General features: G+C 47.8%; 49 protein-coding genes and 1 pseudogene. 8 read left to right on the top strand and 42 right to left on the bottom strand.

Annotation, left to right across the window (positions count from 1 at the left end):
- Positions 1-439 (bottom strand): annotated as a pseudogene (locus T472_RS06275) (IS1634 family transposase); the annotation flags it as partial.
- Between the two features lie 122 nt (positions 440-561).
- On the opposite strand from T472_RS06275, the gene T472_RS06270 reads away from it, so the two are divergent.
- Positions 562-1,359, top strand: coding sequence for an NAD(P)-dependent alcohol dehydrogenase (locus tag T472_RS06270; RefSeq protein WP_023386032.1), 798 nt, complete (start codon positions 562-564; stop codon positions 1,357-1,359).
- Positions 1,360-1,518: 159 nt separating this feature from the next.
- Here T472_RS06270 and T472_RS06265 read toward each other — a convergent pair whose 3' ends face one another.
- From T472_RS06265 to T472_RS06200, 14 genes are all read right to left on the bottom strand, one after another.
- Positions 1,519-2,883, bottom strand: coding sequence for a DHA2 family efflux MFS transporter permease subunit (locus T472_RS06265; protein ID WP_023386034.1), 1,365 nt, complete (start codon positions 2,881-2,883; stop codon positions 1,519-1,521).
- 57 nt (positions 2,884-2,940) lie between these two features.
- Positions 2,941-4,812: a sigma 54-interacting transcriptional regulator gene (locus T472_RS06260; RefSeq protein ID WP_023386038.1), complete on the bottom strand. Its 1,872-nt coding sequence runs from the start codon at positions 4,810-4,812 to the stop codon at positions 2,941-2,943.
- A 215-nt stretch (positions 4,813-5,027) separates the two neighbouring features.
- Entirely contained in the window at positions 5,028-6,227 is a 1,200-nt protein-coding gene (locus tag T472_RS06255; protein WP_023386040.1) for a CaiB/BaiF CoA transferase family protein, read from the bottom strand.
- A gap of 343 nt (positions 6,228-6,570) precedes the next feature.
- Complete coding sequence (locus T472_RS06250) at positions 6,571-7,116, bottom strand: 2-oxoacid:ferredoxin oxidoreductase subunit gamma family protein (RefSeq protein WP_023386042.1); 546 nt, start codon at positions 7,114-7,116, stop codon at positions 6,571-6,573.
- Positions 7,117-7,125: 9 nt separating this feature from the next.
- Positions 7,126-7,860: a thiamine pyrophosphate-dependent enzyme gene (locus T472_RS06245; RefSeq protein WP_023386044.1), complete on the bottom strand. Its 735-nt coding sequence runs from the start codon at positions 7,858-7,860 to the stop codon at positions 7,126-7,128.
- Positions 7,861-7,872: 12 nt separating this feature from the next.
- On the bottom strand, positions 7,873-8,952 hold the full coding sequence (vorB, locus tag T472_RS06240; RefSeq protein ID WP_023386046.1) for a 3-methyl-2-oxobutanoate dehydrogenase subunit VorB: 1,080 nt from the start codon (positions 8,950-8,952) through the stop codon (positions 7,873-7,875).
- A gap of 112 nt (positions 8,953-9,064) precedes the next feature.
- On the bottom strand, positions 9,065-9,268 hold the full coding sequence (locus tag T472_RS06235; protein WP_023386049.1) for a 4Fe-4S dicluster domain-containing protein: 204 nt from the start codon (positions 9,266-9,268) through the stop codon (positions 9,065-9,067).
- 96 nt (positions 9,269-9,364) lie between these two features.
- Positions 9,365-10,060 (bottom strand): ATP-binding protein, encoded by a 696-nt coding sequence (locus T472_RS06230; protein WP_023386051.1) that lies wholly within the window; start codon positions 10,058-10,060, stop codon positions 9,365-9,367.
- Between the two features lie 285 nt (positions 10,061-10,345).
- Positions 10,346-11,263: a hydroxymethylglutaryl-CoA lyase gene (locus T472_RS06225; RefSeq protein WP_023386054.1), complete on the bottom strand. Its 918-nt coding sequence runs from the start codon at positions 11,261-11,263 to the stop codon at positions 10,346-10,348.
- A gap of 195 nt (positions 11,264-11,458) precedes the next feature.
- Positions 11,459-12,919, bottom strand: coding sequence for an SLC13 family permease (locus T472_RS06220; RefSeq protein ID WP_023386056.1), 1,461 nt, complete (start codon positions 12,917-12,919; stop codon positions 11,459-11,461).
- Positions 12,920-13,433: 514 nt separating this feature from the next.
- Positions 13,434-15,368 (bottom strand): aconitate hydratase, encoded by a 1,935-nt coding sequence (locus T472_RS06215; protein ID WP_040906890.1) that lies wholly within the window; start codon positions 15,366-15,368, stop codon positions 13,434-13,436.
- A gap of 6 nt (positions 15,369-15,374) precedes the next feature.
- Positions 15,375-16,451 (bottom strand): 3-isopropylmalate dehydrogenase, encoded by a 1,077-nt coding sequence (gene leuB / locus T472_RS06210; RefSeq protein ID WP_023386060.1) that lies wholly within the window; start codon positions 16,449-16,451, stop codon positions 15,375-15,377.
- A gap of 47 nt (positions 16,452-16,498) precedes the next feature.
- Positions 16,499-18,262 (bottom strand): aconitase/3-isopropylmalate dehydratase large subunit family protein, encoded by a 1,764-nt coding sequence (locus T472_RS06205; protein ID WP_023386062.1) that lies wholly within the window; start codon positions 18,260-18,262, stop codon positions 16,499-16,501.
- A gap of 10 nt (positions 18,263-18,272) precedes the next feature.
- Complete coding sequence (locus T472_RS06200; RefSeq protein WP_023386064.1) at positions 18,273-19,436, bottom strand: aconitase family protein; 1,164 nt, start codon at positions 19,434-19,436, stop codon at positions 18,273-18,275.
- Positions 19,437-19,583: 147 nt separating this feature from the next.
- Between T472_RS06200 and T472_RS06195 the strand changes: the two genes are divergently transcribed.
- The 4 genes from T472_RS06195 (at position 19,584) to T472_RS06180 (ending at position 22,942) form a co-directional block, all read left to right on the top strand.
- Entirely contained in the window at positions 19,584-20,597 is a 1,014-nt protein-coding gene (locus T472_RS06195) for a LacI family DNA-binding transcriptional regulator (protein WP_023386067.1), read from the top strand.
- Positions 20,598-20,820: 223 nt separating this feature from the next.
- Complete coding sequence (locus tag T472_RS06190; RefSeq protein ID WP_023386071.1) at positions 20,821-21,312, top strand: RNA polymerase sigma factor; 492 nt, start codon at positions 20,821-20,823, stop codon at positions 21,310-21,312.
- Positions 21,296-21,589 (top strand): hypothetical protein, encoded by a 294-nt coding sequence (locus T472_RS06185; protein WP_023386073.1) that lies wholly within the window; start codon positions 21,296-21,298, stop codon positions 21,587-21,589. The genes T472_RS06190 and T472_RS06185 overlap by 17 nt, the downstream gene beginning before the upstream one ends.
- A 51-nt stretch (positions 21,590-21,640) precedes the next feature.
- Positions 21,641-22,942 carry a DUF4825 domain-containing protein gene (locus T472_RS06180; protein ID WP_082447590.1) on the top strand — a complete coding sequence of 434 codons (1,302 nt, stop codon included), beginning with the start codon at positions 21,641-21,643 and terminating at the stop codon, positions 22,940-22,942.
- 147 nt (positions 22,943-23,089) lie between these two features.
- Here T472_RS06180 and T472_RS06175 read toward each other — a convergent pair whose 3' ends face one another.
- The 4 genes from T472_RS06175 to T472_RS06160 all read right to left on the bottom strand — a co-directional run bounded on the left by T472_RS06175 (position 23,090) and on the right by T472_RS06160 (position 26,195).
- Positions 23,090-23,431, bottom strand: coding sequence for a thioredoxin domain-containing protein (locus tag T472_RS06175; RefSeq protein ID WP_023386079.1), 342 nt, complete (start codon positions 23,429-23,431; stop codon positions 23,090-23,092).
- A 138-nt stretch (positions 23,432-23,569) separates the two neighbouring features.
- Positions 23,570-24,040, bottom strand: a complete 471-nt coding sequence (locus tag T472_RS06170) for a hypothetical protein (protein ID WP_023386081.1) — start codon at positions 24,038-24,040, stop codon at positions 23,570-23,572.
- Positions 24,041-24,853 carry a DUF3100 domain-containing protein gene (locus T472_RS06165; RefSeq protein ID WP_023386084.1) on the bottom strand — a complete coding sequence of 271 codons (813 nt, stop codon included), beginning with the start codon at positions 24,851-24,853 and terminating at the stop codon, positions 24,041-24,043.
- 163 nt (positions 24,854-25,016) lie between these two features.
- Positions 25,017-26,195 carry a M20 metallopeptidase family protein gene (locus T472_RS06160; protein ID WP_023386087.1) on the bottom strand — a complete coding sequence of 393 codons (1,179 nt, stop codon included), beginning with the start codon at positions 26,193-26,195 and terminating at the stop codon, positions 25,017-25,019.
- 587 nt (positions 26,196-26,782) lie between these two features.
- On the opposite strand from T472_RS06160, the gene T472_RS06155 reads away from it, so the two are divergent.
- The gene (locus T472_RS06155; protein ID WP_023863429.1) at positions 26,783-27,007 is read left to right on the top strand and encodes a hypothetical protein; all 225 of its coding nucleotides are present in this window, start codon (positions 26,783-26,785) and stop codon (positions 27,005-27,007) included.
- A gap of 305 nt (positions 27,008-27,312) precedes the next feature.
- Entirely contained in the window at positions 27,313-28,275 is a 963-nt protein-coding gene (locus tag T472_RS06150; RefSeq protein ID WP_023384981.1) for an aldo/keto reductase, read from the top strand.
- Between the two features lie 180 nt (positions 28,276-28,455).
- Here the strand turns inward: T472_RS06150 and T472_RS06145 are convergent, their stop codons facing one another.
- From T472_RS06145 to T472_RS06095, 11 genes are all read right to left on the bottom strand, one after another.
- Positions 28,456-29,277: an ABC transporter ATP-binding protein gene (locus T472_RS06145; protein ID WP_023384978.1), complete on the bottom strand. Its 822-nt coding sequence runs from the start codon at positions 29,275-29,277 to the stop codon at positions 28,456-28,458.
- Positions 29,274-30,221, bottom strand: a complete 948-nt coding sequence (locus T472_RS06140) for an ABC transporter permease (RefSeq protein WP_242864769.1) — start codon at positions 30,219-30,221, stop codon at positions 29,274-29,276. Before T472_RS06140 ends, T472_RS06145 begins: the two co-directional genes overlap by 4 nt.
- Before the next feature lie 7 nt (positions 30,222-30,228).
- Complete coding sequence (locus T472_RS06135; RefSeq protein WP_023384971.1) at positions 30,229-31,257, bottom strand: ABC transporter substrate-binding protein; 1,029 nt, start codon at positions 31,255-31,257, stop codon at positions 30,229-30,231.
- Positions 31,258-31,279: 22 nt separating this feature from the next.
- Complete coding sequence (locus T472_RS06130) at positions 31,280-32,218, bottom strand: L-lactate dehydrogenase (RefSeq protein ID WP_023384967.1); 939 nt, start codon at positions 32,216-32,218, stop codon at positions 31,280-31,282.
- A 322-nt stretch (positions 32,219-32,540) separates the two neighbouring features.
- Positions 32,541-32,831, bottom strand: a complete 291-nt coding sequence (locus T472_RS06125; RefSeq protein ID WP_278279653.1) for a DNA/RNA non-specific endonuclease — start codon at positions 32,829-32,831, stop codon at positions 32,541-32,543.
- A gap of 52 nt (positions 32,832-32,883) precedes the next feature.
- Positions 32,884-33,687 (bottom strand): GntR family transcriptional regulator, encoded by an 804-nt coding sequence (locus T472_RS06120; RefSeq protein WP_207643951.1) that lies wholly within the window; start codon positions 33,685-33,687, stop codon positions 32,884-32,886.
- A 26-nt stretch (positions 33,688-33,713) separates the two neighbouring features.
- Complete coding sequence (locus tag T472_RS06115) at positions 33,714-34,487, bottom strand: nucleoside phosphorylase (RefSeq protein WP_023387416.1); 774 nt, start codon at positions 34,485-34,487, stop codon at positions 33,714-33,716.
- 52 nt (positions 34,488-34,539) lie between these two features.
- The gene (locus T472_RS06110) at positions 34,540-35,445 is read right to left on the bottom strand and encodes an ABC transporter permease (protein ID WP_023387417.1); all 906 of its coding nucleotides are present in this window, start codon (positions 35,443-35,445) and stop codon (positions 34,540-34,542) included.
- A 1-nt stretch (position 35,446) separates the two neighbouring features.
- The gene (locus T472_RS06105) at positions 35,447-36,505 is read right to left on the bottom strand and encodes an ABC transporter permease (RefSeq protein WP_023387418.1); all 1,059 of its coding nucleotides are present in this window, start codon (positions 36,503-36,505) and stop codon (positions 35,447-35,449) included.
- Entirely contained in the window at positions 36,502-38,007 is a 1,506-nt protein-coding gene (locus T472_RS06100; RefSeq protein ID WP_023387419.1) for an ABC transporter ATP-binding protein, read from the bottom strand. Before T472_RS06100 ends, T472_RS06105 begins: the two co-directional genes overlap by 4 nt.
- A 127-nt stretch (positions 38,008-38,134) precedes the next feature.
- Positions 38,135-39,229 carry a BMP family lipoprotein gene (locus T472_RS06095; protein WP_023387420.1) on the bottom strand — a complete coding sequence of 365 codons (1,095 nt, stop codon included), beginning with the start codon at positions 39,227-39,229 and terminating at the stop codon, positions 38,135-38,137.
- 429 nt (positions 39,230-39,658) lie between these two features.
- Here T472_RS06095 and T472_RS06090 point away from each other — a divergent pair, with 429 nt between their 5' ends.
- The gene (locus T472_RS06090; protein WP_023387421.1) at positions 39,659-40,381 is read left to right on the top strand and encodes a Crp/Fnr family transcriptional regulator; all 723 of its coding nucleotides are present in this window, start codon (positions 39,659-39,661) and stop codon (positions 40,379-40,381) included.
- Between the two features lie 103 nt (positions 40,382-40,484).
- On the opposite strand, the gene T472_RS06085 is transcribed toward T472_RS06090, so the two are convergent.
- From T472_RS06085 to T472_RS06030, 12 genes are all read right to left on the bottom strand, one after another.
- Complete coding sequence (locus tag T472_RS06085) at positions 40,485-41,324, bottom strand: YjjW family glycine radical enzyme activase (RefSeq protein WP_023387422.1); 840 nt, start codon at positions 41,322-41,324, stop codon at positions 40,485-40,487.
- On the bottom strand, positions 41,321-42,841 hold the full coding sequence (locus T472_RS06080) for a YjjI family glycine radical enzyme (RefSeq protein WP_023387423.1): 1,521 nt from the start codon (positions 42,839-42,841) through the stop codon (positions 41,321-41,323). Before T472_RS06080 ends, T472_RS06085 begins: the two co-directional genes overlap by 4 nt.
- Positions 42,842-43,014: 173 nt before the next feature.
- Positions 43,015-43,905 carry a ribokinase gene (rbsK, locus tag T472_RS06075; protein WP_023387424.1) on the bottom strand — a complete coding sequence of 297 codons (891 nt, stop codon included), beginning with the start codon at positions 43,903-43,905 and terminating at the stop codon, positions 43,015-43,017.
- 47 nt (positions 43,906-43,952) lie between these two features.
- Entirely contained in the window at positions 43,953-44,927 is a 975-nt protein-coding gene (locus T472_RS06070; protein ID WP_023387425.1) for a nucleoside hydrolase, read from the bottom strand.
- A 17-nt stretch (positions 44,928-44,944) separates the two neighbouring features.
- Positions 44,945-45,967 carry a nucleoside hydrolase gene (locus T472_RS06065; RefSeq protein WP_023387426.1) on the bottom strand — a complete coding sequence of 341 codons (1,023 nt, stop codon included), beginning with the start codon at positions 45,965-45,967 and terminating at the stop codon, positions 44,945-44,947.
- 78 nt (positions 45,968-46,045) lie between these two features.
- The gene (locus T472_RS06060) at positions 46,046-47,398 is read right to left on the bottom strand and encodes an 8-oxoguanine deaminase (protein ID WP_023387427.1); all 1,353 of its coding nucleotides are present in this window, start codon (positions 47,396-47,398) and stop codon (positions 46,046-46,048) included.
- 47 nt (positions 47,399-47,445) lie between these two features.
- Entirely contained in the window at positions 47,446-48,189 is a 744-nt protein-coding gene (locus T472_RS06055) for a GntR family transcriptional regulator (RefSeq protein ID WP_023387428.1), read from the bottom strand.
- 35 nt (positions 48,190-48,224) lie between these two features.
- Entirely contained in the window at positions 48,225-49,007 is a 783-nt protein-coding gene (locus T472_RS06050) for a nucleoside phosphorylase (protein ID WP_023387429.1), read from the bottom strand.
- 96 nt (positions 49,008-49,103) lie between these two features.
- Entirely contained in the window at positions 49,104-50,015 is a 912-nt protein-coding gene (locus tag T472_RS06045; RefSeq protein ID WP_023387430.1) for an ABC transporter permease, read from the bottom strand.
- Positions 50,016-50,019: 4 nt separating this feature from the next.
- Entirely contained in the window at positions 50,020-51,072 is a 1,053-nt protein-coding gene (locus T472_RS06040) for an ABC transporter permease (protein WP_023387431.1), read from the bottom strand.
- Complete coding sequence (locus T472_RS06035) at positions 51,065-52,573, bottom strand: ABC transporter ATP-binding protein (protein WP_023863426.1); 1,509 nt, start codon at positions 52,571-52,573, stop codon at positions 51,065-51,067. Before T472_RS06035 ends, T472_RS06040 begins: the two co-directional genes overlap by 8 nt.
- Positions 52,574-52,691: 118 nt before the next feature.
- On the bottom strand, positions 52,692-53,795 hold the full coding sequence (locus T472_RS06030; protein WP_023387915.1) for a BMP family lipoprotein: 1,104 nt from the start codon (positions 53,793-53,795) through the stop codon (positions 52,692-52,694).
- Positions 53,796-54,171 lie beyond the last annotated feature (376 nt).

The raw sequence follows: 54,171 nt of genomic DNA, 5'->3' as shown, positions 1-54,171 counted from the left end.
GGTCGCTGCTTCTCTGGGAAGCAATGCTGCTACCATGCGGGTGGTAATGTGTCCTGTCCCATTTCGGGAAACGGATTAGCGAATTCCGGTCTTCCAGTATCAGGAAATACGCGATTGACAGGATCTGCTTGTAGATATCAGGGAAGCAAATCTTCAAGTCTTGAACAATCCCAAGTTCTTCACCAATTGCATCAAACAGGTATGTGGCCCCATAATAGCTGTGTCTTGTTGAAACTGAGGGCACTGGTCCTCTTTTGATTACTGTGGAAACGGGTGGCTCGGTCAATCGCTTAGAAGGAACCAGATTTCCATTATCATCCAGTTTTCCGATGCAGACTCGTTTGCTTCTGGATTGCTTCTTGTCCTTGTCCCAATAGTTTTTTGATTCGTAGACATATGTAATCCCGTTCTTTTTGTTCTTGACGTATACGATATTCATGAAACACCTCACGTTATAATTATAACATGTTTTTGTGGGGGTTTCAATATAAAAAACATCGAAAACCCAATAATACCAAGGGGTTTCGATGTTAACAAGTTATAATTCTGTGGGGATTCAGGGTGAATACAGCTGACACAAGGACAAGGGGACTGGGTGTTGCAGGTCCCATGAAGCCTGCGATGCGCCTTATTCTAGGCTGGAACAGACCAAGGCAGCCCATTCTCGGAACAGTCTTTGCCGGAACAGTTGAGGAAGCATACACAGACCAGTTCAGGATAGGTGACCGCGTCTATGGCTGCACATCCGGAACAAGCTACGGCTGCCACGCTGAATTTATTACTGTAAAGGCAGATGGAGCAGTGGCGCGTATGCCAGAAAGTGCGACCTTCGAGGAAGCAGCTTCACTCCCCTTTGGTGGTACCACAGCACTCTTTTTCCTTGACAAAGTGAATCCTGGATCTGGTCAGACTCTGCTAGTCTATGGAGCATCCGGCGCTGTAGGCACAGCTGCAGTGCAGATAGGATCTGCTCTTGGCCTCAAGGTGACAGGTGTCGCAAGCGGTGCTAACGAAGAGCTTGTGCTAAGACTTGGTGCCAGTGACTTCATTGACTATACAAGTGATGATTACACCAGGAAAGGAGTCAGCTACGACATCATATTCGATGCTGTCGGAAAGACCAGCAGGGCAAAAGCCAAACTGGCCCTTAAGCCTGGAGGCAGCTTCATCACAGTCGGCGGAGCATCTGTTGCAAGAGAAACAAAAGAACAGCTTGAAAGGTTAAAAGCCTGGTTTGAACAGGGAAAGCTTAAGGCGATAATCGACAGGACCTATGACCTTGAGAACACTGCTGAAGCACATGCCTATGTTGACAAGGGGCACAAGAGAGGCAATGTAATCCTGAAGATCCAATCATGACCATAATGAACACCCTCAAATCACATGAGTGATTTGAGGGTGTTTTCAGGCGTTTCCATATATTTCAAAACTACTCTACCAGAGCTTCTTCATAATCCTACAGGAAAAAAGTTCCCATGTTTCAGTAATCATATGTGTTGGTAAGCCCTGATTCTTTCATCATTCATTTCTTATGAATATCAGGGAAATCACAAGTCCGATGACAAGAAGGCCAGCCTCTACTGCAAATGAGGCGTTGATGCCGTATATATCTGCCACTGCGCTGTTCGCTGAAGCAGCTCCCATTACCGCAATAAGGATCGATGAGCCCAGGGCTCCTGACATCTGCCTGAGGGAGTTGACTATGGCATTGCCATGTGCGATCTCTTCTCCGCTAAGCCTCCTAAGCCCGAAGGCTGCCAGAGGCATGAGGAGGAATGCTATTCCGACCATCCTCAATGCGTACATCGCTGATACGACCATGAGTGAGGTGTCAGTCCCGAAGAAGGCGAAGGAAGCAGACCCGAGCCCCAGGAATATCATTCCGGCAATCGTGATCAGCCTGCCGCCGAATCTGTCGTACAGGTAGCCTGTTATTGGATTGAATACCGCAAGAAGCGCTGAACCTGGCAGAAGGACTGTCCCCGAAACGAGTGCCGACAAACCCCTTACTGACTGTATGTATATTGGCACCCTCATGGTACCTGACATCATAGAGATGTAGGTGATCATTATGAGTATCGAAGAAACGGTGAAATTACGGTCCTTGAACACATCGAGCTGTAGCAGCGGATGAGGTACCCGAAATTGCCTCACTGTAAAAAGGTACAGGCAGATGGCTCCCGCCGCAAGGGCACCCAGGGTGTTCATGCTGACCCATCCATAACGCTCCCGGTTTGTGATGCCTATCATCAGGCTGCAGAAACCTATCCCATAAAGGAGCAAGGAAACCAGCTCAATGCTTCCTCCCTTTTGGGAATCAATACCAGGCAGAAGGAACGCTGAAAGCACGATCACGATTATTGAGATCGCGGAAAGCAGGTAGAAAATGCTTTTCCATCCTGAGAAATCAACGATCAGGCCTGACAGTGTCGGTCCGACTGCTGGAGCAACCCCGATTACAAGCCCAATTATTCCCATCGCTTTCCCGTGCTGTGAGACAGGGAAGGTCCTGAGGATCACGACCTGGGTCACAGGCATCAGGATCCCAGCCCCGCAGGCCTGCACTACCCTTGAAAGGATCAATACAGTAAAGTTTGGGGCAGCTATTGATATGGCACAGCCTGTAAGAAAAAGAAGCATGCCCGACAGGAACAGCTTCTTCGAATTGAACCTGTTTATGAGGTATGCTGAGGATGCGGTAACTATACCAAGGACCAGTATATATACTGTTGACAGCCATTGGCCTATGGTGGCACTTACTGAAAACTCCTTCATTATCCTAGGCAGGGCTGATGAAAGCAGACTTATGCTCAGCGAAGATACGAATGTGCCGATAAGCATTACAATAAGGCCCACATTCCTTGTCTTTGGTTTCAATGGCATACAACAAACACTCCCAACAAATGACAGGATGCCCCGTCCCAAATTTTACCCGCTATATCATGGCTTTGCATTGGTTTTTTTCCAGAGCGCAGTCCTGCTTATCCCAAGGATTCCGGAGATCTCGTTCTTTGAAAGGCCTTTGGCTTCCAGTGACTCGATGACAAGCTCCTCGACCTTGCGGTTAAGGTCCTTGAGGTCTATCTTGTAGTCATCCGTTATCACCATACTGTCGGCCTGGTTTGAATCCAGGAATTCGAAACTCATCTTTTCCCCTAGCAGCGCATACCTCTCAGCCACATTCTTAAGCTCCCTGATGTTCCCTTTCCATTGATAGCCGGCAAGCCTTCCTTTCAGCTCTTCAGGAATCGTGACCTGTTCAACACCGAATTCCTTCAGGAATATCTGGAAAAGAGGCACGATGTCATCTCTCCTGTCCCTTAGCGGCGGTATCTTGATCTCAAGCACATTAAGCCTGTAGAAAAGGTCTCTCCTGAAATCCCCCTGTTCGACAAGCTGTATGAGGTTTTCGTTGCTTGCGACTATGATCCTCACATCAAGGGGGATGACATAGTCTGAGCCTACCCTCATGACCTCCTTCTCCTCGATCACCCTGAGGAAGCTTGACTGGACTTCTATAGGCAGGCTGTTAATCTCATCAAGGAAAATCGTACCCTTGTGGGCCATCTCGAAAAGACCCTGTTTGCCTCCCTTGATGGCTCCTGTGAACGCCCCTTCCACATAGCCGAACAGTTCGCTCTCTATAAGGTTCTTGTTGAGTGCTCCGCAGTTAACTGCAACAAACGGGGCATCATGCCTTTCGCTGCTGCTGTGGATGCTCTGCGCGAATATCTCCTTTCCGGTTCCGCTCTCACCATAGATCAGAATGGTGCTGTCAGCCTTCGAGTACTTCTTCGCGCTTTCTATGACATCATTCATCTTCCTGTTTTTCGTGAAGATGTTGTCGAATGTGTACTTTGAACTGAGGCCCTTGGGGTTAAGCTTTCGCCTCAGGCTCTCCTCAAGCTTCTGGATCTCTGTCAGGTCCTGGATAGTGCAGACAATCCCAAGCAGTTCACCGCCAACCTGAATAGGGACTGTATTGATATTGAGGACGAACTTTCCGCTCTTTATTATCTTGTTGGTTGTCTGGGCTTTTGTGAAATCGCCCAGAGCAGATGAAACGACGGGAAGGACATCAACTAGCTTCCTGTTGACAATGCTGCTGTCAATCTTGTTGAAGAACTTCATGAGCTTGTTGTTATGGTGCTCTATGGTACCATCATTGCTGATGACCAGTATGCCTTCATTGACATTGTTCAGGACTGTCGACAGCATCTGCGAGTGTCTCGTATTGTCATATATCTGGCTCAGGATCTCCTGAGCCTGCTTATACGTCCTTATGATCGTCTCATCGCTGTTCTCAATATTCAGGCTCTGCAGTCCTGCCCTGACTGCCTTTGAATATGTGAGTGCCCCTCCGATGACTAACCTGTCCTCATTGCTCTCAATCAATTTTTTCAGCACATTGTCGATATTCTCAATTCTTGAATATCTGTAAACCTTGATATCAACGTCGAAAAGGTTCTTCCACATTTCCGGCTCAAATATTATCCGTTCCTGCACCACTACGGCGATATCCTTTCCTGACCTGTTCGCCTTGTTTATGGAAAAGAGGATATCCTGTGCAAGGAAGGCCAGTTCTATGACAGGTACTGGCAGATTAGCCCTCATTATGTCGAGGTATGTGCCTCCTCGCGCTATGATGGCCGAAGCACCTCTCTTTATAAGCGCCTTCGCCTGCAGCACCACATCATCCTCAGTCAGCATGCTTACTATGAGATTTTTCTTCAGGATCTCATCCTTAAGTATCCTTAGTATCCTGTCATTTGTTTCCTTGTTGGGAACAATAATCCCGACTGTTGAATTCATAGTCCACCTCACTATCAGCTGATACAGTATGAAATACAGGTTACCGCATGCATGGTGCCAAAATGTGCGCTGCATCCTAAATCGGATGGTATAAGTCAATTTTACTACAGATTCCGGGATATTTCCCTTCAATTCCAAATAGCCCGAAAACTGGACCAACGGCTTATGCCATCAGTCCAGTTTTTCGAAAGAACCGCTGATTATTGCAGCAATGGCTACATCATGGCTCCCATTTCCCTGTACTTTTCGAGAGTCTCCCTTGAAAAGCCCAATGCTTCGAATATCTCAAAGTCATCCTCACCTGCATCAGGTGCCGCTTTCCTGTACTGTACAGGGTATTCGCTCATCTTGATGGGATTTCCTATGACAGTCAGCTCTCCTGCATCCTTATGGTTCACCGTCACGAACATCTCCCTGGCCTTCATGTGCTCATCCTCGAATACCTGCTTGACATTGTATATCGGGCCTGCAGGAATTCCTGCCCCAAGTATTATGTCCACGCACTCCTTTGCTGTCCTCTGTCCAGCCCAGCCGTTGATGATCTCCTTGAGCTCAGCCTGGTTGTTAAGCCTGCCTTCAGTCTTCAGGAATCTCGGGTCATCGCTCAGTTCAGGCATACCCATTGCCTTTGCAAGGACAACGAAATGAGCATCAGTACCGCTGGCAACCACGAAATCATCATCTGCAGCCCTGAACGAGTCGTATGGTGCTGAAGCAAGGTATCTGTTACCTGTCTTCTCAGGGATCTGTCCGCCATGCACATACTGCATCATCTTGGCTTCCATTCCCGATACGATGCTGTCCATCAGGGAAACGTCTATGCTCTGCCCAAGCCCTGTCTCTTTCCTCTTGTATAGCGATGACACGATCCCTATGCACGCGTTAAGTCCTGCGAAGAGGTCTCCAATCGCCATGCCTGCCCTGGTCGGCTCCTGCCCATCCCATCCAGTTATGCTCATGGATCCGCCCATAGCCTGAGCTATAAGGTCATATCCAGGTCTTTCTGAATATGGTCCGTACTGGCCGAATCCTGATATTGAAGCATATATTATCGCCGGATTCATCTTCTTGCAATCCTCATATCCGAATCCAAGCTTTGCCATTACACCAGGCCTGTTGTTTTCAAGGAGCACATCCGCTGACTTGACAAGCTCTGCGAAAAGTTCCTTTCCTTCAGCTGTCTTCAGGTCGATGCATACGCTCTTCTTGTTCCTGTTAAGGTTACCGAAGTACATGCTCCTGTTGGTCTTAGGCTCCCTTGGCCTTGCTCCCCTTGTGAAGTCTCCGCCGCCCTTGAGGTTTTCGATCTTTATAACTTCGGCACCCATGTCAGCAAGGAACATACCGCAGTATGGTCCTGCGAGAAACTGCGTGAAGTCAAGTACCCTTATTCCTTCCAAAAGTAAACTGCTCATCTCATATCTCCCTTTAACTTAATTATCTACGCGCACACTCTTTATTAAGCAATTATCATGCCAACTGAGAAATGGCTGAAAAAACATGAAATTGGTTGGTTTTCCCAATATATATGACAGCCGAGGAGTCATTGGTGTTAATTTTGGTTAACGCATATGAACATACTGCCATGACCTGTGTGGTAAAGCAGGTCTTCCTGCCATAAGAAAAGGACCTGAAGCATAACCTCAAGCCCTCTGTCGCCATACTATTAAATTAATCCTGTCTTGTGTCCATAGTCAGATAGTACCTTTTCTCTCAAATCCCCCCTGTCGTTTGATCAGGATCCAGATGATTGATGAATTATCTGGATGACCTTCCGATCTCAAGGCCCTTGTCGAATGCCGCCCTGTTGAGCGGAAGCAGCTTTGGCTTCTTGCCAAGCTTGTTTTCGATCGTACCCCAGACAACCTCGGGTGAAACTACCTCAGTGTAGCCTATGTACGCCCCGAGCATTATAACGTTCAGGACCTTCGGATTTCCAAGCTCAAGCGCGAGTTCGGTTACTGGAACCTTGATGAGCTTCACGTCTTCCCTGTTGATCTCATCAGGCACTATTGAGCTGTTGATGAATAGGTTACCGCCAGCCCTGAGCTTGCACAGGAACTTCTTGAGGGAAGGCTCGTTAAGGACTATAAGGTCGTCCATGACATCGCCAAGGGGTGCCCCTATCATCTCGTCAGAGATAACCACATAGCAGTTAGCCGTGCCTCCACGCTGTTCTGCTCCGTATGAAGGGAAGAAAGTAACGTTTTTATCTGTTGATTCACATGTGGCCTCCGCAAGGAATTTCCCAAGCGTCATAACACCCTGGCCGCCAAATCCGGCAACGCATAAATTTGTCTCCATTTTCTCCTCCTATTTATCCCTGATTACGCCAAGCGGGAATTCAGGCAGCATTTTTTCTTCGATGTATTTGAGTGAATCAAGAGCATCAAGCCCCCAGTTTGTAGGGCAGCTTGTGACGATCTCGACCATCGAGAAGCCCCTCCCGTTTATCTGGTTTTCAAACGCCTTCCTAATTGCCTTCTTAGTCTTCACCACATTACCAGGGGTGTTGCAGCTTGTCCTCTCAAGGTAAGCGGGAGCGGTCAGCTGGTTGAGTATCTCACTCATGTGCATCGGGTAGCCATGGTCTTCAGCGTTACGTCCCTTGGGTGCTGTTGATGCCTTCATTCCCATAAGCGTGGTAGGGGCCATCTGTCCGCCTGTCATACCGTAGGTTCCGTTGTTTATGAAGATCACAGTTATGTTGTCTCCGCGGTTTGCAGATGAAATGGATTCGCCAAGTCCTATCGAAGCGAAATCTCCGTCACCCTGATATGTGAACACGAGGGAATCAGGATTGGACCTCTTTATTCCTGCAGCGACTGCAGTAGCCCTTCCATGTGGAGCCGTTATGTTGTCATATGCTATATAGTCCATGTGGAGACCGCAGCATCCGATTCCAAGCACGCAGGCTGTCCTGTCAACTATGTTCATCTCCTCGAGGACTTCCCCGATTAACTTTATTGCAGTACCGTGCATGCATCCCGGACAGAATCCTGAGACCTTGTCCTGGAGCGTTCTGGTCCTTGAATATATCTTTTCCATCACAATCCCCTCCTATTTCCCGCAGATCTTCTTGGCAGATTCGATTATCGCTTCCCTGCTCATGATATTTCCACCTGAGCAAAGGCAAGTTTCTATCGGGCAGCGTTCCTTGACTCCGATTGCGACATCATGCACAAACTGGGCAGGAATTGACATTTCAACATCAAGCACTGCCTTGCAGGTATCGTAGTTGATACTGTCGAATGCCTTGTACGGGAAAGGATGGACAGTTATTGGCCTTATGAGTCCGACCTTAAAGCCTTCCTTTCGGAGCTCCTCTACCGCTGACTTTGCTATCCTTGCTGATATTCCGTAGGATGCGATCACTACCTCTGCATCCTCAACCAGGTATTCCTCAGCCTGGGCTTCCTTTTCCCAGCTCTTGTAGAGCTCAGCTGCCTTTATGTTCTCATTCTGCATGACTGTGGTGCTCCAGTTGCCGGGCTGTATCCATCCCCTGTTGGAATAGTCTAGCTTGTGGCCTGTGCAGGCCCATACCTTCTTAGACGCTTTTATCGCCGCAACCTCATCATCGGATTTTGCCTCAGGAAGCTCAACCGGCTCCATCATCGTTCCGATTACTCCATCGGCAAGTATGAGCACAGGATTCCTGTCCCTGTCAGCATAGTCAAATGCGTTGTAGGTCATGTCAACAGCTTCCTGTACGCTTGAAGGCGCGAACACCATCATCTCGAATCCGCCGTTTCCTGAAGCCTTGGTAGCCTGGAAGTAGTCCATCTGTGCAGGATGGATCGATCCGACACCCGGGCCTCCCCTTGAAATGTTCGCGTATACCATGGGAATCCTTGCAGCTGCGCAGTAAGATATACCTTCACTCTTCAGTGCAACTCCCGGGCTCGATGACGAGGTCATTGACCTTGTTCCTGCTGATGCTGCTCCGTAGACCATGTTTACTGAAGCGACCTCACTTTCTCCCTGGATGAAGACACCTCCCACTTCAGGCATCCTTCTCGCGAAATATTCAGGGATCTCGTTCTGTGGTGTTATAGGATAACCTGCGAAAAACCTGCAGCCGGCTCTTACTGCCGCTTCAGCTATGGCTTCGCAGCCTTTCATGAATATTCTTGCCATTCCTTTTTTCCTCCCTCATATGCTTTCTGAAATTCACTGCACCCGACAGTTCACAGGTTCGGGCTTCTATACCCCTACCTCCTGTTAGATGCACCCCTGCTTAATACAAATCCTATTTATATACCTCAATGGCTGCGTCAGGACACATCCTTGCGCATATCTGGCAGGCGATGCAGTCATCCATCCTTACTGGCACAGCGTATTCGTAACCCTTTGAGTTTACGTTGCTCCCTATCTCTATCACTTTCTTAGGGCAGTATTTGACACAATACTGGCAGCTCTTGCAGCTTTCCGACCTGATTTCTATTCTTCCCACTTGAGTATTTCCTCCCTTTTATTATCTGATTTCTATATAGACATTGACTTGCAATGCTAAAAGCGGTATGTCCACCATCCTTTTTCGGCTTGGCAGCTACATCTTGTTCCACTCGTATGTGAGGTACAGATGAATGGGGAAAACCGGAACATTAGATCTGCTTTTCACCTGCTCATACAGTTCTTTCCTTACGCAGAGGAACTCAATGTCCTTATACGGTCCGACCATCTCGGCCATCCTTCTGTTGCCTTCCATGACTTCAGCCGCATCTGTGGTCAACCCGATATTCGGATTGCTTATCATCTTTACCTTTTCAAGCTTTATGTGTGATATCCTGAGTATCGCCGAAAGCGTACCGTCAATATGGTCCAGGTTGTCCGACCAGGGACGGTATGGGTTCAGCACATAGTAAACTTCTGTATAGTCATTGTTGACCTTAGGTGCGAATCCGCCTATGGCACTGGCTCCCACGTCATTCCCGCCTATGTCCATGACCACATGGCAGTTCTCATCCTTAAGGAGCCTCGTGACACCTCCAACGAGTGTCGGTGCATCATAGAACTGTTCCTGATGGTGGAATATTATACCAAGGGACTCGATTTCATTCATGACATCCCTTGACCTGAAAAGCGGCTTTGTCATATCCATATCAAAGAAGTGGACCGGCTTGTCATCCATCTCAAGCAGGTACCTGGCAAAGTTGATAGCAACCTCGCTTTTACCGCTTCCGGCCTCCCCGACAAATAGGAAGTTGTGCTTTCCGGTTATGTCAATGTTTAGTATCCTGTCCATTCTGACCTCCTGGGAATATGAATATGATCCTGCCACTTTCGCCTGTGGTCATTACTTTAAGATTTGAAATCCCTGCCTTGGAAAACTTCCGGGAATGCCATCAAAGCATCTGACCAATTTATTTATAGCAATTACCGTGCCAAGCTTATAAAATGCCATTTTGACTGAAATGCAGCCATGATTCATCAGTATTGGAATGATTTGCGTTAAGTCATGTTAACCAAAATTAACAGACGCATTTTTCTTGTATGACCGCACATCAGGCATGTTCGGGTGCAGACCGCTTTATTCGGTAACTTCCTTCAGCCTGTTGATGTCAAGCATCTTGCTGTTGTACTTGCCGTTTACGTGCTTTGACAGATAGAGTGAAGCCTCGTACATCTTTTCGGAATCGATACCTGTCACGATGTTCATCCTGTTGAACATGGTCACAAGGTCCTCCGTGGAGATGTTGCCTGCTGCACCAGGTATGAACGGGCATCCGCCAAGTCCGCCAAGGGCGCTGTCAAACCTGTACACACCTTCCTGGAAGGCAGCATAGGCATTTGCGATTCCAAGCCCCCTCGTATCATGGATATGTGCGGCAACCTTGTCCAGGTCAGCATGTTCCCTGATCCTCCTGATTATCCTCGAAGTGTGGTCCGGTGTTGAAAGTCCGGCGGAATCAGCAAGACCTACTATATTTACCCCCATCTTCACGGCTTCGTCGATTATCCTTACAACCTTGTCAACATCGATCTCATCCCCGAACGGGCTTCCGAACACGCATGCAAGGGCAAGCCTTACCTCAAGGTCCTCCGGAAGGTCTGCCATGATCTCCCTGAGTGATGCTACGCTCTCGTCTACAGTCTTGTTGACGTTCCTCTTGTTGTGGAGCTCGCTGACGCTTACGACAAGGTCTATGGTCCTTATCCCTGCTGCATAGGCATTGTCAGCACCCTTCTTGTTCGGAACAAGCGCCGTAAGCTTCACATCGCTCTTCTTCTCCGCTTTCATCTCAAGGACTCGCCTTGTAAGCTCATTAGCATCCTGGATCTGCGGAACAGCCTTTGGATTCACAAAGGATGTAAGCTCTATCTCAGGAGCACCCATGTCTATGATCTTTCCGATTACAGCTTCCTTGACATCTGTCTCGATAAAGCTGAGATTCTGCCACCCGTCTCTTGGACTTGTTTCCCTTACGGTTACTTTTCTAGGTATCATGTTTGCCTCCCTTAAACTAAAACATTTAACTTCAATGATAGATAAGCAAGTTCCGTGCCAACATTTCAATCCTTATGCCGCAAGCATCCTTGCCATTCGATACCCTGATGAAAAAAAGGTGACCTGAGCTAATCGGCTCAGGTCACCTAATCAAATATGTTTAAAGCGGGTTAAGATTTTCTGGCCATTTATTGTTTAGAACAATGTTGTAAGCGGTGCGGATATGAAGTAGAAGACAACCGGGAAGAGCACTACGCCTATCATCTTTACGAAGAATCCGCCTTTTACCATGTCCTTTATGTCTATGTATCCAGTACCGAAAGCCAGGGCATTTGTCGGTGTTCCTGAAGGGAACATGAATGCAAGGCTTGCAGACAAGGTAACTGTCATCATGAGAAGCATTGGATTGATTCCAAGCTCTACAGCAATTCCAAAGATAGGTGGAAGGAACGCACTTGCAACAACGAAATTGGAAGCGAACTCAGTTATGAACGCAACTATAACCGCTATAGCTATTACGACTCCGATTTCCGGTAGGTTTGAGAGGAATCCCATGTATGATGCAAGCCACTTTGCTATGCCAGCCTTTGAGAATACATCACCAAGAACCAGGGCACCACCGAGCAGCAGGTATGTTGACCAGGAGATCTCCCTGATAGCTGTCTTGGAATCCATGAGGAACTTGCCTTCCTTGAAGTCCACCGGAATGAGGAACAATGCAAGTCCTATCAGCACTGCATAATTTTCATCAGCGATCATCGGGAATATCTTCTTGAGCTGTGTCATAAGCACGAATCCTGCTATCGCTATAACCACATATGCAGCTGTAAGCTTTTCAGCCTTTGACATGGATCCAAGAGCCTTGAGCTCCCTGTGTATCGTATCAGCATCCTCGATCTTGGCTTGCTTAACATTGAATACAAGGTTAAGTATTATGACACTCAGCGGAAGGAAAAGTATTACAAAAGGAAGTCCAACCTTCATCCATTCAAGGAATGTTATGTCAATGCTTGCCAGATCCTTCATCAGGGCTGAGCCAGCGATGTTTGTTCCTGACCCTATCATCGTACCCATGCCACCGATGGAAGCAGCAAAAGCGATCGCAAGAATAAGAGCTTTTGAGAATCCGCTCTCACGGTCAAATCCGAGCTGCTTCAGGAGAGCTATGCCTATAGGAAGCATCATTGCTGTTGCAGTAACGTTTGACTTGAACATCGAGATGAAGCCTGTTGCAAGGGCAAATCCCATGATTATCCTTGTTGGCTTGCTTCCTACCTTGGCTACGATGTTCAGAGCAATCCTCTTGTGAAGTCCCCACTTCTCAATTACAGCGGCAAGAAGGAATACACCAATACTCATAAGGACAACAGGTGAAGCATAATTTGCGTAAACGCTTAAGCCCTCAGCAGTAGTCTTTACGCCTGCAAGTCCTATAAGAGGCGAAACGGCTATCGGCAATAGTGCGGATACCCATATTGGAACTGGTTCAGTTATCCACCATATAACGATGAGTGCGGTCAATGCCAATGCCTTCTGGCCTACGGCATCGAGTCCTGATATTCCAGGAAGCATTAGAATTATTGCAGCTGCGGCCAATCCCAGGAACAGTCCCGCTATCTTAGCCGTCGAATATCCTTGTTTCTTTTTGTTTTCCATACTTTACCCCCGTGAATTTTTGTGTTGCGCGCACTGATATTAAAGCAATAATCATGCCAACAACACAAAAAAGTAAAATCCACCGTAATTACAACGTTTTATATGGTCAAACCAGCCGGATTCGAGTATTTTTTGTTAATTTAAGTTAACACCCAGAAACACCTGCTGTTAATTCAATGACTTTCAACGATAATCCTGGAAATATGCCATGGAAGGAGTCTTTTCCCACCACTGCAAAGGATCTAATTCTGTTAACCCGTGTAAACGTAAACGAACAAAACTCTCTCTGCGACAATCCAGAATACACACTTTCTGATTCTAGCCACAGATAACGATTTTTTTCAGCTATTTTTCAGCATTTCGAGTTTAAAAAAAGACTCCTGGACCTCTCCAATACCTGAGATATCCATTATACCTCAATTGGAGCTGTCCGGGAGTCACTTGGTCGATACTATGGATCAGCCTGTTGTCTCCTGACCTTTCGAATGGGCAACGAAAATCGTTCTATGTCTGTCTATTTGTTCCTGAGGTAGTTAAGGGCTCCGCCTTCCTTCAGCACTTTCAGGTCATATGGTGACACTTCAAGGGCTGTCTTGAATTCAAGGCCCTTGCCAGGGACCTTCACTGTAACTTCTCCGGAATCAGCCTGGAGAAGCACGTTCTCGATTACGAACGTGTCGTTCATGTCAATCCTGTCATAGTCCTCCTTATCCTTGAAGACAAGGGGAAGTATACCGTAGTTTATGAGGTTTTCCTTGTGTATCCTGGCAAAGGACTTCGCAAAGACCACCTCAGTACCGAAGTACATCGGCAGCATTGCCGCATGCTCACGGCTTGAACCCTGTCCATAGTTCTCACCGCCGATGATGACGGAGTTCTTGAGCTTCTTTATCCTGTCCACGAAAGTCTCATCGGTGTAGCAGAAAGTGAACTCTGCGAACTTCGGGATATTTGCAATGAACTGGAGGATACTTGATCCACCCGGGATTATGTCGTCAGTAGTGATGTTGTCCCCGAGCTTGATCACAGATACAGCCTCTATCCTGTCGCGAAGGGCTCCCCTCATGGGAAGGTCGCTTATGTTCTCTCCCTTGATGACCTTGACATCCTTTGGATTACTGACGTCTTCAGGCCTTATGAATGAGCTGTCGTCTATCTTGTAGGTGACAGGTTCCGAGCAATCAGCAAGTATGCCTGCATCCATCATGTCCCTTACGTCTGTAATATGGCCTGTTATCGCTGTGGCAGCCGCTGTCTCAGGGCTTGCAAGGTAAACTGAGGCGCTCTGGCTTCCGCTCCTTCCAGGGAAGTTACGGTTCGATGTCCTCACGGCGATTCCGTTAGCGCATGGGACCTGTCCTATTCCGATGCATGGTCCGCAGGCGCATTCAAGTATCCTGGCACCAGATTCCACAAGGTCTGCAAGAACCCCGTCCTTTATGAGATGCTCAAGTACCTGCTTCGATCCAGGGGCAACAGTAAGGTCGATGTCCTTGTGGACCTTGTGTCCCTTGAGGATCTTCGATGCCTTGAGGATATCCGAATAGGATGCGTTGGTGCAGCTTCCTATGAAGACGGAGTTCGGCCTGACAGAAGAAACCTCCCTGGCAGTTGAGACAAGGTCAGGCATATGTGGCCTTGCAACTAGCGGTTCGAGCTCCCCAAGGTCAATCTCTATTGTCCTGTCATAGGCAGCATCTTCGTCAGGAAGTAGTTCTATCCAACTGTCCTCCCTTTCCTGGGCTTTCATGTATTCGTATGTGACCTCGTCGCTCGGGAATATTCCTGTGGTCGCCCCGAGCTCTATGCTCATGTTGGCTAGGGTTGCCCTTTCAGGAACTGAAAGGGTCTTGACGCCTTCACCGGTGTATTCGATTATGGCTCCTATTCCGCCCTTTACTGTAAGTATCCTCAGCGCTTCCAGGGCAATGTCCTTGGCAGCGACTCCAGGGTTCAGCCTGCCTGTGAGCCTTATGTTGATCACCTTGGGGGTCGTCATCCTGAAGCCTTCACCAAGCATTCCTTTAGCAACTGTCAGTCCGCCGCTTCCTATTGAAAGCATTCCAAGTGCTCCTGATGTCGGAGTATGGCTGTCCGCCCCAAGCATTATCTTTCCAGGCTTTGCGAACCTCTGGCAATGGAGGAAGTGGCATATTCCGTTCCCTGGCTTTGAGAAGTAGACCCCGTACCTTTCTGCGGCAGTCTTCAGGTACATGTGGTCGTCAGCATTCTCCGATGAAACCGCCAATGTGTTGTGGTCGCAGTAAAAAACCGATACTTCTGTGCTTAGCTTCTCAGGCTGAACACTTTCAAGCACCTGTGCTGCCATGATTCCTGTAAGGTCATGGCCGAGTGTCTGGTCAACGCTCACAAGGACCTGTTCACCAGGGTAGAGGTTCCCTTCAATCAGATGACTTTTAAGAATCTTACTCGTTATGCTCAATCCCATCATCCCTTACCTCGTGATCCTTTCTACAGTACGCGCACCCATCTCAGCAGTGGTAACCTTGGTGTTTCCTTCCATGAATATGTCACCTGTCCTGTAGCCGTCATGGAGCACCTTGTTTATAGCCCTGTCTATTGCTGCAGCTTCCTCATCAAGGCCGAGTCCTATCCTCAGGAGCATCTCGACTGCTGCGAATGATGCCAGCGGGTTTGCGATGCCCATGCCCGCGATGTCAGGAGCAGTCCCGTGGATCGGCTCATAAAGCCCGAAGCCCTTCTCGTTTATGGCCGCAGACGGAAGCATTCCAACAGATCCTGTTGTAACACCTGCTTCATCCGACAGTATGTCTCCGAATATGCTTGTTGTGAGTATAACGTCAAATCTGCTTGGATTGCACGCAATCTCCATTGCAGCCTTGTCAACCAGCATGTTTTCAAGCCTTACCTCAGGGTAATCCTTGGCTACTTCAGCTACCGTGTCTCTCCAGAGCTTTCCGCTGAACAGGGCATTGGACTTGTCGACACTTGTGACGAGCTTCTTCCTTCCCATTGCTATCTCGAAGGCCTTCCTGGCTACCCTCTCCACCTCGAACTTGCTGTAGCACTCAACGTCATATGCTTCCTCGCCATGCTTGCCTATCCTGTTGCCCTTCTCGCTGAAGTATATCCCTCCTGTAAGGTCCCTTATCAGCATAATGTCAACACCCTTCTCGATCACCCTGTTCTTGAGAGGCGACTTTTCCTTCAGGTCCTCATATATCTTTGAAGGCCTCAGGTTTGCGAAGAGGTTGAACTCCTTCCTCAGTCTCCCTAGTCCCCTTTCAGGCCTGAGTTCAAATGGAAGGCTGTCCCATTTGGGACCCCCTGCCGCTCCGAAGAGTATGGCATCGCTGTTCCTGCATACCTCAATGGTCTCATCCTGAATGGGCACTCCATAAGCATCCACGCAGCATCCCCCGACAAGCCTGTACTCATACTGGAATGTATGTCCGTAAAGCTCCCCTATCTTGTCAAGCGCCTTTACAGCCTCATTGATTACGTCTACCCCTATTCCGTCTCCTGGTATTACCGCTATCCTGTAGTTCATTTTCTACTCCCCTATCCTTTATTATTCTTATACTGGATCAAAGTGTCCTATATCAGTTTCCTCGGGTCTGCGATATGTCCTGCCAGTGCGCTTGCAGCAGCCACGGCAGGTGATGAAAGGTAAATGAGGGATTTCTTGGTACCCATCCTTCCTATGAAGTTCCTGTTGTTGGTTCCAAGGACCACCTCGCCGTCGCTCATTAGTCCGTAAGGCTGTCCGCAGCACAGTCCGCAGCATGGATGTGAGACCATCGCCCCCGCATCTATGAATGTCTTGATATATCCGAGCCTCATGGCTTCCTTGTATACATGGAGCGTTGCAGGTATGATGACAAGCTTCATGAACTTCGCTATCTTCTTTCCTTCAAGTATGTCTGCCGCAACCTTCATGTCCTCTATGCTCCCGTTGGTGCATGAACCGATGTAGACTTCATTGAGCGGTGTCCCTGCGACCTCGTCTATTGGATGGACATTGTCGACTCCCTGCGGGCAGGCGAGCTGCGGTACAAGGTCTTCCGCCTTGTATTCAAGGACCTTCAGGTATTTTGCGTTCTCATCTATCCTTATCCATTCGATGTCCTTGAGGTCCATCCCGAAGTATTCAGCTGTCTTCTCATCCGCTTCGAACAGCGCTGTCTTAACGCCTGCTTCAAGGGCCATGTTGGCTATGGTGAACCTCGCCTGCATGCTCAGGTCCTTGCAGGTGCTTCCCGTGAACTCCATGGACATGCCAGTACCGCCATCGGACTTTATGTCACCGAGGATCTTAAGTATGATGTCCTTGGCATATACACCTTCCGGCAGCTTTCCTTCAACCACGACCTTGATGGCGTGAGGAACCTTGAGCCAGAGCTCTCCGCTTCCCAAAGTAGCCGCCATCTCAGTGAACCCGATTCCTGTGCAGAAGCATCCGCCTCCGCCGTATGTAGGCGTATGGCTGTCTGTCGCAACAACCAGTGTGCCGGGCAGGGCATAGCCCTTCTCATGCATCAGGCTGTGGGATATGCCTTCCCCTATGTGGATCTTCTTTATGCCGAACCTCTCATGGAGCTCAATGCCTGCACGGTAGTGCCTCGGGTCCCCTGTCGCCTGGTTTGTGGGCATCAGGTGGTCCAGCACCACTACGGCCTTGTCAGGGTTCGCAAGCTCCTTGAACTTCATCTTGTCGAGCTGCTGTATGACGAAAGGAGTGTATATGTCATGGATCATGCACATGTCAGGCTTTCCGGTGACAAGCTGCCTCGGCTCCAGATCAGATAGACCCGTATTCCTCATCAGGATCTTCTCAGCCATGGTATGTCCCTTGGTCTTGAAGAATTCCTTCTCTTCGTTCATCCTCTTGTATCTTTCAACCAGGCCGCCATCCTTTATGATCGCACTGACGTTGTCCGGAAATACCGGGAATGCGAAGGTCCTGCCGTTTACCGTAATGCTCTTGTTCACCTCGATTGTTATGATGTCCCCTTCTTCACAGTTGTCAGGAACATCAGGACTCTCAATCAGCATCATGCCGTTATTTATTCCGTTCCTGTAGAATATCCTCGCGAAGGACTTTGCGATAATCACCTTTATACCAAGTGCCGCTATGCATGCCGGTGCCTGTTCCCTTGAGCTGCCGCAGCCGAAGTTCTTTCCTGCCACGAATATGTCCCCTGGGTTTACGCCTGATGCCAGCTCCGGCCTCAGGGGCTCCATGCAGTGCCTGCTCATGGCCTTCGCACTTGGCAGTACTCCGTACCTGCCGGGTATTATCGTATCCGTATCCACATCATCCGGAAGCTTCCATACTTTGCCTTTTAATATATTCTCCATCTGTCTCCCCTTATTCCCCGATAATTCCTGATATGGCTGTTCTTGCTACTGTCTCCACTGATGCGAGATAGATCTTCGAGTCAGTGGTTCCCGCACATCCCGCGAAGTTATATGACCCTGTGGATATCAGGCTTTCCCCGTCCCCCACTACTCCGATGGAAGTTGTCCTGCATGTTGAGCAGCCTGGATTTGTGAACTGTGCCCCAAAATCGAAGAATACATCTATCAGGCCTTCTTCCATGGCCTGAAGGTATGTCTCATTGCTCACGCAGCCGATAAGGAGCCTGAATCCAAGCTTTACCCTCTTACCCTTAAGGATTTCCGCCGCCTTGCGCAGGTCCTCTATGTGTCCACCTGTGCATGCGCCGATGAAGCCCGCAGACACCCTTGTTCCTCTAAGCTCATCAACTGTCCTGACTGTCTTCAGATCACCAGGAAGTGTCACCACCGCCTTCGCATTGCCAAGGTCATATGAGAATTCCTTTGAGTATCCTTCTGCCTTCTCTTCCTTAATGAGTACCGACTCTGCGCCGGTCCTGCTCATCAGGCTGCAGATGACAAACTTGTCAGTCCTTCCAAGTGACTTTACTGCATCGCCTGTAATCTCAATTACGTATCCCTTGAATGCTTCTTCCCCGACTTCAGAAACGAGTCCAAGCATGAAGTCTCTGGCTGTTGCTGATTCAGGAAGCTTTCCCGCCAGCTCAACATTTATGACTTCAGGCAGCTTGTATCCTATCTCCCCGTTCATGAGGAGCTCTGCCATTTCTTCAGGTGAAAGCCTTATTCCGAGTGCACCGTTAATCCCGAAGGTCCCGTGGTGGTTTCCGCATACCGCAGCGAGGCTTCCTTCCTTCACCTGGTTCAGCATGAGCTCATAGGTGGTTCCTGCAGACTGGATGAAATTCGTATCATTGTCCCTCGCGAAATCTATAAGCTTCTTCTGTATGAATGCGCTTTCGAAGCTTCCGGCAGGAATGTCATGGTCAAGGATGACAGTAACCGATTCCCTGTTGCTGATCCCCTTTTCGCTGTCCAGCAGGTCAATCGCCTTGTGGCCTGCCCCGTCATTGATAATGCAGTTGTCGAACTTGAGCCTTAAAACCTGTCCTGCCCGTATGTCTTCTCTACCGGTGGCCCTGGCAAGTATTCCCTGTGACCATGTCATCTTCATCAAACTCCTCATAGTTACTTATAACGTTCTAAGAGAATGTTATCATAAATTAAATATTTGTCAATGGATTGTTTAAAACGTTTTAAGCTTGACATGAAAAAGTTTTTTTCCTATGCTATTTATACAAACGATGAAGGATGGGTTACTATGCCTACGATCAAAGACGTCGCCGCCCTTGCGGGCGTTTCAATATCGACAGTGTCAATTGTCATAAACGGACAGGCCGAGGAAAGGCAGGTTGCAAAGGAGACTGCGCAGAAGGTTTCTGAAGCGGTGAAGGCTTTGGGCTACAAGCCTAACAATGTTGCCAGGAGGCTTCGGAGCGCCGATGAAGGCAAGCCTGTCATTGCACTCTACTGGCCACTGGACTACAGGGCCTCCTTTCTGGCAAGGATCCTTGTCGGACTTCAGAATGAAGTAAAGAAAAGAAGCCTGAATGTGGACCTGGTAGTCTGCACCTACACCAATGACAATCTGTACAAGGAAGCAGGGCTTACCAGCAAGAACAGGTATAACATAGCAATTGTAGGAGCGGCTTCAGCCAAGGACATGGAATTCCTCGCCGGTACAAAATCCAGGATTCCCACAATTCTCTTCAACAGGTATCTTGAAAGATTCCACACTGTAAGGAGCAATGACGAAGCCTCCGCCTTTGAGGCAGCGTCCATATTCGCAAGGAAAGGACATAAGGGAGTTGCTGTAATTACCACTGAAGGGTCCGCTATCGCAACCAGCTTCCGTACCCAGGCATTCCTCAACGCCTGCAGGGAACTTGGCATTGAAGTTGACCAGTCACTGGTCATCAAGGCAGAGCACTCCTATGAAGGCGGTGCAAATGCTGCCAGAAAGCTGATCGAAAGCGGGCGTATGGCCAAAGCGCTGTTCTGCGATTCAGATGTCCTGGCAATAGGGGCGGCCAAGGTATTCAATGAGGAAAAAATAGGCATCCCTGATGAGCTTGAGATGATTTCCTTTGGTCTTCTCAGTGCTGATTCCACCGAATACATGACACCATCCATAACAGTGGTCTCCATACCTTCAGAGGAGATGGCAGCAGAATGCATCGCAATCGCTGAAGGCATACTGAGTGACGCAGCGAAGGATCCGGTCCATTCGGTCAAAGAACCTCAGATCCTTTACAGGGACTCATGCAGGATATGACCGGATGGAATAAGCAAGGTCGAATCATTAGCATACCTCCATATATTTTCAATGTAATAGGAATTACACAGTAACTGTGATTAAATTGAAGGTGACACCCAATCTGTGGGAGTCACCTTCTTTTTTGTGATTCTTCATCACCGCGAAATTTATAAAAAAAGCTTTAGACAAACGAACCTTTTTGGTCCGCAATACGTATATGTAAGTGAAGGGAGGAGAGAGGATGATCGAGCATTATATTGAGAAGCACGGCCGACGCCTTTATGGCCTGTGCCGGACCCTCTGCACCAACCCTTCCGACGCAGACGACCTCTACCAGGAGACTTGGCTGAAGGTGTGCGCAAGGATTGGGCTATATGATAAGACGAACGAGTTTGAAGGATGGCTGACCCGGATATGTGTCAATACATACAAGGACCAGCTCAGGAAGAGATTAAGAAGCCCAATCTTCGATGGCTTCAGGTCACAGGAAGCCAAGGATACTGTTATGGAGAATGTTTCAGCTATAGAGAAACAGGATTCAAGCGACCTTCATGACGCTGTTGAAAGGCTTCCTGACAAGTTAAGGACAACAATCATCCTGTACTACTTCCAGGACCTTGACATAAGCCATACTGCCTACTCCCTCCAGATTCCTGCAGGAACGGTAAAATCCAGGCTTAACAAGGCGAAGAAACTTCTGAAGGAGATGTTGAACAATGAAGTTGAGCTATGATTTCAGCGGCTACAAGCCGCCGGTACTTGATGAAAATAAGCTAATGGAAACAGTGTATTTAAGACAGCTTGCGAAACGTACGCTTCTGCTCACAATCGCATCTCTATTCAGCAACATTTGCCTGGTACTGCTTGCCTTTGTCATAGCGCAGTACTCGCTTGCAGCAGGTATGGCATGCCTTGTGCTTTTAGGCGCTTCACTTGCAGGCAGCGGAATTATCGCAGCTGTCTTTGCAAAGAGGTATCCAATGAATCTAAGGTCAATATTTGAAGCATGACAGGAAAATAAAGAATCTTGACGAATTTCTAGTGGAAAGGAAGTTATTATTATGGCTATATCTACTTTGGGGTTGCTTATTTTGGCTCCGATAGCTTCAATGCTGTTTCTGGTAATTCCGATAATGATAGGAATCTATGTCTACAGGGATGCATCGCAAAGAGGCATGAACGCTGTCCTGTGGACACTGATCTCTGTTTTCTCCCCCACATTCATCGGGCTCATTATATACCTGATAGTGAGGAATGACCACAGCGCCATGCAGTGTCCTAAATGCCAGTATCCTGTTACAGAGCAATACTCCGTCTGCCCTCATTGCGGAACTCAGCTAAAGGAAAGATGCCAGAAATGCAGCAGTCCACTTGAATCCTACTGGGAGGTATGTGCCACATGCGGCGAGCCAGTCCCTGAGGAATCTAGGTCACCCTTAACCAGCGTGAATAGGGATAAGGGGCTCGGAAGGATACTTATTGCCGCGATACTCATCCCAGTCCTGGCAATGGCTGTGCTCGCATTCGGTCTTGTGGCTTACCGGGGTACTTTCTCGACCAGCAGCATAGGTACTGTCTCAGGAATGCCTTATGAGGAATATCTGGGTAACAGGACGATAGCCGAATGGCTTAAAGTGTCAAAGGCTTCCGCGGACGGAATATATGTCCTTGAACAGCAGGTCACGACAAAAGACGGGACAAATACCGACTACCTGATCTACTACAAGGGTCTCAGTCATCCCATGGATGCGACTGCAGAAGGACTGTCAAGGAACCTCTTCAAGGGATCGACACTAAAGATAAGCTATACCAGCAGGGATGGGATCCCTGCAGATGACTACCATATATTCCAGGTGAACTACTTCACAGCCGATGTCCCGGCACTTGAGATCTATTTGGATGGGGTAAAGGCAAACTATACCCTGATCCGCACATCCGGATCCATTTCATTTAGCGGCGGCATCATGTGGAAACAATATGCGGAGGACCTGTACAAAGCAAAAGTCCAGTACCTTGGAAACAATTCAGCGGTTTCAAATCTGATTGGAAAGACTGGATTCGCCGGATTAGGAGAGTATTCCATTGAACTTGAGACGGGTATTGAGCCCTATGGATTGACTGTCACATTCAATTCCCCTATTGAAGCTTTCAGCGAGCTTGACCTGATGCCGGATGCCATGCTGCTTCTCGGGCTTATCGAAAATCTTGACCATGTTGAAATACTGAGCGGGGATGTTGATTTCAAACTTAATGCAGCCGAAGCATCAGATATGCTTGGCTATGATGTTAAGGACATTGGAAGTTCAAGGGAAGCTTTGCTTGAATATCTTGAAAACTCCGGGAACCTTGCATATTCAAATTGATTGCAGGCATTGGATCTTCGGACACCTATAAAAAACATATATTTCAAAGGCAGGTGCTTACGTAAGGCACCTGCCTTTGTACATGAACCATGTTCTCGAATGGATATACTGATGACTGTGAAAATAGGCATTAAATTCAAACTCCCTTCATGCTTCCTCATAAGCATACCCTGAGAGCACGCCTTCAACTACATCTTTGGTGAATATGCAGCTGTGCAGGACAACCTTGCCATCTATCACCAGGGCTGGAGCATACATCGTAGTATCATCCCCGAACCTGAAATCATTCAGACGGTTGCACCCCGGGCAATACGCACCTGATTTGCATCTGTTATGGACACCATAACCTTTCAGGACTTCATTGTCGGTAATCCTTTCAATCCTGTATCTCAAGCCAAGCTTGTCTGCAATCTCTATAGTATTCTTGAGGTAGTACTCGTTCCTTGTACATATGGAACTGAGTAGTTTCATATCCAGAATTTCGTTCATATCACACCTCAATGCTTTGATCTTTCATGTCATTTTTGTCTTTACCGTAAGCCCTTATATTAAAAATAGCCTTCTGAACCCATTAAAACAAGGCTCAGAAGGCAGGAAGTCTCAGGTCTATACTTTGGTACCGCTTCCTTAAATCAGGCCGGTAAGCGACATGATTATATTGGCTACAATAGCTGAACCGAAGAATGTTCCGGCGAATACGAAAAGAGCAACGACGAAGACTTTCCAGCCGAGCTTCTTGAACTCACCCAGCTTGTTGCCTACTGAAATACCGGCAAAAGCCAGGATTGGAGTAGTCGTACCAAGGAATACCACTTCGTTCGTATACTTCAGGAAGAATCCTGCAGTAGGCATGAACGGCATGCTCAGAAGCAATGCCAGAAGCGATGCCCAGGCGAAAGCCGGGAACTTAAACGGCAAATACTCCTTAAGGATAAGTGATATGAAGGCAATAAATAGTACCAGGAGTAATCCTGGGATAGAGGACATTATCGGCTTATCATATCCTACCCATTGACCGATCAGAATCATGAGCCCGGAGATCAGAAGAACAACGATATATGTACCGAGCTTTTTTGTTTTCTGCGTTTTTTCTGCCATTTATTTCTTCCTCCTTCCCAGGATTGGTTCCAGTTTCCTGTATAAAAAGTTCGTCATAGGCAGAGCAAGGAATAGCTCTGCATAGAGTCCCGTTACCCCTGTCAGCATGTTGCTGGTTGCAGCGTAAGCCAGGACAGTTTCCTTCATGGCCGGACTCACAGCTTCAGAAAGTGCTCCTGAAGAGGCTGCCATCATACTGCCGCTTCCCATTCCCGTAGCCATTGCCAAAGCGTATGGATGAAGCCCTGTTGAAAGGGACAGTGAACCCAAAACGCTGAAGAATATTGTACCAAACAGAGTTCCGATGAGATAGGTTCCAAGAACTCCGGTACCTTCTGCCGAATTTATGCCATACTTTTCACCGACAATACCCAGTGCAGATTCACGGCAGATCGAGAATGTGGCACCAACGGATTCCCTCTTGAGTCCCAGAAGCAAAGCAACCGGCAATGCAAGGAATATTGTTCCAAGGTTGCCCAGTTCCTGAAGAAGCAGCGCCGGACCGGCTTGTATTACCTTTACAATGTTTGGGCCTACCAGCGTGCCGTATTTGACTCCCAGCGGAAGCAATGCGATCATTACGAAGGTTCCGGCCAAATCGACTTCGTCAGGGCCAATTACCTTTCTCAGGCCTTCTATCTTCTTGCCCAAAGCGCCTGGTGTTATCAGGATTCCCATAACCACGGCGAACAGCATCGGAAGGAAAACGATGGTTCCAATTCCGATATTAAGCCGCTTGGTTCCGATCATTTCAGCTATGATTGTAATGATAAATGCGATTATGACTAGACTAATGACGGATTTTTTGTTCATTTGATAACCTCCCTGTTTTTTTGACTTTTAGATATGAGTTTCTTTCAACCCTCCTTCTCTAATCAGTTTGATTAATTGGACCTATATCTAATGCCAGGGCATTAAGACCATATTATATTCATGATGGCGGATTGGCTGCCCTGTCCGCCGTCATGTCATTTGACTATCCCAGATAATCTAAGACTGTCTGGACGAATAGGGCCGCTCCTACTTTGAAGAAGCTCTCATCGATATCGAATTTTGAATTATGATGGGGATAGACCGCTCCTCCAACTTCCTTCGGATTATTCAGGAAAAAGAATGTTCCCGGTGCCTTCTCAAGGAAATATGCCATATCCTCTCCGCCCATAACCGGTTCCTGCATGTCAAAGATCTTTTCCTCTCCTACGATCTTTTTTGCAGATTCCCTGAAAAATCCAGTGAACTTTTCATCATTGATCAGCGGTGGATATTTGAAGTCATAAATCAGCTCAGCTTCACCTCTCATGGACCTTGCTATGCCAGATGCCAGCTCATCGATCCTTTTCGCAATGCGGCTTCTTGTCTCCCTGTTGAGTGTTCTGACAGTTCCCTCCATCTCAACCATCTCTGGTATGATATTCTGGTTAAAGCCACCTTGGATCCTGCAAATTGATAACACTACCGGGTCTACAGGTTTGGTTTCACGGCTTACGAGAGTCTGCAGGGCTGTTCCGATTTGGAAGGACATTGAGATAGGATCAACCGAATCATGCGGATATGCGCCATGTGCGCCTTTCCCTTTGACCTTAATAAGAATCCTGTCCATTGAAGCCATCATCGGTCCACTTTTTATACCTATCATTCCTTTAGGAAGTTCTGGGTAGATATGGCCGTTGTGCAAACCTATCACTGCATCCACATGTGGGTTTTCCATGGCTCCTTCTTCAATCATCGGAAGTGCTCCCCCAGGATATTCCTCACCCGGCTGAAACAACAGTTTTACAGTACCCTTAAGGTGCTGTCTGTTCTCCTGAAGGATCCTTGCAGCCCCAAGCAGCATGGCAGTATGACCGTCATGTCCGCATGCATGCATTTTCCCGTTTTTGGATTCAAAATCCAATCCTGTATCCTCTTTGATTGGAAGGGCATCCATATCGGCTCTCAATCCTATAACAGGGCTGTCTTGAGTACCTCTGATAATACCGACTACTGCATTGCCATTTACCAATGTCTTATATTCAATGCCAAGTTCCGAAAGGATCTCCTGCACATATGCGCTTGTCTTAGGCAGCTCCAATCCTAATTCCGGAATGCTGTGAAGATATCTTCTCCACTTGACCATATCATTCTCGACCTGTTGAGCTAACTGAATAATGTTCATGATTCCTCCTATTTTTGCAGAATTTATTAATTCAACCTATTATATCTATATTAACCTCTTATTATCATTCTGACTATAATATCAGACAATAAATGAAATAAATGTAAAATATTCAATTGCTTTTTAAAAAAAACATACACTCAGATGTTCCAATATGAATCAATATTCAATATATACAGGACTTCGCAGCTTAAGGAAAGTTAATCCGGGAAAGAACGCATTCTAACAAGCTTTTGCGGGCACATTTCTTATAGCCATCTGCTTATATTGTCTCCATTATTTCTAAGGCTCCTTGCAGACCTTCTACGAGCTCCATCTGGATGCACTTTTCTCCCCCAGCCCATTAGCAATAATCTTCCTGGATGACTCAATAAGTCTCGTATAGGTTATTCACAGTAATTTTTCACTTGATTATCAACCTTTTCTTATTGGCAATTTTACTGTTCTTATGAAACGAGTTCTCGTAATATAATATCCCTCATTTTTTGTGTTATTCCTCTAATTATTCGCTCATTTTTTCGTATTCATGTTGTTTTATTTATTTGCAGACGTATATTAATAACAAGATACTCAAGGGAGGTGAGATAATGCTCTACCTGAAGCGTAAAATTGATAGCTATCTGGCTGAATGGAAAGCTAATCCCACAAGGAAGCCGCTTATCGTCAAAGGTCCTCGCCAGGCAGGAAAAACTGAATCGATCCTGAGATTCGGTAACAATAATTACAGTAATGTCATATGTTTGAATCTCATGACTAAAGTCACGAGAGATTCAAAAAAAGTGATAAGTACTCTGATATTAGATATGGCATAAAACTTACCGGCGGTAACATAGGTTTAGCGATGAAATCTATACCTTTCCATATTTCTGCACATTTTTACTTAAGCAGTACCTGAAACACAAGTAATTTGACTAAATCACGGAAACTACCTGTCACGAAATTTTCTCAGTCAGTTTTAACTTCCACGAGAATTACTCAATATCACTTGACTTGGAGTTGACTCAAAGGAATAGAATGAGAGTAACAGATTAATGATTCAAGGTCGTCCGGTTTAACGCTCTTATTAATTATTCTGTTTTCAATTTCTGAACTAAGGAAAATATCGAGGAGGCAAAAAATGGAGTATTCAAAGCTTGGAAATTCAGATCTGATGGTTTCTCGCCTTTGTGTAGGATGCATGAGCTTCGGTGACCCAGGCTCCAACTTCCACGCATGGACCCTTAATGCTGAGGACAGCGAGGAGCTCGTAAAACGTGCGCTCGATTTAGGGATCAATTTCTTTGACACCGCCAACACCTATTCTGGAGGCACCAGCGAGGAGTATTTGGGACGTGCGATAAAAAACAATGTAGCCCGTGACAAGGTTGTCCTTGCCACAAAGGTCTACTTCAATGAAGGCAAGCTGTCAAGGCAGGCGATCCAGCGGGAAATCGACCTTTCCCTAAAAAGGCTTGGCACCGATTATCTCGACCTCTACATCATACACAGGTTCGATTATGGAACTCCCATAGAGGAGACCATGGAAGCCCTGGACAGCATTGTAAAGGCAGGCAAGGTAAGGGCCCTTGGAGCATCGGCAATGTATGGATATCAGTTCCACAACATGCAGGTCGCGGCAGACAAGAACGGATGGACACCCTTCTCTTCAATGCAGAACCACTACAATCTGCTTTACCGTGAGGATGAGAGGGAGATGATCCCAATCTGCCGTCAGATGAACGTTGCCCTTACTCCCTACAGCCCTCTTGCTGCCGGCAGGCTCTCACGCCTTGAATGGAACGCGGAGACGAAGCGCAGCCAGACCGACAAGACAGCAGTCTCCAAGTATGACAGCACCCAGGAAACGGATTATGCCATAGTACAGCGTGTCCATGAGCTTGCTGAAAGGCATGGAGCAACCATGACCCAGGTATCACTTGCCTGGCACCTCGCAAAAGGTGTTACTGCCCCAATAATAGGAGCAACCAAGGCAAAGTATTTCGATGATGCGGCAGGAGCCTTGAACGTCAAGCTGACCGCTGATGATATAGCTTACCTTGAAGAGCCTTACATACCTCATAGGATTGTCGGTGCGATCTAGGAAACAAGGCTTCAATCTTCCCCGAGCATACAGGATTATTGGTTAAGCTGACTCTGCACGATGGTTTTTAAGATCTTCCAACGAAATTATCCAGGCTATGCTGATTTAACTAATCAGCATAGCCTGGATAAAATATTATGTGTCAAGCAGGAAACCCATCCATGCGAAACAATAAGGCACTTAAATCGAAAGCATGCTCCTGTCAGACAGAAGGTGCCCGGATTTGTTTGAGAAGAGTTCAGATAAGGATCTTGGAGTCATTCTGCTCCTTTCTTCCCCGGTAATGTCCAGGACAATCCGGCCTGCATCCATCATTATGGTACGTGTACCGAAACACAGGGCCTGATTCATGTCGTGGGTGATCATCATGGCTGTCAGCCCGTCTTCCATGATTATTCGGTTTGTGATCTCCAGAACCTTTTTTGAGGTTGCGGGATCAAGGGCTGCAGTATGCTCATCAAGGAGCAGAAGCTTTGGCTTGGCTATAGTTGCCATAAGCAGCGACGCTGCCTGGCGCTGCCCTCCGGATAACAGTCCCATCTTGGTCCTCATCCTGTCCTCTAGTCCAAGGTCGAGAGTAGCAAGAAGCTTACGGAAGTATTCCGAGTCTTTTTTATGTATGGCGAAGAATGAACGCGAGGCATACCTCGTATACGCGAGCGCAAGATTCTCTTCAATCGTCATGTTGGGTGCGGTTCCCCGCAATGGATTCTGATAAAGGCATCCGATGTTTGCAGCACGCTTGTAGTCCTTCTTGAATGTTATATCATCACCGTCAAGAATTATCCTGCCGCTGTCAGGCAGGAATTTCCCCAGGATCGCATTGAAAAGGGTTGATTTGCCTGCTCCATTTGATCCAAGAATGGTTATGAATTCACCCTTTGGCACTTCAAGTGAAAAGTCATCGAGGGCAACCATCCTATTGGGAGTTCCCGCATTGAATGTCTTGGACAGGTGGATGATGGAAAGCTGGCTTCTTTCAGTATTCTCCTGCCTGCTCATCTGTTCACCCTCCCTTCTCCTGATCTCCTCATCTTACCGGCATCAATCTTTTCCTTGACCAAAGGCAATGTAAGGGATATCGCAACTATAAGCGCTGAAATCAGCTTTACAGTGTAGCTTGGCATGTCTATCTGGTATGCAGCCTGCAGTATTATCCTATAGAGCACGGAACCAACGACCGCTGAAATCACGCTTAGCGTCACACCACGCTTCCCGAATATAGCCTGGCCGATGATTACAGATGCCAAACCGACAACTAGCATTCCATTGCCGTTGCCAAGGTCAGCATATCTCTGCTGCTGGCAGAGCATGGCTCCTGACAAAGCTACAAGTCCGTTGGCCAGCATTATCCCCATTCTCCTCGTGAGGTTCGCATTGATGGAGGAGGTCCTTACCATCTCCTCATTGTCGCCTGTCGCCCGAAGGGCAAGTCCTGGCCTGGTCTTGAAGAATACAGCCAGTATGACGACCAGTATGACAACGATGATCACAGACAGGATAAGTTCCGATACTGCCCCATTCTCTGAAAATGAAACCATCTTGTAGATTGTCCTGCTGGATACCGGTGCTTCCACACCGCTCTTGTTGATTACCATGCTCTGGAGGTACCTGTTGGACTGACCTCCAAGAACAGCATAATTTACCGTATACAGACCTGTCATGGTCAGTATTCCAGAAAGTATTGGATTTATCTTGAATGTTGTCTGAAGGAATCCGGTTACGAGCCCTGCTCCCATACCGGCAGCAATTCCTGCAAGGATTCCTATGATCGGATGTCCCGCAATTGTCACCATGGCGCAGACCGCCATACCGAATACAAAGCTTCCGTCTGTTGTCAGGTCCGGTGTGTTGAGGATCCTGAAGGCTATGAAAATCCCCAATGCCATAGGGGCATATATTATCCCCTGGCCAAGGGCAGAAATGAGCATGTCAGCGTACATCATCCCTCACTCACTTTCCGAAGTGGCTGGTTCCGTCCTGCTCAACCAAAACCCTGAAGCCTTCAAGCATCTTATCTGTAAGCTCGAAGCTTAATCTGTCAGCAGCCTGCATGTTGATGAACTTTGCGTACTCACTCAAAGTCTCGTATGGTATCTCAGAAGGCTCTGCACCTTCAGCGATCCTTACCACAATGTCTGCAACCTGCTGTCCAAGCTGGACGTAGTTTACCCCGATCGTCGCAAAGCCTCCGTCAGCCACCATTGAATCCGCACCGCAGTATACTGGTACGCCCTTGCTGTAGGCTGCGTCAGTGTAGGTTGTCATAGCAGATGCTATACTGTTGTCATTGCCTGTATAAAGCACATCCACTCCCTTTGAAAGGAGACTGTTCACTGCACTCTGAAGGTCGCTGAGTGTTGCTATTGAAGATTCCTCATATGAAATTCCGTTTGCATCGCAGTATTCCTTAGCTTTGTTGATGGTAGACACAGAGTTAGCTTCGCTCGAGGTATACAGGAATCCGATTTTCTTGAAGTCCGGCTGGAAGTTTGAAATAAGCTTAACTATTTCTGCAGCCGGTATGCTGTTTGATACGCCGGTTATGTTCTTGCTGTCATCGCCTGTAAGACCTGCAGCAACCGGATCAGACACTGCTGCGAATACTATTGGTGTCTTTAAACCGTCAAATACCACCTTTGCGCTCTGGGCTGTTGAAGTGGCTATAGGAACCACAATATCAACTCCCCTGGACTTCTCGTTGGTGAGGATCGTGGACAGGGAGGATGTGTCTCCGTTGGCGTTCAGTGTTGTGATTTCAAACTCTACATCTGAGGCTTCCAGCTCAGAGACTATGGTCTCCCTGATCTGGTCAAGCGACGTATGGCTAAGTGGCTGCACTATAGCGACACGAATCTTTTCGGGTGTCTTGGCGGAAGGTGCGGTGGTTTCAGTTGAACTCTTACCGGCGCACCCGGCAAAAAGCATGGTCACCATTGCTGTCATTAAGGTTAAGCTGATAATCTTTCCATTTAATCTCATTTTCTTCACTCCTTCAAATCAGTTATATGACCTTATGCTGGTTGCAGGCCTTTTCAATATGTCTTCTTATTATATCGCAGGAAGCATCAAGCTGAGCCTGCTCCTCAGAGGTCAGCGGCAGCTCAACAATCGATTCGATGCCGTTTCGTCCAACAACACATGGGACACCGCAATTGACATCCCTTTGTCCGTATTCTCCCTCAAGCAGAACCGAAAGCGGGAATACCTGCCTTTCATCACCCAGTATGGAAGCACAGAGTGCTGTAAGTGCCTGTCCGATTCCGAACTCTGTTGAGTCCTTACCGTTTATGATGTCCATACCTGTCATCCTGGTTCGTTCCAGAATATACTCCTTATCAAGCCCGGGATAACTGTCAAGGGGAAGTGCTCCTATCCTGACCTGGGAAAACGGGATCATTGATGAGTCGCCATGCTCTCCCATTGAGAAAGCGCTGATGGCTCCCCTGAAGACTCCACTCTTCTCTGATATGGTCTTTACAAGCCTCGCTGTATCAAGCAGTGTTCCGGTACCGAATACCCTCTCCCTGGGGAGATCAAGTTCACGACGCACATAGTATGCGGCGATGTCTGCAGGATTCGTTATGGTTACCACCACTCCCCCTATTCCTATAGGCTTAAGGGTTTCTGTCAGCTCCCTGAGCATCCTTGCAGAGCTTTCAAGAAGATCCAGTCTTGTCTGACCCGGAAGCCTTGGCTCCCCTATTGCTATTACCACTATATCTGCATCAGCACAATCAGAGTATGAACCCTGCCGTACAACTGCTGCGCTTGGCGGAAAGGTTAATGCATCAGATATGTCCATTGCCTGTGCAGCCGCCTTTTTCTCATTCTTGTCCACTAGGACTACTTCCTGACAGATACCTCGCCAGGCCAATGCCATACCACAATGTGACCCGACATGACCCGCTCCCAGAATTACAATTTTTCCACCTGACTTCATACCCTGCATCCCCCCTGAATAACAAAACGCCCCTGGTCTGCCTAAAACAGACCAAGGGCGAATACTTTGCGCGGTGCCACCTTGCTTAGGTTCATATGAACCATCTCAAAAGGATACATACATATCCCCGACCAATAACGCAGTCTTGCGTCGGCGCATTTGACGCCAACCTCAGCAGTCCATATTGTTCAGTGCTTCCTGCGAGATTTCCACCATCTCCCGCTCTCTAAAAGGTGCATTCTGATTTTCCTCTGCCTCAAAGGTTTCTATTGATTCAATTCTTTCGCTAATTGTATTCCACGTAGATGTGGCTTGTCAACCATTAAATGCAATAAATATGCAGTAAATATACATCGTTCAATGTATCTGAACAGAACACGGGACCTATGAACACGTCGACCTTCATGCTGTGCTTCGCTGCATTGCTTAGTATGCAGACTTCATGGTTCAGCCAGGTTTTCTGGTTAAGGTTCTTATGTTGAGGTGAGCAGTTTATACAGTGGAAGGTATCCTCATGTTCCTTGTTCCAAAGTTCCAGGATATGGTTGTATACGAACCTTGAACTCCCGATAGTCCTTGCAATCAGCATTTCCTGTTCCTTACCTGGATAGATATTGCTCCTTCAATCCATTATTTCTTCAAACTGAATATTGACTTGTGTGATTCTAGAGCTTATCAGATGACAACGGACCCTGTGTACCCTGCTTAGAGGTATATCTGTCATTTGACCTTAGAATCTTCAACTCATAGTACGCGGGTAGGAAGAATATCTTCTGCTGCATTGAAGGCCGGTTTCCCATATAGAATGTCTCCTCCATTATGAGGATCGGTTCCTTTTCCTTAATATGCATCTTATCAGCTGTCAACTTCCGGGCAAATCCCATCCTCAGTACACTTTCACAGCTGAGTCTTTCAGTTGTGAGAAAGCTGTTGTAGAACCTGTGAATCTCGTCATTGTCGTCTATTGCCACCCCGTTCTCAACCAGAAGGTCATAAGGCATGAATACCAGCGCGAATCCAACTACCTTGTCCTTTATGAAGTATGAGAACTCAGCCCGGGATACAAGCGATGACTGAGGAAGGTCAAACAACTTCTTATGAGGTTCTGTAGCCGGCTGGAAGTGCATCTCGGTAACTACCTTGTCAATGGGCTGGATGCTGCATGTTATCAGGGGATTTACGATCTTCTCTATCCCTGTGCTCAGTTCCTTGTTTGTTTCAAGTACAAAGCTTCCCTTACCCTTATAGTTCATTATAAGGCCGTCCTCCTGAAGTAGAAGCATAGCCTGTCTTAGAGTGCCTCTGCTTATCGCAAGCTCGACAGACAACTCACTTTCGCTTGGCAGCTTATCCCCGGGCTTATACGTCCCATCCTTTATCCTGTTGTACATAGTCTCGTATGCAGCCACGAACAAAGGAAGCTTCCTTTCTTTTTCCGTTACTGAAGTGACCTGTGCCAATTCAAACACATCCTTATTTGCTATAGATTATGCCACTACCTGGATTTTCTCTTGTCTTCCTCTATTACCAATCTCATGGCTTCCACACCTGTAATTATCACCCTCTTCTCAATTTCCAGGGGTGACAGTATATTGTCCTGGTCGTAGCTCTTGTAGTTCGTAGCTGAAATGAGTGCCGAGGCAGCCCTGACTCCAAGGCTTGTGGCTGCTATGAACAGCAGTGCTTCCTCCATGCTTGTGCTGGTGGCCCCGCCCTTTTCATATGCAGTCCATTTGTTAATGAGCTCATAGCCGATAGGCCTTGTCTCAGGTTCAGTCTGCGTATAGAAGGAATCCTTTGTTATCGTTACTCCCGTGTTGTACCTGAAACCCTGCGCGATTGCCGCCTCCTCTATCTTCTTAACAAGGGAATAGTCAGGTACAGATGGGTATTCAAGGGGAAGGTAGTGCGAAGAGGTCCCTTCCATCCTGACCGCACCTGTTGGTATCACTATGTCACCGCGCTCGACGAGTGCAGATGTGGAGGCGCAGGTGCCTATCCTTATGAAGGTAGTCACTCCGAGCTTGACGAGCTCCTCAAGGCATATCGCGGTTGAAGGACCTCCCATTCCTGTGGAGACCACCATAACAGGGGTATCACCGATATAACCCCTGTAACTGGTATGCTCCCTGTTCTGCGCGACCTTTTCTGAATCTCTCAGGAAAGCGGCAATTCTTGGAACCCTTTCAGGACTCCCCGGCAGGAAGGCGTACTTGCCTACCTGGTCCTTTGAAAGGGCTATATGCATCATCTTCTGATTATCCTGCATTGTTATCCTCCATTACACATTATTATATGACCATGTTCAGTTGTCAATATCATCACTTTACCAGCTTGCCCAGAGCTTCCGGACCCTTTGCCTTCTTGCCGACAAACAGCAATATGAAGAGAGTCAGGAGATATGGCATCATCTGAATGAACTGGATAGGGATCTTGATATCAGAGGCGTAGAACCTGATTGTCTGCGCCACAGCGAATACCATGCCTGCAAGGAAAGACCCTATTGGATTCCATCCTCCGAAAATATTTGCCGCTAGTCCCATGAAGCCCCTGCCTGCAGTCATGTCCATTACGAACAGGTTGTTCTGGGAAAGCGACAGGAATGAACCGCCTACTCCGGCTACTACACCTGCAAAGACCATGGCTACATACCTGTACTTATTTACATTGATTCCTGATGTCTGCACTGCGAACGGCTGCTCTCCGATGGCCCTATATCTCAGGCCGACCTTGGTTCGGTAAAATACCACCCATACAGTCGCGACTATAAGTATCATGAGGTACAGGTAAGGGGACTGATCCTTGAACAGCATGCCAATAACCGGTATCTCCGAAATCACTGGGACCGTCACATTCGGTATGGAGGCAACAGGATCGCTCATGCCTTCCCTGTTCCAGAAAACCTTCAGCAGCACGGCGGTTATTCCGCTGGCGAACATATTGACTCCAACACCTACAACAGACTGGTGTGCCTTGAGCTTAAGGCAGAACAGGGTGTACAGGTATCCGAATATTCCGCCGCCAACTATTGAAAACAGGAGTCCGACATATGCGTTTCCGGAAAGGTGCGAACCAAGGACTCCTGTAAATGCACCGAGAAGCATGAGGCCTTCGACACCGAGAAGTATTATTCCTCCCCTTTCCGCAATGGTGCCGCACATGGCGCCGAGTACAAGCGGAACTGAAAGCTGCAGTGTCAATGTTATCATCCTAGAGAAAAGTTCCATTTCATCGACTCCTCCTTCTTATCAGTTTCGCGATTTCAGGTGCTGAAACAAGAAGTATTACAAGGCTCTGCATCACTACAATTATGTTGGCAGAGACATTGGTGACCCTTCCCATCCTGAGCGCTCCGGTATCAAGTATTCCGAAAAGCAGTGATGTCAGGAGCACACCACCGGGATGATTCCTTCCGAGTATAGCCACGGCTATACCAGTGAATCCGAAGGAGGGTGAAAACCCTTCGATGTATCTCCCGTACTTACCCATGACCTCGGTCACTCCTGCAAGTGAAGCTATGCCTCCGCTCAGTGCCATTGCGAATATCATCAGTTTCTTTGCATTCATTCCCGCAGATACTGATGCCGAAGGATTGCTTCCCACAGCCCTAAGCTGGAAGCCCGCAGCGCTCTTCCAAAGGAAGATATATTGGGCTGCCGCAACCGCAAGGAGTATGAACAGGGCAGTGGTTAACTGTGAATTCCCGACAAGCTTCGTAAGCATCAGGCCCTCGGATATCGCATTTGTCTGCGATACGGAACCCTCAGCCTTGAACGGTCCATTGACGAGGAATGACATGAAGAGAGTCACGATATAGTTCAGCATTATTGCCACTATTACCTCGCTTGTCTGCTTCTTTGCCTTGAAGTATCCCGGGATAAATCCGACAAGCATTCCAGCAGCAACTCCTGTAATTATGCAGAGAGGCAGAAGGACAGCCACAGGTAGTCCTGGCAGAGCCAGTGCAACCAGCACTGATGCCATGGCACCTGCGTGAAGCTGACCTTCAGCTCCGATGTTCAGCATACCTCCCCTGTTGGCCATTGCCACAGCCAGGCCGGTGAATGCAAGAGGTATGCTCTTGCTGAAGGTGTTTGCTATGCTCCTTGCGTTACCGAGCGCACCCTGAAGTAGTGCGGTATATGCCTCTATGGGATCCTCCCCGATTACCAGAATGATAACGGCTCCAAGTACCAGCGCTATGGAGACGCTGAGCAGTGAGCTTCCGAAATCTCCAAGTGCTGACAGTGCCTTCAGTTTAGACCGTTTTTTTGCTGTTTCGCTCATACTTCAACCTCCTTCTCTGTTCTTCCTGCCATGAACAGTCCGATCTGCTCCTGGTTGTACTTGCCTCTTGGGAATTCTGCGCTTACCTGGCCTTCATAAAGTACCGCTATCCTGTCAGAAAGGTTCATTACCTCCGAAAGCTCTGCAGATATGAGCAGGATTGCCTTCTTCTCATGCCTCAGTCTCAGAAGCGTCTTATGTATGAACTCGATGGCGCCTATGTCAAGCCCTCTCACAGGTTGTGCAGCAATAACCAGTATAGGATCATGGCTTACCTCACGACTTAAGACAATCTTCTGCTGGTTTCCTCCGGAGAGTGAAGAAATGGGGTCTCCGATGTCGGCAACCTTCGCATTGAATTCCGTGACGAACCTGTCAGCGTCGCTCTCCAGCTTCCTGAAGTCTATGAATCCATTCTTTATATAGTCCTTGTCCTTGTGGTAACCGAGCAGGTAATTCTCAATTATTGAGAAGTTGCTGAGGATGGCGTTCTTGTGCCTGTCCGCTGGAATGTAGCCTATACCAAGGTCCTTCCTGTCCTTTACAGGCTTGCTGGTAATGTCCTGCCCGTTGATCTCGATTTTACCGGAACGCACCGGCATGGTTCCAATGATAAGCTCCTCAAGCTCCTGCTGTCCGTTGCCTTCTACCCCTGCTATGCCAAGGATCTCTCCTGCGCGGACAGAAAGGTTCACAGGAATCCTTGTCTTGTCATTCAAGACCAGGTCCTTTATCGAAAGCACAACCTCACCATAGCTTTCCACACTGTCACTCACAATATGCTCAACCTGTCTGCCCACCATGTGTGCCGCAAGGTCGTTCTGATTCACATCCCTGGTCTTCAGGTCGGCAACCTTGACACCCTTCCTGAGGACTGTCACGCTGTCAGACATCTCCATGGTCTCATTAAGCTTGTGGGTTATGAATATGATAGTTTTACCATCTCTGCGCAGCTGATGGAGAATGACAAAAAGGTCTGCCACCTCCTGAGGAGTAAGGACCGCAGTGGGCTCATCAAGGATGATTATATCGGCCCCGCGATAAAGGGTCTTCACGATTTCAACCCTCTGCTTCATTCCGACTGAAAGGTCAGCTATCTTCTGGTTGAGGTCAAGCTTGAAGTTGAACCTCGTAATCAGGTCCCTGACCGCAGCTTCGCTCTCTTTCCTGTCCAGGAAGAAGCTCCCGCACTCATTGCCCAGAATGATGTTTTCAAGCACAGTCATCTGGTTTACCAGCATGAAGTGCTGGTGCACCATTCCTATGCCCAGCTTGTAGGCATCATTGGGATTGCTTATGCGCACCTTCTCTCCCTTTACGTATATTTCTCCCTCTTCCGGATGGTACAGGCCAAAGAGCACATTCATAAGCGTAGTCTTTCCGGATCCGTTCTCACCCAGAAGGCAATGTATCTCCTGCTTTTCTACCTGAAAATCCACCTTGTCGTTTGCGACAACACCCGGAAAACGCTTCGTTATCTGCCTCATGTCAATTATCGGCATCAGTTTCCCTCCGTTCTTGGTATAGTATGGCTGCCTTAATTCAGAAACAGGCGGTACGGGATATCCTCAATTATCCTGCAGCCAGCAGAACACTCCGGAGCCCAAACCGCCCATCAGTATTGTCAGATTATTTCTTGTTCGCTTCCAGGAATGGATTGACCTCTTCGATCGCAGCTGGTATAACCAGTTTCCCTGAAACCACAAGCTCTTTGATCTCATCAAGCTTCTTTGTCACGCTTTCAGGCAGCTTTATGTTGCTTCCTTCCATATTGAGGCCTACGCCTTCATCAGCAAGTCCCATAACCTTGAGCCCGGCCTTGAATTCCCCGTTCAGAGTGGTTTCAATTGCATTATATGCACTGGAGTCTACCCTCTTCATCATGCTGGCAACTATGTTGTCAGGAGCGACACCATTCTGGTTGAGGTTGACACCGATAGCAACGAACCCCTTTTCCTGTGCTGCCTGGAAGAGTCCCATTCCTGAAGCTCCTGCAGCATGGAATATTACATCAGCACCCTTCGAATTGAAGGTAGTGGCTATGTTCTTTGCAGTAGTTGGGTCTCCGAAGCCTCCGACATAGTCAACAAGCACTTCAAGCTCAGGGTTGATGTACTTGGCACCTGCAGTATAGCCTGCAACAAATCTGTTAAGAAGCGGATTATTCACTCCAACCATGACACCGACTGTCTTTCCATCTCCAACCTTGTCTGTTGCCTTCTCCTGCTTTATGAGTGCAGCGAGTGCTCCAGCCATGAAAGAACCTTCCTGCTCTTTGCTCGTATAGCATGCGACGTTCGGCAGTTCAAGATTGGCGTCTATAAGTGCAAACTTCTGCTCAGGATAGTTTGCAGCCACCATCTTAAGTGCATCGATCTGTTCAGCGCCCACGCATATGATTATGTCATACTCACCTGATGAGGCCATGTCTTCCTGTACGATCGCCTCGTCAGAAACTGACTTCGGCTCAACATAGTCATATTTGATGCCAAGGTCAGCGGCAGCCTTCTTGACTCCTTCGAATGCAAGGTCATTGAAGGATTGTCCTCCAAGGCCAGCTTCAGTGAATATTATGCCTGCCTTGAAGTCCTTTGGAGCTGCAGTCTGTGACTGGGACGGTGTGGTGGGGCCTGCGGTAGGAGTTGTTGGCGCTGAGCTTCCGCAGCCTGCTAAAATTGAGGCGGACAGCAGCAATGTACCAAGGATGGCAATCGTTTTCTTCATGTTTATTTTCCCCCTGTCGTTTGTTGTACATGTTTAGTAACTTGTTTAACAACTTGCGTTAAATATACCACACGTTGTTGTACATGTAAACATTAACAATGATAAAACCTAAAATTTTCTTTGCTTCAGATTCCTATGATATTCCTTCAGTACCATAGATAAACACACACTCATGCATTTGCTGGGCCTTATATTTAAGAATATTTCAAAATAATTATTCGAATTGAAATTAAACCGATATCATAATATTACATTATAATTCTGGCCATCCAGCTTTTACTGATTTTATAGAGCCCTGTTCAGGCAGTGCATCTCTTCAGGAGAGCATGTAATTTCCCTGGAAATCACCTCTGTGGTCAATTTACTAGGTTTATGATACTCTGGTTATAACAGGTGCTGAAGCTCCATATCCAGAAGGAGGTGTAAGCTGTGACAAATGAGGAGAAGCTGGCCAGGCTCCTTGAAGCCGTAATGTCCAGAGACATCAAAGTCAAACTCGATAAAACCTTCCTGAATACTGTTGCCTATGAGGACATTCAGTTTATATGGTTCGAGAAGGGTGAATATCTCTCCTATATCGGCGCCCCGGTTGAGAGACTCATGGTACTTATCGAAGGTCAGGTTTCGGTCTTCAAATACAGCTCAGGCGGCATGAGCATAAGGAGCGGCATATCAGAGGCTCCCCAGATCTATGGCCTTTATGAGTCCCTTACAGGAACAAAGGGGCATGGAGTAACACTCCAGGCAGAAACCCGCGCACATTGCGCGGTGATCCGCCCAGCCTTCTTTCTCCGTGCAATCAGGAACAACCATGAGATCGCACTGGCAGCCTTGTCATTTCTTGCAAGGTTCACAGCCAGGATGCTTGATAGGACCGACCAGCTTACCCTTAACACACCATATGAGAACCTGATAATCTTCCTGTTCGAGAATTGCTCCGGAAAGCTACTTCCTCATGTGATCGAGGCAAACAAGGCTGAAATCGCAGAGCTTATGAACATAAGCAGCCGCACCCTTTACCGCCAACTCGAACAGCTTGAGGAAGAAGGCCTTATTAAGAGAAGCCATGGCAAGATAGTCGTCACAGGCTCCGCATTCCAGAGGCTCAGGGACAGGTATGATTCTTACACTAAAGAGCATGGATTTGGCTGATTTTTCATCAAGGAAAAGAAAAGCACTGTCCAGAGGTCATGAGCCTTCTGTGACAGTGCCATTTATTTTTTATAAGTCTTGCTACCCTAGATTCAACATGGGGTCAGGTTATGATGACCCTGTGGAATCCCTTGTCCTCCACAAGTGACTTGAGCTCCTCCATCTGGGCCTGTCCCGGCATTTTCCAGGTCAGAGCCTCTCCCCTGACACCGATTGGTCTGAACTTTATGAGCCTGTAGGTAACCTTGCTGCATCTGAGGAATGGTTCCAGGATATTTCCTGCATTTACAACTGTGAGACGGCTGAACGGATTGTCCGGCAGCACCACTGTCCTTATCTCTGTGAGCTTCCCCAGCCTTGCCAGTTCCACGGCATTGTTAAGTACCATGTCATTGCTTCGGCCGGTAAGCTCCATATGGAAGAGTTGGTCAGTCCCCTTTATATCCAGCATCACACCGTCTGTCACAGACATTAGTTCCTCATCGAAGGCTATTGGAAGTCCCCCGTTGCTGTCCATGAGTGTGCCCAAGCCAATCGCCTTAGCCTGCCTGAAGAGTTCCACAACAAAATCCCTTTGAAGGGAGCACTCACCTCCGGAAACTGTGATCCCCCTGATGAATGGCATATTTGCCTTCACCCTCTCCATTACACCTTCAACCGTCATTTCCTTCACTCTGGGTGTCGCCGAGTAAGGGCAGTTCTTGTAGCATGCCCCGCAATCAGTGCACCTTTTTTCATCCCATTCAACCTTGCCTTCAACCATCTCAAGTGCTCCCGAAGGGCATCCCGGTACGCAAAGGCCGCAATTGATGCATAGGTTTATTGTCTCCGGATTGTGGCAATACTTGCAGTTGAAGTTGCAGCCCTGGAAGAATATCACCGTCCTGTTTCCAGGACCGTCTATGAAGCTTGAGTCTATGATGTGGTTGACAGGGGCTTTCATAGGGACTCTACCTTGCGCTCAAGGGCATGCTGGTTCTTCGATGCCAGGTATCCCCATGTGGCATTGGCCTGTCCTACTGCCTCGCCCCTTGAAAGCTTCTCTATGTCAGACTTCTTTACAAGGTAGCCTGTTACCCTTACAACGTCGCAGGTATCGGAGTAGGTTGAGAAATAACGCATTCCTTGTGAAAAGCTTCCCTTTACTATGTCAAGTATGGCTCCCACGTTGTTCTTTGCAGTCTCATCAAAGGGGAATATGTCACCGACTCCGCTCGGAAAGTACTTCTGGAACTTGTTTTCATGCTTGAGGTGAGTATAGAGGTCCGGCTCCTCGCCGATTGCTATGCGGATTCCCGGGGTGATGCCGATGTCCTCCGCTATCCCTACCTGAGCATGAAGAAGGAAGTGGTTCCCTGTAACATCGCAGTATTTTGATTCATATGAATTCAAATGCTGGTTCATTGCAGCAAGTATCCTGTGCGACAGATCATCTGCTTCCTTGCACTGGGCATACCTTCCATCAATTCCATCCTTTGCAAGGAGCGTATTCACGCACTCGTTCAGGCCAACTATTCCAACCATGCCTGTGAAGTTCTCAAGCTTTATGAAGCCTTCCTTCACGAGGAAGTTCGTGGTGAAGAAATGGCTGTCCTCCACAAGGTACCTGATCTTCTCGTCCATAAATGTGCAAAGAGTGTTCACAGCCTTTGGAAGGAACTCGAAGAATTCATCGCTGTTATTGACCTTGTCAGCAATCCTGCTGATCATAACCCTTGAGAGCGTAAACGCTCCTCCAGCAAGAGGCAGTGCGTTGTAGCAGCTTGCGATTCCTATCGGGAAAGGATTGGCTTCCTGATAATCGTTGTAGTTGGCAAAGCTTGGCTTTGCGCAAAGCTGCGCGCAGCTCAGTGCCTTCTCTGAGAAATCATCGGAGGTTACCTTTTCATCGTAAAGCATGGTGATCGAAGGGATGGCTTCCTGAAGCTCCATCTCGGCATCCAGTATGTAGTTGCCGGCCTTTGTCTCTTCAGGCCCTATGTTCATGTGGCAGTACGAATCAGGAATGCTCCTTGAAAGGAAGAACAGGAAGTTCTTTATCTCACGCCTAGCCTCTTCTTCGCTTACACCGTCTATGAAGGGCTCAAGCATCTTGTCAACCCTGCCAAGGTAAACCGGATAATGGGTCACTGACGGCACATGCCTGTAGAATATCTCAAGTGTCAGTATGGCTTCAGAAAGTGTCGTCGGCGGCTTCAGCCTAAGGAACTGGCAGCCTTCATCCATCAGCTTCTGGTAATCAGGCAGTATGTATCTCGGGGCATATGGCAAAAATCCTTCACTAAGGTTGCAGAGCAGTCCCTCTTCGAGCATTTCCTCGAATCCTTCAGGAAAATCGAACACGTTCGCAAACTGTCCAGGAAGTGAAGCAAGGCTGTTTGTAGCCTGCTCGTGGGTAAGTGCGGAATTTGCAGCAATCTGCTGTGCCTGCTGGATCAGTGTTTCAAGGTCTTTTTTCATGTTTCCCTCCATAATGGTTATATTATCAATTCCCCGTTGTATTGACTATATGATAACAATTGCAGACGGTATAAGAATATGCCACATGGCACAAAAAAGGACTTATTTTCAGCTTTTTTTGCGAAAACAAGTCCTTTTTCCATAGTTGCACAATTCCGGCATTTCTACTGGGCTCAGGCCATCCGGTCAACCTCTTCCTTCCTCGGTATCGAGCCTATGGCGCCTTCCCTGGTGACAGCAAGTGCCGCTGCCCTTGAGGCGTAGGTCATCGCTTCGGTATGGTTGCTGCCATCGAACTGGCTGGCAAAAGCACCGATGAATGTATCGCCTGCGGCAGTCGTATCCACAGCCTTCACCTTGTAAACAGGTATCCTGATGTCAAGCTCCCTGCTGCAGAATCTGGACCCGTCTGACCCCATGGTGTAGATTATGTTCCTTACGCCCTCAGCCAGCAGCTTCGATATGGCCTTCTCAGGATCCTCCTCGCCTCCGCTCAGAAGTATGAGTTCTGTCTCGTTGACGACAAGATAGTCGACAAACCCAAGATAGCTTCTGTCGAATGCGGCATTCACAGGCGCGGGATTGAATATTACCTTAACTCCCATTTCCCTGCACAGCCTAAGCGTCGAATAGATTACGGGAAGCTGTACCTCCATCTGCATGATGCAGTACTCAGCATCCTCTAAAACTTTCCTATGCTCGTCGACCCATCCTTCTGTAAGCCTGAAATTCGCTCCCGGAGATACTATGATGGTGTTCTGACCCTTTGCATCTATGGATATGTATGCCTTGCCTGAAGGCCCTGGCTGTTCATCAAGCCCTTCATGGTCAATCCCTTCCTTCACCAGGAGTTCCTTCATGATTTTGCCATCTTCATCCTCACCGATGGCTCCTATAATCGCTACCTCGGCGCCCGAACGGGCAGCTGCAACAGCCTGATTCAGGCCCTTGCCTCCCAGAGATGTATCTGTTTCTGTTGAAAGGATGGTCTCGCCTTCTTTCGGGATATGCGGAACCTGCAAAATGTAGTCCATGTTCAGGCTCCCTACAACTACTATCTTCATGGGTACCTCCTTAATTACAAATTTGTCAGTTCTTGTTGGAATATCTCCTACTGTATGTCCTTTGCTTTGGCGAAGGTTTCAAGGAATCTCTTCACGAACCTTTCCCTGTCAGCTGACATTGCGAAACGGCAATTTGGCTTTTCCCTGGATTCCCTCCTGTCTATGGCACAGTGTCCTTCGGCAGAGCCTGTAAATCCAATAGCGCAGCGTACATCCCTGACATCCATCAACACCTCTGGATCAAGGAAGGCTGCAACAGCTACAACATCATGCATGGTTGCTGAATCAGGAAGATGCAGCGGCTGGTTTGCCGTATGGAGCTTCATGCGCTGTTTCAGAAGTCCTGCCGCAAATTCGCTGCAGAAATTGCCCTGGCTCCTCAGCACTTCGATTTCATCACTTGTTATTATTGCCTGGTGGGTTGCATCAAGCGGCACCAGTGTTGGCACTATACCTGAATTCAGAACTATCTGGGCCGCTTCCGGGTCATGCCAGAAGTTTCCTTCGGCATAGTTATTGTTGTATATCTTGTGTCCTCCGCCCATAATGGTCAGGCTGCCTATCCTGCCTGCGAGATCCGGCCAGAGTGAAAGCACTGTGGCGAGATTCGACAACGGTCCGGTTGTTATTATATTAAGCGGGTCCTCCGCATTTGTCAGCGCTTCCTTGTAATAGAAGACAGCAGGTATCTCCTGCTCCCTGTATATTGAATCAGGGAGATTCAGCTGGTCGTCATGCATCCTGGCAACCTTACCGTCTATGACAGCCTCAAGCTTCTTCGTAACACTTCTCTCATTATGGAGCTTTTTGACCAGAGGTTCAGGGAGCCCCCGATATACCGGAATGTTCCTTCCCATTCTCGAGAGAAGCCTTAAAGTGTTGTCAGTGGTATGTCCTATGTCCACATTGCCGCTGCAGGTGCATATGGCCTGGACCTCGATTTCCGGTGATAGCATTGCAAGCATGATGGCGATCGCATCATCCGAACCTGTATCAACGTCTAGGATCACTTTCTTTTTCATATGTATTGATTCATGGACTAAGCCGTGATTTCCTCCTCGTGAGATTTCAGGGATTCCCTTCCATTACCTGAAAACAGGCTGCAAAGCATCCCAAAAAACTTATCCTTGTCAGCTTTTACAGCAATCGTTGCATTGGCAGACGCAGGCTTTGCCCTCCTGTCAAGGAGCAGTTCACCGTCACATATGCCGGTGCACTCCACCCTGCAGTTCTCAGTCAATACCTCTGTAAGGACGGATCTGTCGATGCAAGCGCATGCTGCGAGGGCATCGTGGATAGGAGACCAGGCTCCCCTTGTCGCATGCTTCACGGACTCATATTCTATCCTCTGGCGAACCACGCTGGCTGCGAACCTTCCTTCGAAGGTATTCAGCGATTCAAGCACATCGCAATCCGAGTCTGTAAGCGGAACGGAGAATGTTGCATCAAGGGTCACAAGAAGCGGATTCAGTCCGGCTTCAAGGATGATCTGGAGAGCCTCGGGATCATGCCAGACATTGGCTTCACCGCCTTCGCTGACATTGGACACTTCAACCCCTCCACCCATTATTATCAGTTCATCTACCTTATCAGCAAGCTCAGGAGCCATCCTGAACAGGAATCCAAGATTTGTGAGGGGACCTACCGCGACTATTGTCACAGGTTCGGTGGTTTCCTTCAGGTACTTATGATAGAACTCAACCGCGTGGAGTGCTTCCCTGGTCTTATTTGTATCAGGCAATCCGCTTAACCTCTCACTATGAAGGCTAAGCTCCCTGCCATCTATTATTATAGGTTTTATGTCACTTTCAGGAACACGTCCAGGTGTCAGGTCCTTCACCATGCTATGCGGACACCCGGCATAGACAGGCACATCCATGTTCAGTACTTCGCATACCGCAAGCGTATTGAACGTGGTCTGCTCTACTCCAAGGTTACCCCAGACTGTGCAGATCCCTTCGACCTTCAGCTTTTCTGACTTCAGTGCCACCATTATGGCTATAGCATCATCCGAACCCGTATCTACATCAAGGATCACTTTTTTTCTATTTCTTTCGTACATCGTTTCCTCCAGCTCTGATAGAAGAAGCGTGGCCAAGACCACGCTTCCTGTTCAGTCTTTGTATTCATATGCATGTTTCTACTGCATCATCCCTTTTGAGTGCTTAGCGATCCGCCTTGTAAGGGCCTCTTCATCCACACCCACAAGTATCCCTTTGTCGACTATGACTTTTCCTGCAACTACCGTATAGTCCACAGGAGCCTTGATTCCGACTGTTGACAGCATGCTACTGACATCAAAGGCAGCTCCTGCAAATTCAAGCCGGCTTTCCTTTACTGCAAAGAAATCAGCTGCCATACCTGGGGCAAGATGTCCCAGCTCAGGTCGTCCAAGTAACCTGGCACTTCCTTTGGTAGCTATCTTCAGTATTTCGTATCCGCTTGGAGCCTTGTCTCCTGAGGTTAGCCTGTGAAGAAGGTATGCTATCCTCATTTCCTCCATGAGGCTTGAACCATCATTGCTGGCACTGCCATCTACTGCCAGGCCTACCGGAACCCCTAATGCCAGCATCTCAGGTATCCTTGCTACTCCTGATGAAAGCTTCATGTTTGATGCGGGACAATGAGCTACTCCGGTACCTGTCTCAGCAAGATGCTTCAGTTCATCGGTATTGAAGTGGATGCCATGAGCAAACCACACATCGGAACCGATCCAGCCAAGTCTCTCCATATATTCAAGCGGCCTTATGCCAAGCTTCTCCTTCAGATAGACCTCTTCATCCATTGTCTCCGCCAGATGGGTATGGAGCCTTACCTTAAGGTCCCTTGCAAGCTTCGCTGACTCCTTCATGAGGTCTCCTGTTACGCTGAAGGGTGAGCATGGTGCAAGCACAATCTGTTTCATTGAGTATTCCTTCGGGTCATGGAACTGGTTTACGGCTCTCTCTGAACTTCTGAGTATTTCATCGATAGTCTGAACAACCGAATCAGGTGGAAGGCCGCCATCCTTTTCGCTCAGGTCCATGCTTCCTCTGGATACTGCCATCCTGACTCCGAGTTTTCCTGCCGCTTCAAACTGAGCTGACAGGAAATCATTGCTTTCCTTCGGGAAAACATAATGGTGGTCGAACACAGTGCTGCATCCGAATTTCGCAAGTTCACCCATGCCTGCCATTGAGCTGTCATAGATGGCGTCAGTTGTCAGGTTCTTCCATATCTGGTAGAGCTTTGTCAGCCAGTCGAACAGTTCAAGGTTCTGTACCTGAGGCAGATTTCTCGTCAGTATCTGGTACAGGTGGTGATGCGTGTTCACTAGTCCCGGATATACCGCAAGGTCCGAGCCGTCTATGACTCTGGATGCCTCAGGCTGTGAGTCCCCTATAGATACGATGACTCCATCCCTTACAAAAAGGTTGGTATCCTCAAGGATGCGATCCTTGTCATCGCAGGTCACGAGATGCCTTATATTTTTTATCAGTAGTGTATTATCCATCCTTACCTCTCTCCAATTCCGCCAGAATGTTCAGATCATCGCTTTGGTCAATGCGTCGCATTGATCTCGATCGAACAGACTTCAGGCAATATGTAGTGCTTGTTGTGGATCAGAAGTGTAAATTCATCTTCAGTATAGAGGTTCTCCTGTATGAGGCTCAGTTCTTCATCCTCGCTAAGTACATAACGGTCGCTTATGAACTTTCCTACCCAGGTTGTCTTCACCTTGATATGGGCACGGCTAGCAATCTCGTAAGCCGTGTTCTCCAGGAAATCAAGCACCTCGGACTTGTTTGAAAGGTCAAGTCCAAGAGTCAGAACTGATTCTATCGGTGCAAGTGTCAGCGAATAGGCGACTATCTTTCCGTTGCTCCTATACCACCTGTCAATCGCAAGTGCAGTCTTCGTCTCACGATTGAAAAGCTTTTGCTCGTAATCGCTTGATGACTGCAGGCGCACTTCCACTTCAACATCCTCGTCAATTGGCACCTGTATGCATTTGCGGACGGGGTTCCCGAGCTTTTCCAGACTTGAAACCCCTGGTTTGTTAAGGTCCACAACAAAATTCCCTTTACCCTTCACTTTCTCCAGAAGTCCGTCCTCTTCAAGGAGCCTCATGGCTTTACGGAGTGTTTCACGGCTTACGTCAAGCAGGGCAGCAAGCTTCGGCTCCGGCGGGAGTGCTTTCCCAGCAGGATAGGTTCCATTAGTCACCATTTCATATAACCGGTCGTAGACTGCTACAAAAACCGGCGTCTTTCCTCTATCTTCCTGTCCTATTCTTTCTCCCATGTGACTCTCCTTAATTGATCAATCGAATTCCGATGTTATTTTTTAGCTTTTTTTGCTTCCTCGAACCTTGCTATTGTTTCCAGTACTACCTGGATTTCCTTATCCCAGGCTTCAGCAAGCCTTTCGTTCTTTTTGGTGTAGATTACTTCGCTGTTTGTGAGATTTCCCGAACAGCCGCATATGCATGCTACCCTTACATCCCTTAGGTGTCCTATTGTATAGAGTGCTGATGCTTCCATCTCTATATTCATGACCTTGAGCTTTCTCAGGCTCTCTAGGAATTCAGGTGTTTCGCCATAGAACGCATCATCAGTTGCACTAACTCCAATATATACTTTTTGTTCACTTTCATCCATCATTTCCTTGGCTGTCATAATAAGTTCGTGTGTAAACTCAAAATCAGGTGCCGCTGGGAAGCAATCTGGAACATAGAATTTCGAGGTTCCTTCATTCTTCATTGATGAAGTGCTTATCATCAGGTCTCCGATATTGATCCTGGGATCAAGCGCCGCTGAGCTTCCTATCCTTATCAGCGTCTTTGCGCCTATGTTGATGAGCTCTTCCGCAGCGATCGCTGCTGACGGACATCCCATTCCGGTCGATGTGACACTTATCTTTATTCCCTTGTAGGTTCCGGTGAAGGTCCTGTGCTCGCGGTTGTTCGCCATGAGCACTCCATTATCGAGATATTTGGCTACACGGTCAGATCTGGCTGGGTCTCCAGGCAGAAGCACGTATTCTCCGATGTCTCCAGGTGCCAGCGCTATATGATACTGTTTTTGTCCAAGTGTTGTTTCATGCTTGTTAAGTATTGACATTTAAAATCCTCCAATCATCATGCACGCATCTGATGACCTCAGGTACAGCAGATGCTCAACCTACAATATATCCATTTGATGCTTCGTGTTTTGGTCTTAAGCGATTTTGTCCTTGTACTTCTTTCTGTTCTTCAGGCCAATGATAAGAAGTACGAACAGCGTGAGCGCATAGGGCAGCATCTGAAGGAACTGGTCAGGTATGTCCACCTCCAGGTTGATCCTTACGGCCTGCGCGAATGCGAATACCAGGCTTGAACCCCATGATCCCAGAGGATTTGCTCCGCCGAATATATTGGCGGCAAGTGCCATGAAGCCTCGTCCCGCTACCATGTCCTTCACGAACCTGTTGTTCTGGACAATTGAAAGATATGACCCGCCAAGTGCGCAGAGCATTCCGCAGACGATTATTGCCTTATACCTGTACAGCTTGACAGGTATTCCCACTGTCGCTGCTGCCTCATCATGTTCGCCTATGGCCCTTAGCCTGAGTCCCTGCTTTGTCCTGTACATGAACCACCAGGCAAGGATTACGATCATTACAGTGAAATAAAGATACGGTGACTGGTTCTTGAAAAGCAAGCCGAGAAATGGAATCTCCGACAGTACAGGTACTGTTATGCTTGGGACCTGCTTGACGCTGCCGCTTAATCCGTCACTCTTCCATACAGCCCTTGTCAGGACTATGGTAAGTCCGGATGCGAATACGTTCAGGCCTATGCCGCTGACGCTTTGGTTGGCATCGTAATGCAGCACGAGCACCGCGTATATCCAGCCAATGAGGGCTCCAACCGCAAGCGACAGCATTATACCAAGGTACGGGCTTCCTGTAAGATGAACTCCAAGAACTCCGCTGAATGCCCCAAGGAGCATCATTCCCTCGACTCCAAGATTGATGACGCCGCTTCTCTGGCAGATCGTAGCACCGACCGCAGCCAGCGTCAGTGGAATGGACAGCCTGAGAGTGGCAAGGAACATATCCGAGGAAAACAAATATGTAAGGTTCTCCATTCTGTTAGGCCTCCTTCCTGTACAGTATCTTACGGGCGATATTCGGGGTGGCGACGAAGAGTATTACCATACCCTGGATCACCTGTACCATGGTAGCTGAGATTCCCGCAACATAGCTCATCTTCATGGCACCTGCATCCATTGCTCCGAAAAGTATGGCTGTAAGTATCAGTCCGAATGGATTGTTTGCTGCAAGAACTGCAACAGCAATTCCTGTGAATCCGAACCCTGGAGAAAATCCGTCTATGAACCTTCCGTATTTTCCGAATACCTCAGTCATGCCTCCCAGGCCTGCGATTCCTCCGGAAACTGCCATTGCGATTACCATCATTGCTCCGACCTTTATTCCTGAGGCTTTAGCAGCATCTGGATTCTGACCCACAACCCTTATGTTGAAACCTGCACGCGTCTTCGCGAAGAACAGGTAGATTACCAGAGCCAGCAGCAGGGCCAGCAGCAGGGCAGTGGTCAGCTGCGATTTCGGAATAAGGTTCCTGAACATGTATATCTTATCCATTGCCTCTGTCTGGGGAGTCACTGAACCTTCGTACTTCAGCGGTCCGCTGACTGCGTATGAGCAGAAGAGGGCTACCAGATAATTCATCATTATTGCCACGATTACCTCATTTAGGTGAAGCTTGGATTTTGCAAGCCCCAGCAGCACCCCAAGAAGCCCTCCGGCGAGGAATCCGGCAAGTATGGAAGCACCAATCACAATGACTCTGGGCATTCCCTGCATCGAGAGTGCCACAACAGCACTGGCAAGGGCTCCCATGTTAAGCTGCCCTTCCCCTCCTATGTTGAAGACACCGCTTTTTGCGGCGAATGAGAATGACAATCCGCAGAATATGAGCGGTATGCTCTTGCTCAATGTGTTTGCAATGGCTTGGGTGCTTCCGAATGAACCGTTAAGCATGGATGAGTATGCCGCCACCGGATCATACCCGACAGCAAGCATGATGAGAGCGGAGAAAACGAGGGACAAAAGGATCGCAAATGCAGAAATGCCAAGATTGAACAAAAGGCCCTGCAGCTTTATCCTGTATTCCTTATCCATTCTTTTCCTCCTTCTTTCCCGCCATCAAAAGGCTGATTGATTCATTGGTGTATTCTTCCGATGGCCTGACGTCCATGACTTCTCCCTTATAAAGGACTGCTATCCTGTCGCTGATCTGGAACAGGTCGGTAAGGTCAGCGGATATGAGAAGGACTGCCTTGCCTTCGCTTCTAAGCTGCAGGAGGACCTGCTTGATGTACTGTATGGCTCCTATGTCAAGTCCACGGGTAGGCTGGGATGCCACAACAAGCTTCGGTCCTGTGCTTACCTCGCGTCCAAGGACCAGCTTCTGCTGGTTTCCTCCGGAGAGACCCCCGATCTTCTGCTCAACATTTACCGCCCTTACATCGAACAGCTTCATAAGTTCCTTCGCCTTCTTGTCAAGATAGGCATAGTTGATTATCCCGTTCTTTGCATACTCGCTCCGGAACTGGTTGCCGAGAAGATAGTTCTCCTTTAACGACAGCTCCTTCACAATACCGTGTTTCCACCTGTCTGCAGGGATGTAGCCTATGCCAAACTCCCTGCGCTTCCTGGAGTTAAGGTGAGTCACATCTTCTCCGTCAAGTCGGATTGACCCTTCCTTGCACTTCCTTATACCGATTATGAGTTCCTCCAGCTCCTGCTGTCCGTTTCCGTCAACTCCAGCTATCCCTAGGATCTCTCCTCCCTTGATGTCAAGGGTTGCCGTATTTACTGCATGTTCAAGAAGTCTCACATTCTCAAGCGAAATCACCGGCTTCTCGGATTTTTCAGATGAAGCCTTAATCACTTCAAAGGACATGGTCTGTCCGACCATCAGGTTTGCAAGCTCCTGAGGGGTTGTGTCTTTGGTCCTGACATTGGCAACCGAGGCTCCGTTCCGAAGAACTGTGACCTGGTCTGAAACCTCCATTGTCTCATTGAGCTTATGGGTTATGAATATTATGGTCTTGTTGTCCTTTCGCATATCCTTAAGGACATTCAGCAGCTGCTCTATTTCAAGTGGGGTAAGTACGGCAGTCGGTTCATCAAGTATGATGATGTCTGCTCCTCTGTACAGGGTCTTCATTATCTCAACACGCTGCTTCTCGCCGACTGAAAGCTCGCTTATCTTCTTCTCAAGGCTAAGCGCAAATCCGAACTTCTCTGAAAGCGCCGTAAGTTTTTCAGTGGCTTCCTTCCTGTCTATATGCATTCCCTTGCCTGGTTCATGTCCAAGTATGATATTTTCGAGGACTGTAAGGTTCTCGATCAGCATGAAATGCTGATGCACCATTCCCATGCCAAGCTCATAGGCAAGATTGGGAGTCATATGGCTGATCTCCTTCCCCTTTACCTTTATGGTCCCTTCCTCAGGCTTGTACAACCCGAACAGCACCTTCATGAGTGTGCTTTTCCCGGCTCCGTTCTCCCCCAGCAGACAATGTATCTCTCCCTGTTCGATATTGAAGCTTATATTGTCATTTGCCACCATACCCGGAAAACGCTTTGTTATTCCATTCATTTCAACAGCTAACATCGGGTACCCCCTCTTAAAAATCCTCATTCCGTAACACAGGGATGGACTGAAAGCCCACCCCCGATCATTATGCCCACTTAAAATTCAGTCTGCCTTATCTTCAGTAATACTTTCTTTCTTATTCGTACTTGTTCGCTTCAAGGAACTTTGCGGCATCGTCTAAAGTAGTAGGTACTACTATCTCTCCGCTCTTTATCTTCTCAGCGATTTTTTCTATGATCTTAACATCATCAGGGCTTACTACAATCTTGCTGTTTTCAAGGGTGTAGCCGATTCCTTCTTCCTTTACTCCAAGAACAACCTGCTTTCCAACTGAGAGGTTCTTGTCTATTACCGCTGCCTTTATGATTTCGAAGGAAGCTGTGTCAACCCTCTTCAGCATGCTGGCAACTATATGGTCTGGTTCGAGTCCATTCTGGTTCGAGTTGCAGCCGATGGCAACGAAATCAGCTTCTGCAGCTGCCTGGAACAGTCCAAGTCCGCTTCCGCCTGCCGCATGGTATATTATCCCTGCGCCTTTGCTGTTCTGGCTGAGTGCGATCTCCTTGGCTGTTGATGTATCTGCGAATGGGTTGTTTCCTGCAACATATCCGGCCATGGTTTCAGCAGCCGGGTTGACATACTTCGCTCCTGCCATGTATCCTGCATAGAACTTCACAAGGAATGGAATCTCCATTGCTCCGATGAATCCGATCTTCTCGCTTCCAGTTAGCTTGTATGCTTCAGCATTCTTTGCCATGAGTCCAGCAAGTACTCCAACCAGGAATGAACCTTCCTCTTCCTTGTTGACATAGGATGCTACGTTAGGAGCATCGATCACTCCATCGATTATCGCATACTTCTGGTCTGGGTATTCCGCACAGACCTTGACAAGCGGGTCTACCTGGTCGAAACCAACACCTACAATTACTTCATATTCTCCGCTGCTGGACATATCACGGAATATGAGTTCATATTCTGAAATCTGCTTTGGTTCAGCATAATCGAAGTCAACTCCAAGCTCATCCTTTGCACGCTGTGCACCTGCATAAATCAGGTCATTGTAGCCCTGGTCTCCAAGACCTCCGACTCCCAGAATAACAGCGACCTTCCCCTTGGATTCAGTTTGCGCAGTTGTGCCACTCGGTGTTGTCGTTGGAGCCGGATCCTTGGACGAACAACCTGTAACAACCATCATAACCAACAACAGACACGCTACCACCAATCTTGATACCTTTTTCATACTTTCCTCCCTATATTATCCTCTGTTCTAAAAATTAGACATGTTTTTCAAAAGTTGTCTAATCTCTGTCGATGTGTCTAATTTATCACCCAACATTAACACTGTCAATCGTTTTCATTGATTTTCATTAAAAAATTATTTGGAGTAACGGCAATATTCTTCATATAAATATAGACATGTCTAAACAACATGTCTAATTATTATATCCTTTACATGATTAAGTTCATCATCTGGTTAACCCTATGTGTCAGAATGTTTGTCGTACCCCAATAAATAAAGTATCCTAATAGGAATAGGATGAGGAGGACGACATTATGGCCTATACCAGGAGAGTTAAGGAGACAGCCATCAAGATGATGCTGCCACCCCAGAGCAT

Origin of the sequence: Youngiibacter fragilis 232.1, assembly GCF_000495435.3 — a bacterium.
Classification (GTDB): Bacteria; Bacillota; Clostridia; order Clostridiales; family Clostridiaceae; genus Youngiibacter; species Youngiibacter fragilis.
The sequence above is the reverse complement of the archived record's forward strand: the minus strand, read 5'-3'. Positions and strand labels throughout refer to the sequence as shown.

Coding starts and splice junctions, on each gene's coding strand:
- T472_RS06130 (WP_023384967.1), bottom strand. CDS start 32,218: ATGAAGTCAGGTGGAAAAATTGTAATTCTGGGAGCGGGTCATGTCGGG.
- leuB (WP_023386060.1), bottom strand. CDS start 16,451: ATGAACTACAGGATAGCGGTAATACCAGGAGACGGAATAGGGGTAGAC.
- T472_RS06205 (WP_023386062.1), bottom strand. CDS start 18,262: ATGGAGAATATATTAAAAGGCAAAGTATGGAAGCTTCCGGATGATGTG.
- T472_RS06190 (WP_023386071.1), top strand. CDS start 20,821: ATGATCGAGCATTATATTGAGAAGCACGGCCGACGCCTTTATGGCCTG.
- T472_RS06030 (WP_023387915.1), bottom strand. CDS start 53,795: ATGAAAAAGGTATCAAGATTGGTGGTAGCGTGTCTGTTGTTGGTTATG.
- T472_RS06170 (WP_023386081.1), bottom strand. CDS start 24,040: ATGGCAGAAAAAACGCAGAAAACAAAAAAGCTCGGTACATATATCGTT.
- T472_RS06140 (WP_242864769.1), bottom strand. CDS start 30,221: ATGATGTACGCTGACATGCTCATTTCTGCCCTTGGCCAGGGGATAATA.
- vorB (WP_023386046.1), bottom strand. CDS start 8,952: ATGGCAAGAATATTCATGAAAGGCTGCGAAGCCATAGCTGAAGCGGCA.
- T472_RS06175 (WP_023386079.1), bottom strand. CDS start 23,431: ATGAACGAAATTCTGGATATGAAACTACTCAGTTCCATATGTACAAGG.
- T472_RS06060 (WP_023387427.1), bottom strand. CDS start 47,398: ATGGATAATACACTACTGATAAAAAATATAAGGCATCTCGTGACCTGC.
- T472_RS06105 (WP_023387418.1), bottom strand. CDS start 36,505: ATGAGCGAAACAGCAAAAAAACGGTCTAAACTGAAGGCACTGTCAGCA.
- rbsK (WP_023387424.1), bottom strand. CDS start 43,905: ATGAAGATAGTAGTTGTAGGGAGCCTGAACATGGACTACATTTTGCAG.
- T472_RS06200 (WP_023386064.1), bottom strand. CDS start 19,436: ATGAAGATGACATGGTCACAGGGAATACTTGCCAGGGCCACCGGTAGA.
- T472_RS06220 (WP_023386056.1), bottom strand. CDS start 12,919: ATGGAAAACAAAAAGAAACAAGGATATTCGACGGCTAAGATAGCGGGA.
- T472_RS06155 (WP_023863429.1), top strand. CDS start 26,783: ATGCTCTACCTGAAGCGTAAAATTGATAGCTATCTGGCTGAATGGAAA.
- T472_RS06265 (WP_023386034.1), bottom strand. CDS start 2,883: ATGCCATTGAAACCAAAGACAAGGAATGTGGGCCTTATTGTAATGCTT.
- T472_RS06115 (WP_023387416.1), bottom strand. CDS start 34,487: ATGCAGGATAATCAGAAGATGATGCATATAGCCCTTTCAAAGGACCAG.
- T472_RS06225 (WP_023386054.1), bottom strand. CDS start 11,263: ATGATACCTAGAAAAGTAACCGTAAGGGAAACAAGTCCAAGAGACGGG.
- T472_RS06250 (WP_023386042.1), bottom strand. CDS start 7,116: ATGGAGACAAATTTATGCGTTGCCGGATTTGGCGGCCAGGGTGTTATG.
- T472_RS06185 (WP_023386073.1), top strand. CDS start 21,296: ATGAAGTTGAGCTATGATTTCAGCGGCTACAAGCCGCCGGTACTTGAT.
- T472_RS06180 (WP_082447590.1), top strand. CDS start 21,641: ATGGCTATATCTACTTTGGGGTTGCTTATTTTGGCTCCGATAGCTTCA.
- T472_RS06150 (WP_023384981.1), top strand. CDS start 27,313: ATGGAGTATTCAAAGCTTGGAAATTCAGATCTGATGGTTTCTCGCCTT.
- T472_RS06085 (WP_023387422.1), bottom strand. CDS start 41,324: ATGAAAGCCCCTGTCAACCACATCATAGACTCAAGCTTCATAGACGGT.
- T472_RS06040 (WP_023387431.1), bottom strand. CDS start 51,072: ATGGATAAGGAATACAGGATAAAGCTGCAGGGCCTTTTGTTCAATCTT.
- T472_RS06035 (WP_023863426.1), bottom strand. CDS start 52,573: ATGTTAGCTGTTGAAATGAATGGAATAACAAAGCGTTTTCCGGGTATG.
- T472_RS06260 (WP_023386038.1), bottom strand. CDS start 4,812: ATGAATTCAACAGTCGGGATTATTGTTCCCAACAAGGAAACAAATGAC.
- T472_RS06055 (WP_023387428.1), bottom strand. CDS start 48,189: ATGGGAGAAAGAATAGGACAGGAAGATAGAGGAAAGACGCCGGTTTTT.
- T472_RS06050 (WP_023387429.1), bottom strand. CDS start 49,007: ATGTCAATACTTAACAAGCATGAAACAACACTTGGACAAAAACAGTAT.
- T472_RS06145 (WP_023384978.1), bottom strand. CDS start 29,277: ATGAGCAGGCAGGAGAATACTGAAAGAAGCCAGCTTTCCATCATCCAC.
- T472_RS06095 (WP_023387420.1), bottom strand. CDS start 39,229: ATGAAGAAAACGATTGCCATCCTTGGTACATTGCTGCTGTCCGCCTCA.
- T472_RS06160 (WP_023386087.1), bottom strand. CDS start 26,195: ATGAACATTATTCAGTTAGCTCAACAGGTCGAGAATGATATGGTCAAG.
- T472_RS06080 (WP_023387423.1), bottom strand. CDS start 42,841: ATGAAAAAAGACCTTGAAACACTGATCCAGCAGGCACAGCAGATTGCT.
- T472_RS06165 (WP_023386084.1), bottom strand. CDS start 24,853: ATGAACAAAAAATCCGTCATTAGTCTAGTCATAATCGCATTTATCATT.
- T472_RS06045 (WP_023387430.1), bottom strand. CDS start 50,015: ATGGAGAACCTTACATATTTGTTTTCCTCGGATATGTTCCTTGCCACT.
- T472_RS06195 (WP_023386067.1), top strand. CDS start 19,584: ATGCCTACGATCAAAGACGTCGCCGCCCTTGCGGGCGTTTCAATATCG.
- T472_RS06245 (WP_023386044.1), bottom strand. CDS start 7,860: ATGGAAAAGATATATTCAAGGACCAGAACGCTCCAGGACAAGGTCTCA.
- T472_RS06230 (WP_023386051.1), bottom strand. CDS start 10,060: ATGGACAGGATACTAAACATTGACATAACCGGAAAGCACAACTTCCTA.
- T472_RS06065 (WP_023387426.1), bottom strand. CDS start 45,967: ATGTACGAAAGAAATAGAAAAAAAGTGATCCTTGATGTAGATACGGGT.
- T472_RS06070 (WP_023387425.1), bottom strand. CDS start 44,927: ATGAAAAAGAAAGTGATCCTAGACGTTGATACAGGTTCGGATGATGCG.
- T472_RS06135 (WP_023384971.1), bottom strand. CDS start 31,257: ATGAGATTAAATGGAAAGATTATCAGCTTAACCTTAATGACAGCAATG.
- T472_RS06255 (WP_023386040.1), bottom strand. CDS start 6,227: ATGAGCAGTTTACTTTTGGAAGGAATAAGGGTACTTGACTTCACGCAG.
- T472_RS06110 (WP_023387417.1), bottom strand. CDS start 35,445: ATGGAACTTTTCTCTAGGATGATAACATTGACACTGCAGCTTTCAGTT.
- T472_RS06215 (WP_040906890.1), bottom strand. CDS start 15,368: ATGGGATTGAGCATAACGAGTAAGATTCTTAAAAGTCATCTGATTGAA.
- T472_RS06100 (WP_023387419.1), bottom strand. CDS start 38,007: ATGCCGATAATTGACATGAGGCAGATAACGAAGCGTTTTCCGGGTGTT.